Source organism: Roseovarius sp. THAF8 (assembly GCF_009363735.1).
Lineage (GTDB): Bacteria > Pseudomonadota > Alphaproteobacteria > Rhodobacterales > Rhodobacteraceae > Roseovarius.
Genome location: NZ_CP045410.1, coordinates 900417 through 956430 on the forward strand (window position 1 = coordinate 900417; position 56014 = coordinate 956430).

The 56014-nt window shown below is 66.1% G+C and carries 54 protein-coding genes, 2 tRNA genes and 2 riboswitches (2 of these 58 only partly in view); of the genes, 23 read left to right on the forward strand and 33 right to left on the reverse strand.

Features of this window, described 5'->3' with window-relative positions:
• A protein-coding gene (locus FIU85_RS04410; protein ID WP_152495993.1) for a glycine--tRNA ligase subunit alpha crosses the window boundary here: on the reverse strand, positions 1 to 509 show its 5' portion. It extends 421 nt beyond the left edge of the window; 509 of the gene's 930 nt are visible here — the first part of the coding sequence; it begins with the start codon at positions 507 to 509; its stop codon lies beyond the left edge, outside the window.
• Positions 510 to 673: 164 nt separating this feature from the next.
• Between FIU85_RS04410 and FIU85_RS04415 the strand changes: the two genes are divergently transcribed.
• The gene (locus tag FIU85_RS04415) at positions 674 to 2443 is read left to right on the forward strand and encodes a serine protease (protein WP_152495994.1); all 1770 of its coding nucleotides are present in this window, start codon (positions 674 to 676) and stop codon (positions 2441 to 2443) included.
• A gap of 145 nt (positions 2444 to 2588) precedes the next feature.
• Positions 2589 to 2885, forward strand: a complete 297-nt coding sequence (locus tag FIU85_RS04420) for a hypothetical protein (protein ID WP_152495995.1) — start codon at positions 2589 to 2591, stop codon at positions 2883 to 2885.
• A gap of 94 nt (positions 2886 to 2979) precedes the next feature.
• Here the strand turns inward: FIU85_RS04420 and FIU85_RS04425 are convergent, their stop codons facing one another.
• The 7 genes from FIU85_RS04425 to metZ form a co-directional block, all read right to left on the reverse strand.
• Positions 2980 to 4563 (reverse strand): 5-guanidino-2-oxopentanoate decarboxylase, encoded by a 1584-nt coding sequence (locus tag FIU85_RS04425; protein ID WP_152491893.1) that lies wholly within the window; start codon positions 4561 to 4563, stop codon positions 2980 to 2982.
• Positions 4563 to 6008 carry a TrkH family potassium uptake protein gene (locus FIU85_RS04430; RefSeq protein ID WP_152491892.1) on the reverse strand — a complete coding sequence of 482 codons (1446 nt, stop codon included), beginning with the start codon at positions 6006 to 6008 and terminating at the stop codon, positions 4563 to 4565. Before FIU85_RS04430 ends, FIU85_RS04425 begins: the two co-directional genes overlap by 1 nt.
• Positions 6009 to 6099: 91 nt before the next feature.
• A complete protein-coding gene (locus FIU85_RS04435) occupies positions 6100 to 6312 on the reverse strand; it encodes a hypothetical protein (RefSeq protein WP_152491891.1) in 213 nt (70 codons plus the stop codon).
• Between the two features lie 462 nt (positions 6313 to 6774).
• Complete coding sequence (locus tag FIU85_RS22490) at positions 6775 to 6903, reverse strand: hypothetical protein (RefSeq protein WP_302849008.1); 129 nt, start codon at positions 6901 to 6903, stop codon at positions 6775 to 6777.
• Positions 6904 to 7140: 237 nt separating this feature from the next.
• Complete coding sequence (locus FIU85_RS04440) at positions 7141 to 7809, reverse strand: hypothetical protein (RefSeq protein WP_152495996.1); 669 nt, start codon at positions 7807 to 7809, stop codon at positions 7141 to 7143.
• Positions 7810 to 7977: 168 nt separating this feature from the next.
• Entirely contained in the window at positions 7978 to 9078 is a 1101-nt protein-coding gene (gene folE2, locus FIU85_RS04445) for a GTP cyclohydrolase FolE2 (RefSeq protein ID WP_152495997.1), read from the reverse strand.
• A 97-nt stretch (positions 9079 to 9175) separates the two neighbouring features.
• On the reverse strand, positions 9176 to 10366 hold the full coding sequence (metZ, locus tag FIU85_RS04450) for an O-succinylhomoserine sulfhydrylase (protein WP_152495998.1): 1191 nt from the start codon (positions 10364 to 10366) through the stop codon (positions 9176 to 9178).
• Positions 10367 to 10424: 58 nt separating this feature from the next.
• A riboswitch (SAM riboswitch) is annotated at positions 10425 to 10502 on the reverse strand.
• A 149-nt stretch (positions 10503 to 10651) separates the two neighbouring features.
• Here metZ and FIU85_RS04455 point away from each other — a divergent pair.
• Complete coding sequence (locus FIU85_RS04455) at positions 10652 to 11644, forward strand: alpha/beta hydrolase (protein WP_152495999.1); 993 nt, start codon at positions 10652 to 10654, stop codon at positions 11642 to 11644.
• A 146-nt stretch (positions 11645 to 11790) separates the two neighbouring features.
• Here FIU85_RS04455 and FIU85_RS04460 read toward each other — a convergent pair whose 3' ends face one another.
• The 3 genes from FIU85_RS04460 to FIU85_RS04470 are packed head-to-tail and all read right to left on the reverse strand — an operon-like array spanning position 11791 to position 13880.
• Positions 11791 to 12396 (reverse strand): inner membrane-spanning protein YciB, encoded by a 606-nt coding sequence (locus tag FIU85_RS04460; protein ID WP_152491886.1) that lies wholly within the window; start codon positions 12394 to 12396, stop codon positions 11791 to 11793.
• Between the two features lie 17 nt (positions 12397 to 12413).
• A complete protein-coding gene (locus tag FIU85_RS04465; protein ID WP_152496000.1) occupies positions 12414 to 13316 on the reverse strand; it encodes a DMT family transporter in 903 nt (300 codons plus the stop codon).
• A gap of 39 nt (positions 13317 to 13355) precedes the next feature.
• On the reverse strand, positions 13356 to 13880 hold the full coding sequence (locus tag FIU85_RS04470) for a peroxiredoxin-like family protein (RefSeq protein ID WP_152496001.1): 525 nt from the start codon (positions 13878 to 13880) through the stop codon (positions 13356 to 13358).
• 175 nt (positions 13881 to 14055) lie between these two features.
• Between FIU85_RS04470 and FIU85_RS04475 the strand changes: the two genes are divergently transcribed.
• Positions 14056 to 14562 (forward strand): MgtC/SapB family protein, encoded by a 507-nt coding sequence (locus FIU85_RS04475; RefSeq protein WP_254703003.1) that lies wholly within the window; start codon positions 14056 to 14058, stop codon positions 14560 to 14562.
• Positions 14563 to 14592: 30 nt separating this feature from the next.
• On the opposite strand, the gene FIU85_RS04480 is transcribed toward FIU85_RS04475, so the two are convergent.
• Complete coding sequence (locus FIU85_RS04480; RefSeq protein WP_152496002.1) at positions 14593 to 15471, reverse strand: hypothetical protein; 879 nt, start codon at positions 15469 to 15471, stop codon at positions 14593 to 14595.
• Complete coding sequence (gene ftsY / locus FIU85_RS04485) at positions 15471 to 16886, reverse strand: signal recognition particle-docking protein FtsY (RefSeq protein ID WP_152496003.1); 1416 nt, start codon at positions 16884 to 16886, stop codon at positions 15471 to 15473. Before ftsY ends, FIU85_RS04480 begins: the two co-directional genes overlap by 1 nt.
• Before the next feature lie 97 nt (positions 16887 to 16983).
• Between ftsY and FIU85_RS04490 the strand changes: the two genes are divergently transcribed.
• From FIU85_RS04490 to FIU85_RS04500, 3 genes are all read left to right on the forward strand, one after another.
• Complete coding sequence (locus tag FIU85_RS04490; RefSeq protein WP_152496004.1) at positions 16984 to 17871, forward strand: lytic transglycosylase domain-containing protein; 888 nt, start codon at positions 16984 to 16986, stop codon at positions 17869 to 17871.
• Between the two features lie 210 nt (positions 17872 to 18081).
• Positions 18082 to 19146 (forward strand): alkane 1-monooxygenase, encoded by a 1065-nt coding sequence (locus FIU85_RS04495; protein ID WP_368372976.1) that lies wholly within the window; start codon positions 18082 to 18084, stop codon positions 19144 to 19146.
• A gap of 39 nt (positions 19147 to 19185) precedes the next feature.
• Positions 19186 to 19581, forward strand: a complete 396-nt coding sequence (locus tag FIU85_RS04500) for a hypothetical protein (RefSeq protein ID WP_152496005.1) — start codon at positions 19186 to 19188, stop codon at positions 19579 to 19581.
• Between the two features lie 7 nt (positions 19582 to 19588).
• On the opposite strand, the gene xseA is transcribed toward FIU85_RS04500, so the two are convergent.
• Positions 19589 to 21115, reverse strand: a complete 1527-nt coding sequence (xseA, locus tag FIU85_RS04505; protein WP_152496006.1) for an exodeoxyribonuclease VII large subunit — start codon at positions 21113 to 21115, stop codon at positions 19589 to 19591.
• A 38-nt stretch (positions 21116 to 21153) separates the two neighbouring features.
• Complete coding sequence (locus FIU85_RS04510; RefSeq protein WP_152496007.1) at positions 21154 to 21714, reverse strand: type 1 glutamine amidotransferase domain-containing protein; 561 nt, start codon at positions 21712 to 21714, stop codon at positions 21154 to 21156.
• 214 nt (positions 21715 to 21928) lie between these two features.
• Here FIU85_RS04510 and purD point away from each other — a divergent pair, with 214 nt between their 5' ends.
• On the forward strand, positions 21929 to 23194 hold the full coding sequence (gene purD, locus FIU85_RS04515; protein WP_152496008.1) for a phosphoribosylamine--glycine ligase: 1266 nt from the start codon (positions 21929 to 21931) through the stop codon (positions 23192 to 23194).
• Between the two features lie 147 nt (positions 23195 to 23341).
• On the opposite strand, the gene FIU85_RS04520 is transcribed toward purD, so the two are convergent.
• The gene (locus FIU85_RS04520) at positions 23342 to 23665 is read right to left on the reverse strand and encodes a 2Fe-2S iron-sulfur cluster-binding protein (protein WP_057793755.1); all 324 of its coding nucleotides are present in this window, start codon (positions 23663 to 23665) and stop codon (positions 23342 to 23344) included.
• A 129-nt stretch (positions 23666 to 23794) separates the two neighbouring features.
• Between FIU85_RS04520 and FIU85_RS04525 the strand changes: the two genes are divergently transcribed.
• Genes FIU85_RS04525 through FIU85_RS04535 form a run of 3 tightly spaced genes read left to right on the forward strand, consistent with a single transcriptional unit; the run spans position 23795 to position 25471 of the window.
• On the forward strand, positions 23795 to 24190 hold the full coding sequence (locus FIU85_RS04525) for an OB-fold nucleic acid binding domain-containing protein (RefSeq protein ID WP_152496009.1): 396 nt from the start codon (positions 23795 to 23797) through the stop codon (positions 24188 to 24190).
• Positions 24191 to 24225: 35 nt separating this feature from the next.
• Positions 24226 to 24750 carry a peptidoglycan-binding protein gene (locus FIU85_RS04530; protein ID WP_152496010.1) on the forward strand — a complete coding sequence of 175 codons (525 nt, stop codon included), beginning with the start codon at positions 24226 to 24228 and terminating at the stop codon, positions 24748 to 24750.
• Positions 24751 to 24808: 58 nt separating this feature from the next.
• Positions 24809 to 25471 carry a hypothetical protein gene (locus FIU85_RS04535; protein WP_152496011.1) on the forward strand — a complete coding sequence of 221 codons (663 nt, stop codon included), beginning with the start codon at positions 24809 to 24811 and terminating at the stop codon, positions 25469 to 25471.
• A 24-nt stretch (positions 25472 to 25495) separates the two neighbouring features.
• On the opposite strand, the gene FIU85_RS04540 is transcribed toward FIU85_RS04535, so the two are convergent.
• The 6 genes from FIU85_RS04540 to FIU85_RS04565 form a co-directional block, all read right to left on the reverse strand.
• Positions 25496 to 27790, reverse strand: coding sequence for a glycosyl hydrolase family 28-related protein (locus FIU85_RS04540; protein WP_152496012.1), 2295 nt, complete (start codon positions 27788 to 27790; stop codon positions 25496 to 25498).
• Positions 27791 to 28875: 1085 nt separating this feature from the next.
• Positions 28876 to 29949: an Mrp/NBP35 family ATP-binding protein gene (locus tag FIU85_RS04545; protein ID WP_152496013.1), complete on the reverse strand. Its 1074-nt coding sequence runs from the start codon at positions 29947 to 29949 to the stop codon at positions 28876 to 28878.
• A gap of 527 nt (positions 29950 to 30476) precedes the next feature.
• Complete coding sequence (locus tag FIU85_RS04550; protein WP_254701809.1) at positions 30477 to 30749, reverse strand: hypothetical protein; 273 nt, start codon at positions 30747 to 30749, stop codon at positions 30477 to 30479.
• 101 nt (positions 30750 to 30850) lie between these two features.
• A riboswitch (cobalamin riboswitch) is annotated at positions 30851 to 31040 on the reverse strand.
• Positions 31041 to 31117: 77 nt separating this feature from the next.
• On the reverse strand, positions 31118 to 31399 hold the full coding sequence (locus FIU85_RS04555) for a GNAT family N-acetyltransferase (RefSeq protein WP_152496014.1): 282 nt from the start codon (positions 31397 to 31399) through the stop codon (positions 31118 to 31120).
• A 146-nt stretch (positions 31400 to 31545) separates the two neighbouring features.
• Complete coding sequence (locus tag FIU85_RS04560; RefSeq protein ID WP_152491870.1) at positions 31546 to 32295, reverse strand: YebC/PmpR family DNA-binding transcriptional regulator; 750 nt, start codon at positions 32293 to 32295, stop codon at positions 31546 to 31548.
• 212 nt (positions 32296 to 32507) lie between these two features.
• Positions 32508 to 32993 carry a lytic transglycosylase domain-containing protein gene (locus tag FIU85_RS04565; RefSeq protein WP_152491869.1) on the reverse strand — a complete coding sequence of 162 codons (486 nt, stop codon included), beginning with the start codon at positions 32991 to 32993 and terminating at the stop codon, positions 32508 to 32510.
• Between the two features lie 241 nt (positions 32994 to 33234).
• Here FIU85_RS04565 and FIU85_RS04570 point away from each other — a divergent pair, with 241 nt between their 5' ends.
• Positions 33235 to 33522: a hypothetical protein gene (locus FIU85_RS04570; protein ID WP_152496015.1), complete on the forward strand. Its 288-nt coding sequence runs from the start codon at positions 33235 to 33237 to the stop codon at positions 33520 to 33522.
• A 222-nt stretch (positions 33523 to 33744) separates the two neighbouring features.
• Here FIU85_RS04570 and FIU85_RS04575 read toward each other — a convergent pair whose 3' ends face one another.
• The 7 genes from FIU85_RS04575 to mgtE form a co-directional block, all read right to left on the reverse strand.
• Positions 33745 to 34605: a DUF2189 domain-containing protein gene (locus tag FIU85_RS04575; RefSeq protein ID WP_152496016.1), complete on the reverse strand. Its 861-nt coding sequence runs from the start codon at positions 34603 to 34605 to the stop codon at positions 33745 to 33747.
• A gap of 206 nt (positions 34606 to 34811) precedes the next feature.
• Positions 34812 to 36590 carry an SLC13 family permease gene (locus FIU85_RS04580; RefSeq protein ID WP_152496017.1) on the reverse strand — a complete coding sequence of 593 codons (1779 nt, stop codon included), beginning with the start codon at positions 36588 to 36590 and terminating at the stop codon, positions 34812 to 34814.
• Positions 36590 to 37546: a DMT family transporter gene (locus FIU85_RS04585; RefSeq protein ID WP_152491865.1), complete on the reverse strand. Its 957-nt coding sequence runs from the start codon at positions 37544 to 37546 to the stop codon at positions 36590 to 36592. Before FIU85_RS04585 ends, FIU85_RS04580 begins: the two co-directional genes overlap by 1 nt.
• Positions 37543 to 38355 carry a TIGR00282 family metallophosphoesterase gene (locus tag FIU85_RS04590; protein WP_152496018.1) on the reverse strand — a complete coding sequence of 271 codons (813 nt, stop codon included), beginning with the start codon at positions 38353 to 38355 and terminating at the stop codon, positions 37543 to 37545. Before FIU85_RS04590 ends, FIU85_RS04585 begins: the two co-directional genes overlap by 4 nt.
• A 93-nt stretch (positions 38356 to 38448) precedes the next feature.
• Positions 38449 to 38922 (reverse strand): OsmC family protein, encoded by a 474-nt coding sequence (locus tag FIU85_RS04595; protein WP_152496019.1) that lies wholly within the window; start codon positions 38920 to 38922, stop codon positions 38449 to 38451.
• 199 nt (positions 38923 to 39121) lie between these two features.
• Positions 39122 to 39679: a 5-formyltetrahydrofolate cyclo-ligase gene (locus FIU85_RS04600; protein ID WP_152496020.1), complete on the reverse strand. Its 558-nt coding sequence runs from the start codon at positions 39677 to 39679 to the stop codon at positions 39122 to 39124.
• Complete coding sequence (mgtE, locus tag FIU85_RS04605) at positions 39676 to 41112, reverse strand: magnesium transporter (RefSeq protein WP_152496021.1); 1437 nt, start codon at positions 41110 to 41112, stop codon at positions 39676 to 39678. The genes FIU85_RS04600 and mgtE overlap by 4 nt, the downstream gene beginning before the upstream one ends.
• Before the next feature lie 131 nt (positions 41113 to 41243).
• Between mgtE and guaD the strand changes: the two genes are divergently transcribed.
• Positions 41244 to 42530: a guanine deaminase gene (guaD, locus tag FIU85_RS04610; RefSeq protein WP_152496022.1), complete on the forward strand. Its 1287-nt coding sequence runs from the start codon at positions 41244 to 41246 to the stop codon at positions 42528 to 42530.
• Between the two features lie 100 nt (positions 42531 to 42630).
• Here the strand turns inward: guaD and FIU85_RS04615 are convergent.
• Positions 42631 to 42717, reverse strand: a tRNA-Leu gene (locus tag FIU85_RS04615).
• Positions 42718 to 42841: 124 nt separating this feature from the next.
• Here FIU85_RS04615 and lipB point away from each other — a divergent pair.
• Positions 42842 to 43489: a lipoyl(octanoyl) transferase LipB gene (gene lipB / locus FIU85_RS04620; RefSeq protein ID WP_152496023.1), complete on the forward strand. Its 648-nt coding sequence runs from the start codon at positions 42842 to 42844 to the stop codon at positions 43487 to 43489.
• A 169-nt stretch (positions 43490 to 43658) separates the two neighbouring features.
• Here the strand turns inward: lipB and FIU85_RS04625 are convergent, their stop codons facing one another.
• A complete protein-coding gene (locus tag FIU85_RS04625; protein WP_152491858.1) occupies positions 43659 to 44087 on the reverse strand; it encodes an organic hydroperoxide resistance protein in 429 nt (142 codons plus the stop codon).
• A gap of 106 nt (positions 44088 to 44193) precedes the next feature.
• On the opposite strand from FIU85_RS04625, the gene FIU85_RS04630 reads away from it, so the two are divergent.
• Positions 44194 to 44622, forward strand: coding sequence for a MarR family winged helix-turn-helix transcriptional regulator (locus FIU85_RS04630; protein WP_254701808.1), 429 nt, complete (start codon positions 44194 to 44196; stop codon positions 44620 to 44622).
• A gap of 194 nt (positions 44623 to 44816) precedes the next feature.
• On the opposite strand, the gene FIU85_RS04635 is transcribed toward FIU85_RS04630, so the two are convergent.
• Together FIU85_RS04635 and FIU85_RS04640 are read right to left on the reverse strand one after the other, a co-directional pair.
• Complete coding sequence (locus tag FIU85_RS04635) at positions 44817 to 47162, reverse strand: ATP-dependent helicase (protein WP_152496024.1); 2346 nt, start codon at positions 47160 to 47162, stop codon at positions 44817 to 44819.
• 143 nt (positions 47163 to 47305) lie between these two features.
• Positions 47306 to 47764: a hypothetical protein gene (locus FIU85_RS04640; protein ID WP_152496025.1), complete on the reverse strand. Its 459-nt coding sequence runs from the start codon at positions 47762 to 47764 to the stop codon at positions 47306 to 47308.
• 313 nt (positions 47765 to 48077) lie between these two features.
• Here FIU85_RS04640 and FIU85_RS04645 point away from each other — a divergent pair, with 313 nt between their 5' ends.
• The 8 genes from FIU85_RS04645 to hisH form a co-directional block, all read left to right on the forward strand.
• The gene (locus tag FIU85_RS04645) at positions 48078 to 48632 is read left to right on the forward strand and encodes a hypothetical protein (RefSeq protein WP_152496026.1); all 555 of its coding nucleotides are present in this window, start codon (positions 48078 to 48080) and stop codon (positions 48630 to 48632) included.
• A gap of 350 nt (positions 48633 to 48982) precedes the next feature.
• Entirely contained in the window at positions 48983 to 50125 is a 1143-nt protein-coding gene (locus FIU85_RS04650; protein WP_152498180.1) for an alpha-hydroxy acid oxidase, read from the forward strand.
• A 275-nt stretch (positions 50126 to 50400) separates the two neighbouring features.
• On the forward strand, positions 50401 to 53844 hold the full coding sequence (gene pyc, locus FIU85_RS04655; protein ID WP_152496027.1) for a pyruvate carboxylase: 3444 nt from the start codon (positions 50401 to 50403) through the stop codon (positions 53842 to 53844).
• Positions 53845 to 53960: 116 nt separating this feature from the next.
• Positions 53961 to 54788: a phosphodiesterase gene (locus FIU85_RS04660; RefSeq protein ID WP_152496028.1), complete on the forward strand. Its 828-nt coding sequence runs from the start codon at positions 53961 to 53963 to the stop codon at positions 54786 to 54788.
• 179 nt (positions 54789 to 54967) lie between these two features.
• Complete coding sequence (locus FIU85_RS22495; protein WP_261391105.1) at positions 54968 to 55102, forward strand: hypothetical protein; 135 nt, start codon at positions 54968 to 54970, stop codon at positions 55100 to 55102.
• An 89-nt stretch (positions 55103 to 55191) separates the two neighbouring features.
• Positions 55192 to 55266, forward strand: a tRNA-Gly gene (locus FIU85_RS04665).
• Positions 55267 to 55413: 147 nt separating this feature from the next.
• Entirely contained in the window at positions 55414 to 56001 is a 588-nt protein-coding gene (hisB, locus tag FIU85_RS04670) for an imidazoleglycerol-phosphate dehydratase HisB (protein ID WP_152496029.1), read from the forward strand.
• A gap of 4 nt (positions 56002 to 56005) precedes the next feature.
• Positions 56006 to 56014, forward strand: the start of a protein-coding gene (gene hisH, locus FIU85_RS04675; protein WP_152496030.1) for an imidazole glycerol phosphate synthase subunit HisH. It continues 630 nt past the right edge of the window; 9 of the gene's 639 nt are visible here — the first part of the coding sequence; its start codon is at positions 56006 to 56008; the stop codon falls past the right edge of the window.

Genomic DNA, 56014 nt, shown 5'->3' on the forward strand with positions numbered 1-56014 from the left:
TCCAGCCCGTAGGTCAGCTCCCCCGACACCGGCGCGCAGTCATGCCCGCCCACCTGCTGGAAATAGGTGAACTGGCTCACCTCCATCCCGTCGCACCACACTTCCCATCCCAGGCCCCAGGCGCCCAGCGTCGGGCTCTCCCAGTCGTCCTCGACAAAGCGGATGTCGTGCAGGCCCATGTCGATGCCGATCGCTTCCAGCGACCCCAGGTAGATCTGTTGCAGGTTCGCGGGGCTCGGCTTGATGATGACCTGGTACTGGTAATAGTGCTGCCAGCGGTTCGGACTGTCGCCGTAACGCCCGTCCGTGGGCCGGCGCGACGGCTGCACATAGGCCGCCGACCACGGCCGCGCCCCCAGCGAACGCAAGGTCGTCGCCGGGTGGAACGTGCCCGCCCCCACTTCCATGTCGTAGGGCTGCATCACCGCGCAGCCCTGCGCGGCCCAGTAGGCCTGCAAACGCAGGATGATGTCCTGGAATGACCGCGGTTTGCCGGTGCTGTCGCTCATGGAATGTCCTCCGGGTCGCCCCTCGTGATGCTCGGCCCTTCCCTACGGCGCTCTCACCCAAGGGTCAATTGCCCTGAAAGGCCATATTTAGGATGCACGCGCCCGCAGATTTGCTAAAAAGCGGGGAAGAGCAGAAACAACACCGAACTCGGCAAGGGACGTACATGTCGCGCATCTTTCTTACCTTCGTATTCCTGGCCGTCGCCCTTGTGGCGCCGGTCGCCGCCAAGGCCCAGGTTTTCATCCAGATCGAGGCGCAACCCAGCCTTGCCCAGGCCGAGGCCAGCCTGCGCCGATACGCCGGACAGATGCAGGACGTGAACGGCTTTGCCTTGGGCGGCGGCTGGTACGGCATCGCCCTCGGCCCCTACAGCGAGGCGGATGCCAACACGATCCTGCGCAACCTGCGCTCGGCCCGGCTCATCCCCCGCGACAGCTACATTGCCGAAGAAAGCGAGTACCAGCGTCAGTTCTGGCCGGTGGGCGCGAACGTGCTGAACCGCCCCACCCGGCAGGTCGCCGAAGACACCGAGGATGCCACGACCGGCACCGGCGACCAGGACACGGCCCAGGCCGATCCCCAGCCACAGCCCCAGCCGCAGCCCGAAGCGTCGGATGAAACCGTCCGCGAGGCCCGCGCCGGCGAGGCGCTGCTGACCCGCGAGGAACGCGCCGCGTTGCAGGAAGCCCTGAAATGGGCCGGCTTCTACGGCGGCGCGATCGACGCGGCTTTCGGGCGCGGCACGCGCGGCTCCATGGCCCGCTGGCAGGAGGCCAACAATTTCGAGGCGACCGGCGTTCTGACGACCCGTCAACGCGCCGAGCTGTTCCGCCAGTACAACGCCGTGCTCGAAGGGCTGGACCTGCGCGTCGTGCGCGACACCGGCGCCGGTATCGCCATGAAACTGCCTACCGGCGTGGTGGAATTCACCAAGTACGAGCCGCCTTTCGCCCATTACGACGCCACCGGCGACATCGACGCCAAGGTCCTGCTGATCAGCCAGGAAGGCGACCGCGCCACGCTGGCGGGCCTCTACGACATCATGCAGACGCTTGAAATCGTGCCCGAGACCGGCCCGCGCAATCTCGACGGCGACGCCTTCACCCTGATCGGCGAGAGCGCCTATACCATCTCGCACACGCAGGCATGGCTGCGCGATGGCCAGATCAAGGGGTTCACGCTGGTCTGGCCCGCCGGGGACGAGGAACGCCGCACCCGGATGCTGGGCGAGATGCAGGAAAGCTTCTCGCGCCTCGACACCGTGCTCGACCCCGCCGCGGGCAGCAACGAGGTCCAGAGCATCAACCTGGTCGCCGGACTTGAAATCCGCACCCCCAAGCTCTCGCGCTCGGGCTTCTACGTCGATCGGTCCGGCACCGTCGTGACCACCTCCGAGGTCGTCGCGTCCTGCGGCCGCATCACCCTGGACGAAACCATCGAGGCCGAGATCCAGACCGCCAACGACGACACCGGCATCGCCGTGCTGCGCCCGCGCACGCCGCTGGCACCGCTGGCCGTGGCCGCGTTTCAGCAAAACGCCCCGCGCCTGCAATCGGACGTGGCCGTGGCCGGCTATTCCTACGGCGGCGTGCTGGGTGCGCCCTCGGTCACGTTCGGCCAGCTGGCCGATGTGCAGGGTCTCAACGGCGAGCGCGAGATGAAGCGCCTGGCGCTCAACGCGCTGGACGGCGACGCCGGCGGCCCCGTCGTCGATGCGGGCGGCGCCGTGGTCGGCATGTTGCTGCCCCACGACTCCGGCACGCGGCAACTGCCCGAAGGCGTCAGCTTTGCCGCCAATGCCGAGACGATACGCCAGGTGCTGGAACAGGCCGGCGTCACCCCCTCGGCCACCAACGGCGACGGCCAGATGCCGCCCGAGAGCCTGTCGGAACGCGTTTCCGGCATGACCGTTCTGGTCAGCTGCTGGGAATAACGAAAAACCGCTTAAAACCGATCACGAAGCCCGCCTTGACGCCACATTCCGGCCAAAGGCGGGCCACCGGCGGCCCCGATACCACGCGTCAGGTGGTGTGGGGCCACGGCCGCACGATGCGGCCCGTCAACCGGAGTGGATCGACATGTTCAAATCAACCGTTCTCGGCGCGCTCGCGCTCGGCTTTTCCTTCGCCACGACCGCAACGACTGCCAGGGCCGACCTGGCGGCGGATGTCGCGGCTTCCCTGCACCTCGCCCGCGATAGCGGGGCCGCTCCCGCGCTGAACCACCAAGGGCAATGGTGGACCCATCCCAAGGGCTGCGAATATTCCCGCGCCGGTCGCGGCGGCGAGGTTGTCTGGTACCTGATCATCAACACCGCCCGCCCCGGCTGCCCGGCCTATATCGTCAGCTACAGCCCCTATAACGACGTCTATTGAGCGTGTCGGGCCCCGCGACCTGGGTCTTCGAGAACCGATGAAAGTCCGGGATGCGCCGCGCGTTCACCGGCCCCGACATACGCGTCGCCCGCCGTCAGCCCCCGATCCCGGCCTTGACGTGAATCAGCGTCGGGCGGTCCGCGTCGAACGCCCCGCGCACCGCCCGCCCCATGTCCTCCAGGCTGCCGGGCTGCACGGCATGGGCGCCATAGGCCTGCGCCAGCGCACAGAAATCCGGGTTGCGCGCGACCACCGCGTTGGGCGCGATCTGGGACCGGATCATCGCGTCTTCGATCTCTTTCAGCTTCCCGTTGTCCCACAGGATGATCGGCAGCGGCAGGCCATGCTCGACCGCCGTGCCCAGCTCTTGCATGGTGTATTGAAATCCGCTGTCGCCGCAGATGGCCAGTGTCGGTTTTCCATCCCGCGCGATGGCCCCGCCGATGGCGGCAGGCATACCGTAGCCCAACGTGCCGTATCCGAAGGGATGATGCCAATGGCCGGGCCGGTCCATCGGCCAGACCTCCTTGGCGGCATAGGCAAACTGCGTCATGTCCGAATAGATCATCGTCTCAGCCGGGCAAGCCTGGTGGAGCGCATCGACAACGGGCACGATCCCAGGTCGCTCGGCCACCACCTCCGCCCGCCAGCGGGTCTTGGTGGCCGCCACCTCCGCCGCATCCCATTTCGGTTCGGCGCGCTCGGGCAGGCTCTCGGCCAGCGCCGCCAAGAACGCGCCCGCGTCGGACAGGATGCACAACTCCGCGCGGGGGTGCTCCAGTTCGACGGGGTCGACATCCACCCGGATCATGCGGCCCTTGTGGCCCAATTCGTCCCGCCACAGATCGATCTCGGACAGCTCCGAACCCACGACCAGAACCAGGTCGGCCCGCGCCAGCACCTCGGCGCTATCGGGCCGCGCCAGGTAAGCCCCGAAATCGAGCGGAAGATCGGCCCCCACCACACCACGCCCGGCATAGGTGGTGATCGTCGCCGCCCCGCTGCGCTCGACCACCGCCCGGGCCGCTTCGCCTGCCCCTACGCTGCCGCCGCCAAACAGGATCATGGGCGTGCTGGCCTCTTGCAGTGCCTCGGCCACAGCTGCCACGTCCTCGGCCCGTGCCACGGGCCGCTTGGCGCGCGCCTCGACAGGGGTCGGTGCTGGATCGGCAAGGCTGCCGCCCAGGGCGATCGGTACCTGCAAGTGCTTTGTGCGCGGCCTGGCGGAGGTAAACTCGTTGAACGCGCGCTCGATCAGGCCATAGGTCGCCCCCGCCGATTTCACCTCAAAGCTCCAGTCGCAGATGCAGCGCGCCGCACCCTCCTGGTCGATCATCTGGTGCAACTGTCCGCGCCGCGCCGCCGTCTCGTCCAGGCAGCTCGAGATCACCAGCATCGGCACGCTGTCCGAATAGGCCTGCCCCATCGGCGTCATCACGTTGGTCAGCCCCGGCCCGGTGATGACATAGGCCACCCCCGGCTTGCCCGAGGCCCGGGCATAGCCGTCGGCCATGAACCCCGCCCCCTGCTCGTGCCGCGCCAGCACGTGGCGGATGCCCGCCTCCTCGATGCCGCGATACATCTCCACGTTATGCACGCCGGGAATACCGAAGATCACGTCGACCCCGCGGGCCTTCAACATGTGGGATATCTGCGCACCGAGCGGTCGTTGGGTCATCAGGCTCTCCAGAATGACAGTGTGAAAATGGCGTAGACGGCCAGCATCTCCAGCCGCCCGATCAGCATCGCGGCGATCAGGATCCACTTGGCCGTGTCGTTGAGCGGCTGGAAGTTCCCCGAAGGCCCGATCACCTCCCCCAGCCCCGGGCCGATATTGGCCACTGCCGTCGCGGCCCCCGACACCGAGGTGGTGAAATCCAGGCCCGTCATGCCAAGCGCCACGGCCACCAGCCCCAGTGTGACCACGAAGAACACGAAGAAGGACATGACCGACGTCAGAACGTCATCGGAAATCGGCCGGCCGTCATAGCGCGGCGTGAACACGCCATGCGGCGAATAGATCCGCTGCAACTGCGCCCTGACCGAGGCGAACAGCAACTGGTAGCGGAAGATCTTGATCGAACAGCTGGTCGACCCGGCGCAGCCCCCGATCAGGCCAAGGAAAAAGAACACCGCGATCAGGAAGGTTCCCCATTCCATGTAGTCCACGCTGGCATAGCCCGTGCCGCTGATGATCGAGGTGATGTTGAACGCCGCCTCGCGCAGCGCCTGTTCGGGATGGTGCGGAAAGATCGACATCAGGATGACGGCGGTGCCCACGATCAGGACACCGATGGTCATCAGGAAGGCCCGGACCTGACTGTCCTTCAACAGAACGTTGCTCCCGCCCAGCAATTGCACGTAACGCACGAAGGGCAGTGCCGCGAGGATCATGAACGCCGTCGCCACCCATTCCGCCGGCCCCTGGAAGGTGCCGAAGGACGCATCATAGGACGAAAAGCCGCCCGTCGACACCGTCGTCAGCGCGTGCATGGTGGCGTCGAACGCGTTCATCCCCGTCATCATGTAGCAGGCCGTACAGGCCAGCGTCAGCCCGAGGTAGATCACCGAGATGCGCGACGCGATCTCGGTCGCGCGCGGCAGGATCTTTCCCATCGTGTCGAACGCTTCCGAGCGGAAGATCTGCATCCCGCCGACCCGCAATTCGGGCAGGAACACCATCGCCACGATGACGATCCCGATCCCCCCCAGCCATTGCAGGATACCGCGCCACAGGTTCAGCCCCTTCGGCAGCGTGTCCAGCCCCGACAGGACCGTCGAGCCGGTCGTCGTGAGGCCCGACATCGCCTCGAAGAAGGCATCCACCAGGCTCGAATTGGTGGCCCCGAACATGAACGGCATCGCGCCGAAGATCGGCAGGATCACCCAGACCCCGGTCGTCAGAAGGAATGTCTGCTGAATGGTCAGGCCTTCGCGCACGCCGTTCCTGCACGACAGCGCCACAAGGCCACCGACCAGAACCGTCAGGATCGCGCTTTCCGCGAAAACCTGCCAGTGGCCGCGCCCTTCCGCGATATCCACCATCATCGGCAGGACCATCGCCAAGCCCAGCGCCATGACCGTCAGGCCAATCACATATCCAACCGGGCGAAAATCCACCATGGAGCAAAGCCTTGGCCCCGGTTCTGAGCTATGTCAAGCCGCTCCGCGGGGGCCCGGCCTGGCCGGAACCCCCAAGGAACGGGAAAGGCAATCAGGCGTAGAACAGGTCCTGGAAGACGTGGCGCACGATGTCTTCGCGCTTGATGCCCATCTCTGCCAGTTCTTCGTCGCTCTTCGCCGTGAGTTCCTCGATCAGGCTGCGACGCGACATGATGCGCGCGTGCTGGTCGAAACGGTCCACGATGCCGTGAAACAAGCGGGTAAAAAAGCCGCCTTGATCAAGATTGGTTGTGCTAGTCGCCATTTGGAAACCTCAAGAATGTTGCTTCGGTTTCCTCCCTGACACCAAGGTAGGCCAAACGATCGGTCAGCACCACTGCCATACCCGAAACCCAGACTTGCAACTGGTGCAACCCCGCGGGGTGCGCCCGACCGGCGGGACCGCATCGGCCGCCTCCGAGCGTAGGGGCGGAACGCAAGTCCTTACTGTCATGTGGGAATTTCGCCAAAGCAGCGTCTCGCCGGACGGCAGACGACACGTTCGGGCCACCTCGACGCCCTCGCCCCGATGCCCCTGTTGCCCCGCTACCGCAAGAGCCTGGTCGCGACTCAAACCGCCCTCGGGACCAGGTGCCGTTGCAGGCGTCCCAAAGGGCGGCGTCGTCATCGGGCCGGTCACAGGCCCTTTCGTTCGCGATGGGTCAGTGCGCCCTGCAAGGCGCTGACAGGCACCGGCCAGACATCCCGGTCCGGCAGCCTCCGGCGCTCAGGCCGCCCATTCGATCTGGGTCTTGCGCGTCATGGCCTGGGTCAGTTTCCGCAGTGCCTCGGGAATTTTGCGAAACAGGCGATTGAGACCGTGGTCATAGTTCAGGTTGGTTGTGCTGGTAGCCATCTTGGAAACCTCGTGTGTTGATCTTTCAGTTTCCTCCCTGGTCGACAGGTATACCTGCAGACCACGGACGACCACTTTCAAGGTGGAAGCCCCGGTTTGCATTCTGTGCAAGGCTCGAAGGTCCGGGCGGGTTTCCGGCGGCCACGACCTCACCGGAACAGGAAAGCGCGGCCACCGCTTCAGCAGGGGCCGCGCCTATTCTGTCTTCGCATCATCCGATCCGGCTGACGCCGCGAGTTACGAATCCGCGGCCTTGTCGGGATCGGCGAACCGATCGGGCATCGCCGGCGGGGCCGAGGGCTGGCGCGGGCGCTTGGCGCCACTGTCATTTTCCGTGCCGGCCTCGGGCTTGGGAAAGGCTGTCACGTTGCTCGTCTCGAGTTTGGCCGCGCCCTGGCTCGCTGGCTGCGGGGCCGGCGCCGGCTCAGGTTTTGCCGGCGTGTCTGCCGCCTTTGCCGGGGCCGGCTTGCTCGCCGGTTTCGAGGGCGTCTTGTCCACCGCCGGTGTCGCAGCCGCCTTGGCAGCGGGTTTGGTCGCCGGCGTCGCGGCTGGTTTCTCTGCCGGCTTGGCTGCGGGTTTCGGGGTCGTTTTCGCCGCGGCCTTCGAGGCCGGTTTGGCCCCCGCGTTGGGCGCGGGCTTGGCCGTCGCCCTTGCCGCCGGCTTCGATGCGGTCTTTTTGGGGGCCGGCTTTGCCGCGGGTTTCGCCGCGGGCCGCGACTTGGCGGCCGGTTGCGCCCGCACCGGGGCCAGGGCCGGCAGGTCAAAGGCCAGACCCATGAACTGAAGCTGGGATTCATAGGTGGCGCGTCCAAGCACCTGCATCACTCTCAGCTGCTTTTCCACGATCATGCCGCTCAGCTGCAGGCCCATCAAGGACGCCCTCAGCGGTGCCGAATACATATCCATTGCTCTATCCCGTTTTGAATCGCCCCTGCGGGCAAGATTGCACGGGAGTTATACCAGCTTTGCACGTGCAGAAAAGGTTATGCCGCGTCGCAGCTAGCGTCGCGACCGATTCCGGCGGGCTTTTGCCAAAGGTTTCAGCACAAAACGCGCCTACACCCCCCACGCGGCCTATCCGACGTGAAACAGCGTCGTGAACAGCTTCGGATCCAGGCTTTCCGACGCAAAGGTCGGGCCTTTCGTCGTGATGCTGACCGCGTCGTGGCTGTGCAGGCTTTCCTGGTGGCTCGCGATCACGCGGAAATCGCCGATCCGCGCGTCGTTCAGCAATTGCTCGGAAAAGAGCCGCGCCGCATCCTCGACGAAGATCGGGTTGGCCGCGTTCAACTCGGCAAAGGCCTGTTCGTCCTCGCGCTTGACCATGACTTGGGTCTCTGTCGCCACCGCCGTGCGGGCCAGTTCGATCAGATCCTCGAACCACAGGCACTCCTCGCCCACAACCTCGACCGAAATCCGCGCCACCGAGCGCTGCGAATGCGGGGTCGCCAGCTGCCCCCGCGCCTGCCGCGCATGTTCGCTCAGTTCCAGCGAACAGGGGCAGGTCGAAGAATAGACATAGTCGAAATGCATGAACTTGCGCCGCACCCCGTCATGCTCGACCAGCTCCATCGCGATGTCGTAATACTGGTATCCCTCCAACCCGGACCGCAGCGAGGTGATCTTCATCGGGAAGGAAAACCGCATCTGGATACGCGCATCTATGCTGTCGAGGTCCGAGATATAGTCTTCCAGCGCCGCCTCGATCACCTCGAAGCTGAAGGTCCGCTCGGCGTGCTTGTAAAAGCTGCGCATGATGCGGGACATGTTGATGCCCTTTTTCTCGGCCTCCAGGCTGACCGAGCCGGTGACCGAGGTCTCAAGCGTCAGGTCGCCGTTTTCGCGGGTGTGAAAGTTGATCGGCAGCCGGAAATTCGAGATCCCGACATGCTGCAACTGCTGCCGTGCCCCCTTGATCAACGACGACGGGCCGTTCTGCAGATCGGGCATGCTAGCCTTGTAGGCCGCGTCGGGCTTGAAATCCTCCGGGTAGTCGCGGCGCAGAGCCGGGTAATTCGACAGCTCGCCCTGCGGCAGAAGCCGGGCAATCGCCGGATCGAGATCCGCCACCTCCTCTGGCGTGGCCGTTTCCGCCCACGCGCGCAGAATGTCCAACGCCTCCTTGGCGTCGCTGCGGTCCGCAACCTTCTTCATGTCACTCGGGTGCACATTCATGGTCGGGTCCTCGCTCGCTGCCGACAGCACCGTATCTATGCCAGATCACGGTAAATTACCACTTTGACATGAGATACGTCAGAAACGCTGTCTTGGATCACTGTTGCGTCACCGCCTCCAGCGCCTGGCTCACGTCCGCCACCAGGTCCTCTGCATCCTCGATCCCCACGCTCAGCCGTATGAGACCCGGCGTGATGCCCAGCGCGTCTTTCTGTTCGTCCGACAGTCGCTGGTGCGTCGTCGTCGCCGGATGGGTCGCGATGGATTTCGCGTCGCCGAGGTTGTTCGAGATCACCACGATCTCCAGCGCGTTCAGGAACCGGAACGCCGCCGCCTGCCCGCCCTTGATGTCCAGCGCGATGACCGTGCCGCCCTTGCCCATCTGGCGCTTGACCAGATCGTGCTGCGCGTGGCTGGCGTGCCCGGGGAAGATCACCCGCTCCAGCGCCGGATGCCCCTGCAGCGCATCTGCGAGGGCCAGCGCATTGTCGGCCTGCGCCCGCACCCGCAGGTCGATCGTCTCCAGCCCTTTCAGCATCACCCACGCGGTGAAGGGCGACATCGAACCGCCCGTATGCTTCATGTACGGCTCGACCGTCTTGCGGATATACTCCTCGGTGCCCAGGATCACACCGCCCAGCGCGCGGCCCTGCCCGTCGATATGCTTGGTCGCGGAATAGACCACCACATCGGCCCCCTGCGCCACGGCACGGGAAAAGACCGGCGTGGCAAAGACGTTGTCGACCACCACCTTGGCCCCCACGGCATGGGCGATTCCGGCCACCGCTTCCACGTCCACGACCTCCAGCGTCGGGTTGGCGATGGTCTCGAAAAAGACGACCCGGGTGTCGTCCCGCACCGCCGCGCGCCACGCCTCGATGTCGGTGCCGTCGACAAAGGTCACCTCAACGCCATAGCGCGTCAGGATCTCCTCCAGCACGTAAAGGCAGGACCCGAAGAGCGCCCGCGCCGACACCACGTGATCGCCCGCCTTCAGCATCGAGATCAGCGCGCCGCTGACCGCCGCCATGCCGCTCGCCGTGGCGAACGCGGCTTCCGCGCCTTCGAGCGCGGCGATTCGGTCCTCGAACATGGCCACCGTCGGGTTGCCGTAGCGGGCATAGATGAACTCGTCATCGCCCGCCTGCACGAACCGCGCCGCGGCGGCCTCGGCACTGTCATAGACGAATCCCTGCGTCAGGAATATCGCCTCGCTCACCTCGCCGTACTGGCTGCGTCGCGTTCCGCCATGCACCAGCTTGGTGCGTCTGTTCCATTCGTTTTTCATCATCGACCTCCGGGCGATCCGCCCAAAAAATAAAGCTCCCAAGCTGGTCAAGCGAAAGGGAGCTTTCATCCTGACCTTTTAGCGGAGATGTTTAACGTGGCCCGCAATCCGGTAACAAATCGCCACGTCTTTGCTCTACGCCCCCAAGCGCGGCCCGTCAACCGATAGCTGCGCCGCGCCGCTGTGGCCCGGTGGCACCGTCACGGTGATGTAACCCAAGCTTCAATCAACCGTCATATGGCTGGAGTAACTGCTGCCCACAAGATGTAGTAGAAAGGGTCGAAGATGCCGCTCTTGCAGATCGACGCCACGCCTCTTGGTCCGTGCCTGCACGGCAGCGAAGAGGCGCCGCTGCCCAGCCTTCGCCGCGCCTTGGTCCGCCCCGGCCCGATCATCGTCATGACGCACGGTTTCAAATACGCCCCCGGCCATCCCGCCGCCTGCCCGCACAAGCACATCCTCGCGCTCGATCCCGACATCCGCACGTGGAAGGCGAAAAGCTGGCCGCGCGGGCTGGGGTTCGGGGCGGACAGGCCCGACGAAGGGCTGGCGATCGGCTTTGGCTGGTCCGCCCGCGGCACCATCTGGAATGCCTACCGACAGGCTGAACGGGCCGGGCTGTGCCTTGCGGAGCTCGTGACGATGATACGCCGGGTGGCGCCGGACCGCCCCGTGCACCTGGTGGCGCATTCGATGGGCGCGCGCGTGGCGCTCGGGGCGCTGCCGCACCTGCGCGCCGGCGCGATCGGTCGCGTCCTGCTGCTCAACGGGGCCGAATACGGCACCGCCGCCCGGGCCGCCATCGAAAGCGAGGCCGGCCACGCCGCCGAGATCATCAGCGTCACCACGCGCGAGAACGACCTCTTCGATTTCCTGATGGAACGCCTGATCTCGGCCCCCGAACACGGCGACCGCAGCCTTGCGCAGGCCCTGCCGCAACGCCCCAACACCCTGACCGTGCAGCTTGACCACCCCGACACCCTGCCCTCGCTGGAACGCGCGGGTTTCCGCGTGGCGCCCGGGCGGGCGCGGTTCTACTGTCACTGGTCGACCTACCTGCGCGACGGGCTGTTCGATTTCTACCGCGCCCTGCTGCGCGAGCCTCGGCATGTCACGCTGTCGCGGCTTCGCGCGCAACTGCCCGACATGCCCGATCCGCGCTGGTCGCGGGTGCTGCCCTGGCCCCGACCCGCGCTGCCTGCCTGGCCGTTCCTGTCCCGGGCGTCTCAGGCGGGGCTGTCGTCGGGCGGCATCACCAGCAATACGGTGAGCCAATAAGCGGCGTGGACCGCGAAGGCCGCGATCATCATCGCCGACATCCATCGCGGCGCATGTCATGCCGCCCTGCGTGCCGGATCAATGGGGCGACAGCTTGGCCCGCAGGGTTTCAAGGACCCGACTAGACGAAACGGCCGCCGAACGGATCAGGACTTGCCGCCGTCATCCGTGCCATGCTCGGCGATCAGCTTGCCCTGCATCATGAAGAACACGAACATCGCCGCCATCAGGCCGAAGGTCTTGAAATAGACCCAGGTTTCCTCGCTCTGCGTGCGCCAGACCAGCTCGTTCAGCGCCGCCATGGCAAAAAAGAAGATCGTGATTCGCCGGGTCAGGATCATCCAGCCCGCGTCGGTCAGCGGCATCAGCCCGTCCATCACGTATTGCAGATAGGACCGCCCCCGCAGCAGGCCGATGCCCAGAACCGTGCCAAAGAACAGGTATATGATCGTAGGTTTCATCTGGAAAAATTTCGGATCGTTCAGCCACACCGTCAGCCCGCCGAAGACCACGACCAGAACCGCCGTCAAGATCTGCATCTTCGACAGGTGCCCCGTCAGCTTCCACATCAGCGCGGTCGAGGCCAGCAGTACCGGGATGAATACCGCCGTGATGACGATGAAGCCTTCGTATTCGGTCCCGCCGATGGTGAACACGCGGTCCTTCAGCATCAGGTAGGCCACGAAGAACCCCAGCACCGGGCCGAATTCCAGCACCGCCTTCAGTTTGCCATTCGCGTTCTTGTCGTCCATCGCCTCGCCTTTCCGTTTCAGCCGCCACTCTCAACTATGACCGCGCCGGCTGCAATCAATGCCATCAGCGCGATCCGCCGCGGCCCCACCGTTTCCTTCAGGATCAGCCACCCGATCAGGGCGGCGAACACCGTCGAGGTCTCGCGCAGCACCGCCGCCTCGCCCACCTTGTCCAGCCGCGTGGCCATCATGATCGACCCGAAGGAAAAGAACGCGATGACCCCGCCGGCAAACCCGCGCAGCATCAGCGGCCCGGGCTCGGGCGGGGTCTCCATCCCGCGCCAGCGGCGATAGGCAATGACCGGAAAGGTCAGCCCGTCGATCATGAAGAACCACGCCAAGAACGTGAACGGGTCCGCGGTGGCCCGGATGCCGTAGGCGTCGTAGGTGGTGTAAAGCGCCACGAAAAGCCCGGTCAGCACCGCCAGCCCCAGCGCGGCGGGCATGGTCTCCCGGTCCAGCTTGATCGTGCGCAGGTTATAGATCGCCAGGCCATAGATCCCGGCCAGCAGCACGCCCACGCCGGTCCATTGCACCGCGTTGAAGGTCTCGCCGAACAGCAGGTAGGCCCCGATCACGGTAAACAGCGGCCCCGTGCCCCGCACCACCGGATAGACCACCGTGTAGGCGCCGCGCATGTAGGCCATCGCCTGCAATATCTTGTAGAGCGTGTGGATCAGCCAAGCGGTGGCGAATATCGGCCACAAATGCGGCTCGGGCCACGGCACCACCAACAGGGCGAACGGCGCCGCCATCAGCGCGTAGGACCCGTCGATCGCCCCCCGCGTCAGCCACGGATCGTGCCGCCCTTTCTGCAACGCCCCGAAGAGAGCGTGCAGGACCGCGGCCAGCAAGGCCAGCCCGAGGGCAAGCTGGTGACCGGCCTCGGTCCCCTCAAGCGAGACGATCCATTCGCTCATGCGCCGGTGTCACACCCCCCGCGCGGTCCCGTCCGCCCTTCAGCCTTCATGCGTGCCCCGGATGGGATAGTCGTTATCCAGGACGTACCTGATCCGCGACGGCAACTTCTCCAGCTCCGGGCGCAGGAACGGCGCGTTCGAGATATCCACCATGTGCAAATCGCCCTCCGGATTGACCAGGAACAGGCCGGGTTCCGCGAAGGGCCGGTCGGTTTCCTCGGGCGAGCGCGGGTCCGAGACATAGAGCCCCAGCGCCTGCATCTGCGCCACGTCCATCCCGTACCCCAGCGGTACCGAAAGGGAAAGGTCCGCCCGCATTTTCCGCGCCTTGGCTTCCGTATCGGCCGAGACGGCCACCACCTCGATCCCCATATCCGCGAATTCCTGCAGCTTCGGCTCCAGGTCCTGCAGGTACTGGCGGCAGATCGGGCAGTGGATCCCACGATAGACGAAAATCAGGTGCCACGGCAGTGCCTCGGGCTTGCCAAGGCGGATCGTCCCGCCGTCCAGGCGGTCGATCTCGATCACGGGAAACGCGGCGGCGGATGACAGGGCGTCGGGCATGAGAAAGCTCCTATTCCAGGGGTGCGAGCCGCGGTCTGCGGCATCGACGTCAGGCTTACCTCGTCTCGGAAACCGGCAATTCAAGCCCTGCCTCCCGCGCCATGCGGGCAAACCCGCCAAACGGCCCCTTTGGCGACGCGACGGAACCCTGACAGCACTGCAAAGTTGATCCTCCATGCAACCCATGCTCGCGGCATTCATGGACCAGATCGTGAACGAGGTGCAGGGCACGTTCTCAGTGGTCCCGGCCTCGGTCGCCTTCGCGCGCCTGAGCGTCGCCGTCGTGCTCGGCGCTTTCATCGGGTTCGAACGCGAGATGCGCGACAAGCCCGCCGGCCTGCGCACGCATATCCTGGTGTCCGTCGCAGCCTGCCTGTTCGTGATCATCGGCCGCGAACTGGCCGCGCTCGATTTCAGCGGCGGCAACAGCGAGCAGCGTAACGATCCCATCCGCATGATCGAGGCGGTGACAGCCGGCGTCGCCTTCCTTGCCGCGGGGCTCATCTTTACCGCGGGCGACAAGGTGCGCAACGTCACCACCGGCGCCTCGCTCTGGCTCGCCGGCGCCGTGGGCCTTGGCTGCGGCGCGGGCCAGATCCCGCTGGCCGCCATGGCTGCTGCCATCGTCGTGATCGTGCTCTTCGTGCTGGGCCAGATCGAGAAGTTGATGGGCACGCACTGACCGTGCCTCCCCCCGCGTCGGGTCTGCGTTTCAGTCCCGGGGGGCCCAGGTCGCCTCGATCCGCACCCCGCTCAACAGCAGCGCGGCCGCGTCCTTCACATCCTCATCGCTGACACTTTCCCCAAGCCGCATTCCGCCCCCGGCCAACTGGATCATGCCCATCCCCGCCTCCGACGTGGCGCGCAGCTCCAGCGTGCCGTCCTGCGCCGGGGCGGCCTCCAGAAAGGCGACCAGCGCCGCGCGGCTCTCCTCCGACACGGTGTCGTCTGGCAACACGCGCACCACCTCGCGCATCAACGCCAGCTGCTCTTGACCCGCAAGGCCCGCGCTCAACGCCCGCGACAGTTCCGGCGTCGTGTCCAGCGACAGGGCCGCCTCGCGGATCCGCATCCCCCCGATGGTGATCTGCATCCGCTTCAGCCCCGACAGGTCGATCCCCCCGCCAACAAGGCTGAATTTGGCCGCGCCAAGCGCGCCGAAATCAAAGTCCATCGCCCGGATCGCGAAATCCAGCGTTTCCGGGTCACGCTCGGCCATCACGGTCAGGCCGGCCATCGCGCCAGCCCGCTCCGGCGGCAAGTCCATTCCGAACGCCTCGATCATGTCGATGCCGGAAAAACGCGCCTCCAGGCTTTCCGGAAAACCGCTTTCCTCGATCGCTTGCGTAACGCCGGTCGCGCGCCACTCCAATTCCGAGAAATCCTTGTCGCGCAGATCCGCCACGCTGCGGTCGATCCGGCACCAGCCGTCATCGGTGACCATGGGCTCGATGGTCTGGAACCTTGACGCCTGCCCCATCGCCGCGTTGACCGCCTGCCAGCCCGTCCGACAGGTCTCCCGGTCCATCACCGGCTGGGCCTGCACGGCCACCGGCAGAACAAGGCCCAGGCTCATCACGAGCCGCCGCATCATGCCTCCAGACCCGTCAGCGCGTTGGCGAAATCCTCCGGGTCGAACGGCGCCAGGTCGTCGATCTGCTCGCCCACCCCGATGGCGTGGATCGGCAGACCGAACTTGTCGGCCAGCGCCACCAGCACGCCGCCCTTCGCGGTGCCGTCCAGCTTGGTCATCACCAGCCCCGAGACATCGGCCAGTTCCTGGAACGTCTTGACCTGGCTCAGCGCGTTCTGCCCGGTGGTGGCGTCGAGCACCAGCAGGGTGTTGTGGGGCGCATCCGGGTCCTTCTTGCGGATGACGCGCACGATCTTGGCCAGTTCCTCCATCAGGTCGGCGCGGTTCTGCAATCGCCCCGCCGTGTCGATCATCAGCAGGTCCGCACCGTCCTTTTCCGCCTTGTCCATCGCATCGAAGGCAAGGCTCGCCGGGTCGCTGCCCTCGGGCGCGGTCAGCACCGGCACCCTCGCGCGGTCGCCCCAGACCTGCAACTGCTCCACCGCGGCGGCGCGAAACGTGTCGCCCGCGGCGATCACCACCGACTTGCCCGCCGCCTTGAACTGGCTCGCCAGCTTGCCGATGGTGGTGGTCTTGCCGGATCCGTTGACCCCCACCACCAGCACCACCTGCGGACGCTTGGGGTACAGCGGCATGGGCTTGGCCACCGGCTCCATGATCCGCGCGATCTCGCGCGCCAGAAGCTCCTTGATCTCCTGGCTCGACAACCTCCGCCCCATCCGCCCCTCGGCCATGTTCGCGGTGACGCGCAGGGCCGTGTCGACCCCCATATCGGCGGTGATCAGCAGCTCTTCGAGCTGTTCCAGCATATCGTCGTCGAGCACCCGGCGCACCACCGTTTTGGCCTCGCCCCGGCCCAGAAGACGCCCCAGGATACCCGCGCGCGCGGCAGGCGCGGCCTCGCTCTTCGGCGTGTCGGGCGGGATCTCGATCGGCGTCGGCATGGGCTGCGGATCGGGCGCACGCACGGGGTCTTCCAGGGGCGGAGTCTGCGGCACCTCCTGCGGCGCGGCTGGCGGCACCTCGCTCGGCGGCGCGGGAACTTCCGGCGGCGACGGGTCGGGACGCGGCTCCGGCGGAGGCGTCGGACGCGGCTCGGGCCGTGGCTCGGGGTCCGGGTCCGGGTCGGGCTCCGGGTCAGGCTCGGGCTCCGGGTCAGGCTCGGGCTCTGGTTCCGGGTCAGGCCTCGGCTGAGGTTCTGGTTCCGGCTCAGGCGCCGGTTCCGGCTCAGGAGTCGGCTGAGGGTCAGGCTCCGGCTCAGTTTCCGGCGCAGGCTCCGGCTTTGGGTCCGGTTCCGCCGCCTCGGTCAGCTCCTCGGCCTCGCCCCCGTCCTCGACAATCGCGTCCAGCCCTTCCTCCAGCTTCGAGGAAGACTTGAACAACCGATCCTTCAGCTTGCGGAAAAACGCCATTGAGACACCCCTGCTTTCTGACCTCTCCAGTTAAACCGCCCCGCCCCCGATGAAAACCCACCATTGACAAGGGCGTCCCGCACGCAACCATGCCGACATGCTTCTTCGCCTCGTCCTTCTCGTCTCGATGCTGGTCCCCGGCCCCGCGCTGGCGACGCCGCCCGACACGATCTGTTCCACCGACAAGTGGGGGCCGCCCCTGTGCATCCGCAAGGCGCATTTCGTCTACGACACCTGCAACGCCATTGAGACCTTCGCCACCCGGCACGGGCTCGACCCGCATTTCTTCGCCCGCCTGATCTGGCAGGAAAGCCGTTTCGATCCCAACGCGCTCAGCCCCGCCAACGCCCGCGGCATCGCCCAGTTCATCCCCTCAACGGCCAGGCTGCGCGGCCTCTCGGACCCCTACAACCCCGCCGAGGCGCTGGAGCATTCCGCGCAGTACCTGGCCGAAATGGCCCGGCGCTACGGCAATCCCGGCCTCGCCGCCATCGGCTATAACGGCGGCGAGCGCCGCGCCGAAGGGCTGATCGCCGGCACCGGCGGGCTGGCGCAGGAGACCGTCGACTACGTTCGCATCATCACCGGCGTCCCCTACCCCAACTGGACCGAAGAGCCCGTGCCGACACCCGATCTGCGCCTGTCACAAGATCTGCCCTTCGACAAGGCGTGCTTTGACCTCGCCCGCAACCGCCGCATGACCGCGCTCAAATCCTACCTGCCCAAGGTCAAACCCTGGGGCATCCAGATGGCCTTTGGTGTCACCAAGAAAGCGTCCCTGGCCAAGTTCAGGGCCCAGACCCGCGCCTGCGCCGGCCTGATCGGCAAGGAAGACCCCGACCTGCTGTTCCAGAAAAGCCGCGCCAGCCCCAAGGGCGGCTATTTCATGGCCCGCCTCGGCCGCGACAGCCGCGATGCGGCCTGGCGCGACTGCGCGAAATTCAAGAAGGCGGGCTGCATCTGCGCCGTCTACCGCAACGACTGACCGGATCACGCCCGGCCCACGGCGCACGTCCAAGCTCCCACCCTCAATCAAAAGCAGAGTACATACCCCCAAAATCATCCCTAGGGGTATAAACCTTGCTCCCTCGTCACGCCGCCGCAGGTTTATCCGGCCAACCCGACATCGAAGATTGAGCGAATCGTAATCGCCCCCATGTTAAGGGTTCCGGCAAAGAAAGATCCCAGAGGCCCCATGAAAGACCTGCGTCTTTTCACCATCGCGACATGCCTGCCCGTCCTGCTGATCGGGCTGGGTGCGGCGTGGGGCGGTGCCTGGGCGTGGCTGGCGCTGGGGTATCTCACGGTACTGACCTTCCTTCTGGACCGCCTGATCGCGGTCGAGGCCGCCAATACCGACCCCAAGGCCGAGTTTCCCGCCGCCGACACGCTGCTGGCCGCGCTCGGCCTCGCGCATTTCGGCCTTTATGCCGCCGCGCTCTGGGCCATTGCGGGGCCGTCCGGCCTGTCGGGGGTCGAACGGTTTCTCACGGGCTTCGCCACCGGGCTCTTCTTCGGCCAGATCTCGCACCCCGTCGCGCACGAACTCATCCACCGCAAGGCCCGGTCCCTGCGCCTCTTGGGCCGGCTGATCTACACCTCGCTGCTGGTCGGCCACCACGCCAGCGCCCACCTGCGGGTGCACCATGTCCACGTGGGCAGCGACGGCGACCCCAACAGCGCCCGGCCCGGCGAAGGGTTCTACCGCTACGCCCTGCGGGCCAGCGCGGGATCGTTCCGCGCGGGCCTTAAGGCCGAGACCCGCCTGCGGGCCGGCCGCAAGCCGCTCTGGAGCCATCCTTACGCGCTCTACATCGGCGGCGCCGCGGCGCTGATGCTGGCCGCGACGCTGATCGGCGGCGTCCCGGCGCTGGCGGCGCTTCTGGCACTCTCGCTTTATGCGCAGATGCAGATCCTCCTGTCGGATTACGTTCAGCATTACGGCCTGCGCCGCGCCACCCTGCCCGATGGCCGGCTGGAACCCGTCGGCCCGCAGCATTCTTGGAACACGCCGCACTGGTTCTCCTCGGCGCTGATGCTGAATGCCCCGCGCCACTCGGATCACCATGTCACCCCCGCGCGCGGCTATCCCGCGCTGCAACTCGACCCCGCGACCATGCCGATGCTGCCCCTGCCCTTGCCGCTGATGGCCACCATCGCGCTCTTCCCCACGCTGTGGCGCCGCATCATGGACCGCCGTTGCGCCAAATGGCGGGATCGCGCCCGCGTGACCGCGGCCAGGCCCGTGCCGGGCGAATAACCCGTGGTCTCCCCCGTCCGCATCTGTCAGGATCACGCCATGCGCCTCTTGCTTGCCTGCGTCCTTGCCGCCACACCCCTTTTCGCCGTCGCCCAGGACCTCATGTCGGCCGACGAGTTCGACGCCTATACCCGCGGCAAGACCTTCTATTACGGCGCCCAGGGCGCGCCCTATGGCGGCGAGGAATATCTCGACAACCGCCGCGTGCGCTGGTCCTTCCTCGACGGGGAATGCCAGGACGGCGAGTGGTACGAGGATGACGGGCTGATCTGTTTCGTCTACGAGGGCAAGCCCGACCCCCAGTGCTGGAGCTTCCGGCGCTCCGGCTCGGGCCTCGTCGCGCAGTTCGAGAACGACCCGGCCCGGACCCAGCTTTACGAGACGGAACAGACCGGCGAGCCGCTCCACTGCCTCGGCCCCGAGATCGGCGTGTGAAACCGCGCTAGAACAGGCTGCCCTGCTCGGGCGGTGTCTTCTTGGGCTTCGGCGCGGGCTTTGCCGCAGGCTCCCGTTCGGCGGCCCGGGACGGGGTCGCGGCCGCATCGCCCCCACCGACCGCCAGCCGCCCGTCGGCAAACTCGATCTCCAGCGCGCCGGCCGCCTGTGCCGCGTCCTTCGTCGTCACCAGCGCCCCGTCGCCGCGCACCACGGCATAGCCCCGCTCCAGTGTCGCCTTGTAACCCAGCGTCTCGCGCAAGCGGTCCTGCGCGGCCAGCCGGTCGCGCCAGGTGGTGACCTGCCGTGCGCCCACGTCCGACAATCGCTTCGTGATGCGGTCGAACTCCGTGCGTTTCTGGTTGATGTCGCGCTGCAAGGCCCGCGTGTTCACCCGCGCGGCCAGCGACGCAAACCCCTCGCGGCGGTTCCGCACGCGCTCCCGCAGCATACCGGGCCGCAGCGCCCCGGCCTTTTCGGACAGCTTGACCTGCCGCACCTGGATCGACGCGCGCAACGCCCCGGGCAACTTGTCCGACATCCCGTCCAGCCTCTGACGCGGCCCGTCCAGCAGGGCCTCGCCCCGGGGCAGCGCCCGGCTCAGGTCGCGCAACCGTTGCTGCCGGGCCGTCACCTGCCCCTTCAGCGCCTGCAACAGCCGGCCTTCCTGCCCGTCCAGCCAGGCCAGCAGGTCCAGCCGCACCGGCACCGCCAGTTCCGCCGCCGCCGTGGGCGTCGGCGCGCGCTTGTCCGAGGCAAAGTCGATCAGCGTCGTATCCGTCTCGTGCCCGACGGCGGAAATCAGCGGAATTTCCGAGGCGGCTGCGGCGCGCACCACCGATTCCTCGTTGAACCCCCACAGGTCCTCGATACTGCCCCCGCCGCGCGCCACGATCAGAAGGTCCGGGCGCGGCAGCGCCCCGCCCGGTGTCAGCGCATTGAAGCCTTGAATGGCCCGCGTCACCTCGGGCGCGCATTTCTCACCCTGCACGGCGACAGGCCAGATCAACACCTTGCGGGGAAAACGGTCGCGCAGCCGGTGCAGGATATCCCGGATCACCGCACCCGAGGGCGAGGTCACCACCCCGATGACTTCCGGCAGGTAGGGCAGCCGCTTCTTGCGCTCGGGAGCGAACAGGCCCTCACCCGCCAGCGCCTTGCGCCGCGCCTCCAGCATGGCCATCAACGCGCCCATGCCCGCCGGCTTCAGGTCTTCGATGACGATCTGATAACGGGACTGCCCGGGAAACGTGGTCAGCCGGCCCGTGGCCACGACCTCCATCCCCTCTTCGGGCTGCACCGCCAGCTTGCTGGCGACACCCTTCCAGATCACCCCGGCCAGTACCGAGCGATCGTCCTTGAGGTCCATGTAGACATGGCCAGAGCGAGGCCGGCTCACGCGTCCCACCTCGCCCTTCACTCGCACGTGGGAAAACTCTCCCTCGATCATGCGCTTGATCACCCCCGACAGGTCGGAGACCGAGAATTCGGGGGCGTTTGCGCCGGGGTCGGGATCGTCAATCAGGTCGGACATGACCGCATCTTTGACGCATCCCGCCCCGGTTGAAAAGGTCAGGCGGCACGGGCGTCGTGACGGCCTTCACAGATTTCCTCGATCATCTTGCCGCAAAAGTTCGGCAGGTCGTTGGGATTGCGGCTGGTCACCACGCCCTGGTCGACCACGACCGGGCTGTCTTCCCATATAGCGCCGGCATTCTCCATGTCGGTGCGAATCGAATGGAACGAGGTCAGCTTGCGCCCCTTGGCGATACCCGCCTCGACCAGCAGCCACGGCGCGTGGCAGATGGCGGCGATGGGCTTCTTGGCCTCGAAGATCGCCTTGATGAAGCGCACGGCGCTCTTGTCGTTGCGCAGCATGTCGGGATTGATCTGGCCGCCGGGCAACACCAGCGCGTCGTAGTCGGCGGGGCTGGCGTCGTCGAGCGTCTTGTCGACATTCACCGAGTCGCCCCAGTCGTTTTCATTCCAGCCACGGATCTGGCCGGAATGGGTCGAGACGATATGTACCTCGGCCCCCTCGCTCAGCAGCGCATCGCGGGGTTTTTCCAGCTCGGATTGTTCATAGCCATCGGTGGCGAGTATGGCGATTCGTCGGTTGTGCAGTTTGGGCATCTCATTACTCCTGGATAACATCTACGTTCTGACCCGAAAACGCCGCCTGCACCCGATCCGTTCCCTCGACAGACGGTCGCACCTGTCCGCTCGGGCGTGCACGCGGCGCGCCCCTGGCAGCCGCGGCCCGGGATCACGGCGTGCCTCGGGCGGGGTCCTTGCCACCCCGAAGGCGACCGATTAGAGAACCAACAAAACCGGAGTCTTGGTACAGATGAATATCCTCATTCTCGGCGGCGGCGGGCGCGAACATGCCCTGGCCTGGGCGGTGATGCAGAACCCCAAATGCGACAAGCTGATCGTCGCGCCGGGCAATGCCGGGATCGCGCTGATCGCCGAATGCGCCAGCCTGGACATCGAGAACGGGGCCGCCGTGGTCAATTTCTGCGAGGCCAACGCCATCGAGTTCGTCATCATCGGCCCCGAGGCGCCGCTCGCCGCGGGCGTGGGCGACCGGCTGCGCGACGCGGGTTTTCTGGTGTTCGGCCCGTCGCAAGCGGCGGCCCAGCTCGAAGCCTCCAAGAGCTTCACCAAGGAGATCTGCGACGCCGCCAACGCGCCCACCGCCGCCTATGGCCACTTCACCGACGCCGGGGCGGCGAAGGACTACGTGACGGAGCAGGGCGCACCCATCGTTGTCAAGGCCGACGGGCTGGCCGCCGGCAAGGGCGTGATCATCGCCCAGACGGTCGAAGAGGCCCACGCCGCCATCGACGACATGTTCGGCGGCAGTTTCGGCAGCGCCGGCGCCGAGGTGGTGATCGAGGAATTCATGGTCGGCGAAGAGGCGTCGTTCTTCGTGCTGTGTGACGGCCAGACCGCCCTGCCCATGGGCACCGCGCAGGATCACAAGCGCGTGGGCGACGGCGACACCGGCCCCAACACCGGCGGCATGGGCGCCTATTCCCCAGCGCCTGTCCTGACCGACGCCGTGGCCGAAAAGGCGCTGGAGGAGATCATCCGCCCCACCCTGCGCGTCATGGCCGAGCGCGACATGCCCTACCAGGGCGTGCTCTACGCCGGGCTGATGATCAAGGACGGCCAGCCCCGGCTGGTGGAATACAACGTGCGGTTCGGCGACCCCGAATGCCAGGTCTTGATGCTGCGCCTCGGGGCACAGGCGCTGGACCTGATGCAGGCCGCCGCCGAGGGGCGCCTGCACCAGGTCGAGGCCAACTGGGCCGACGACCACGCCCTGACCGTGGTGATGGCGGCAAGGGGCTATCCCGGCGCCTATGAGAAAGGCAGCGTCATCAGCGGGCTGGACGACTGCCCGGAAGACAGCTTTCACATGGTGTTCCACGCCGGCACCGGCGAGACGGACGGAAAGATCACCGCCACGGGCGGCCGGGTGCTGAACGTGACCGCGCGGGGCGACACCCTGCGCGAGGCCGCCGACCGGGCCTATGGCATGATCGACAGGATCGACTGGCCCGAAGGGTTCTGCCGCCGCGATATCGGATGGCGGGCGCTGGACTGAGGTTCGGACCGCGCTGCGCCCGGTCAGACCGATGCGGGGGCCAGCCCCCGCACGCGTTGTAAAGCGGGGGCCAGCCCCCGCACGCGTTGTAAAGCGGGGGCCAGCCCCCGCACCCCCGGAATATTTACAGCCAGAGGAAGGGGCGGGTCAGATCTGTTTCTCGGGCATCTGCACGACAAGGCCGTCCAGCGCGTCGCTGACCTTGAGCTGGCACGTCAGGCGCGAGCGCTCGGGGTCGGGCTCGAACGCGAAGTCCAGCATGTCCTCTTCCATGTCGTCCTTCGCCGGCAGCTTCTCGACCCAGGCCGGGTCGACATAGACATGGCAGGTCGAACAGGCGCAGGCGCCGCCGCAATCGGCCTCGATGCCGGGAATGTTGTTGTCGCGCGCGCCTTCCATCACGGTCAGGCCGTTGGCGACCTCCACCTCGTGCTTGGTGCCGTTATGTTCGATATAGGTGATCTTGGCCATGAAATCGGGCTCCCGTCGCTTGCGTTTTTCAAGGGTTCCTAGCCGCGCCATGTAGGCGATGCCAGTCCCATTTGCGACATCGCCGGGAAAAGAGTTGCCTAAAATCCAGCATGTTCTATCTTTGTTCCCATGAGAGTTCTCACCGCCGCCGCCCCACATGACTGGCCCCGCCCGCCGGCCGCGCTGGTGGCCGCGCGCCTGGCCGATCCGCCCGAAGGCGCGCGCGTGACGGTGGCGGGCCTCGTGATCCTGCGCCAGCGGCCCGGCACCGCCAAGGGCGTGATCTTTCTGACGCTGGAGGACGAGACCGGCGTGGTCAACGTCGTGGTCTGGCGCGCGCTTTACGAACAATACCGCCGGGCCGTCATCGCCGGACGGCTGTTACGCATCACGGGCCGGATCCAGCGGCAATCGGGCGTGGTGCATGTCATCGCCGAGGAGGTCGAGGATATCTCGCCCCTGCTCGACCGCCTGCTGGAGAGCGCGGATGACTGCACGCTTCCCCAAGCGGGTGAAACCGGGTAAGATGCTGCAAAACACGCCTAAAAAGGCACGAGCAGATGATCCGACCGACCCTGATTGCCCCTTGCGCATTCCTTGCGCTGGCCGCCTGTGGCGAGGTGCCCCGCACCGCCGCCGCCCCCGACGCGGTGCAACGGCTGGACACCCCGCCCCCCGGCGCGGCCCCCGGCACCTGCTGGGCCCAGGATACGTCGCCCGCCGTGGTGGAGACCGTGACCGAACAGATCCTGGTCAGCCCCGCGGAGGTCGCCGGGGACGGCACCGTCACGCGCCCCGCCAGCTATCGCACCGAGACCGCACAGAAGATCGTGCAGGAACGCCGCGTGACCCGGTTCCAGGTCCCCTGCCGGGCCGAGTTGACGCCTGAATTCAACGCCTCGGTGCAGCGCGCGCTCAAGGCCCGCGGGCTTTATCGTGGGCCGATCAACGGCGAGATGGACCGTCGCACGCGCGCCGCCATCCGCAGCTTTCAAAAGCCGCAGGGCTTCGATTCCGATATCCTGTCCGTGGCCGGGGCACGCCAGCTCGGCCTGATCGCGGTGCCCCGCGACAGGCCCGGCTGACCGGGCCGCATTAACCTGGCATTTACCAAATCTGACCAAGCTGACCGCGTGAGGTGCTATGCCGCTCAAGCGCGTCGTCATTCCGGTCCTGTTGCTCGCCGCCCCCGTCCCGGCGCTGGCCGGACCGTGGCTGCGCGCCGAGGACCGGACGTTTCTCAGCACCTCGATCGAGATCGACGCCGAGGGCGGCCTCTCCGACGGCGGCGGCTTCTACGGCTCGATTTATGCCGAACACGGGCTGACCGACCGGCTGACGCTCGGCCTCGACGCGGGCGGCCACGAGGACGACATGTCCAATGCCATCGCCTTTCTGCGCTGGCCCGTCGGCGCCACCGACCGCCCCCTGCGCCTCGCCGCCGAATTCGGCCTCGGGATGGCGCGGGAAACCTTCGCCCTGCGCCCCGGCCTCAGCCTGGGGCGCGGGGTCGCGCTTGGGGACACGCCCGGCTGGATCAGCGTCGACAGCCGGGCGGTGATCATCGACAGTTTCGACGGCGTGCTGGAAACCGACATCACGTTCGGCCTCAGCCCCGGCCCCGACGCCAAGGTGATCTTGCAACTGCAGACGGGCATCCCGACCGACAGCGCCCCTTACGCCAAGCTGGCGCCGTCCTATGTCCACCGGATCGCCCCGGGATATCATGCCGAGATCGGCGTGGTCGCCGGCGTGGCAGAAGCCGATGATTTCAAGCTGAAAATCGGCTTCTGGCACCAGTTCTGACAGGGGTCGCGAACGACCCTCGCGTCAGATCAGGTCGTCGATCCTGACCCGCATCGTGACCGTCCCGCTGACCGCCTTTTCCCAGCGCAGGTTGACCTGATCCTTGTTCGGGCCTTCCTTGCCGTCATAATACGGGATGCCGAAATAGGCGTCGCCATTGGCCTCGCGGATCGGCCCTTCCGGCACGATCGCCTCGACCGTCTGCGCCCAGGCCTCGAAGGGCAGCTTGGGATGCGGCGCCACGACCCAGGTCTTCTGCGCGCTGGCCTCGGTATGTTGCAGGACCAGCGGGTTTTCCACCTGGATGTTCACGTTGAAATAGGCGTTGTCCTCGAAGCGGATGTTGCGGAACCGCTCGAAATTCAGCGTGGCAAAGCTGGTGTCGATCCCCTCGAAACGGTCGATCGGCCCGTCGATCAGCCGCACCGTGTTGCCCGTCACCGTCAGCCCGTTGATGAAATGCCCCGGCCCGTAGGGCTTCACGATCAGAAAGTTGAACGACGGCGCGGTGCTCTGGCTGAGGAACACGTTGCTGGTGATCGACAGCGCGCTGAACGAGAACTCGCTCGAAAAATCTGGCGCCTCGTCATACTCGTTGGCCCACTCGATCGACCCGTCGCAGATATAGTTCCCGGTGATCGTGCCGCGATTGTTGGTCCGCGTCAGCACGAAAATCGCGCTGCGCGGGCCGGGATCGGCGCTGTCGCCCTGGAAACAGTGGTTGCCCATGATGATGCTGGACGACCCCGCCAGGATCGCGAAATGCTTGAAGAAATTGCAGCGGCAGTTGCGGATCTTGATGTCATTGCCGTTGCAGTTGACGCCGATCGTGGTCCGGTCCGGTACCAGCAGCGGGCTTTCCCGGGACAGGAACTGGCAGCGGTCGATCATCATGCCCTGGTCGCCCTCGCCGTGGCTGGTGATGCCCCGGTCGCGCGGCTGGGTGAAAAAGCAATCCCGGAAATGGATCGCCGATCCGGCGGGCGGCAGCAGCACGGCACTGCAATCGCCGCCGCACTGGAACTCGATATTGGACACCGCGAACTTCGAAACCTGGGCGAAGCCGCTGAAATCCCACATGTATTTGAAACGCTTGAACGTATAGTTCTGCGTGCCTTCCGCGTCGTAGAGCGGCTGGCTCAACGTCACCGTCTGGGCGCCCACATTCCTGGCCCGCACGTAAACCTCGCGGCCCACCCCGTTGCCGGTCACGAGCGACCCCACCTGGATGTTGGCCACATTGGCGACATTGGTCAGCCGCTTGTTGTCATTGGCGTTGTAGGTGGCTTGCGAGGTGACGGTATCGGTGTCCCAGTTCGGCCCCGGAAAGACCGAAAACTGCGCATTCTTGATCACGTGCCGCGTCTTGTAGGTGGTCCGGTTCGGCACGGCGGCCTGCATGTCCACGGGTTCGCGCAGCGCCACCTTGCGGCCCTTCATGTCCAGCTCCACGTGGCCGGGGTTGTTCAGCAGCGCCTGGTAGGCCTTCTTGAAGGCCATCTCCGTATCGCCGCCGAACGCATCCACGTACTTGGAAAAGTCGAAATCGTTGACCAGTTCGAAGATCTTGTCCACCGGCATCGTGACCTCGCCTTCGAAACTGACCTTGCTTTGCATGGTCAGGCTGTCCGCCAGGTAATAGGTCCCCGCAGGCTCCAGGACCGTGCGGCCGTTCGCGGCGGCGTCGGCGGCCTCGAAGGCGGGCAGGTCATCGGTGCTGCCGTCGCCCTTCGCGCCATAGTCGCGCACGTCCACCAGGCCGATGATGTCGCGCAGGAACACTTCGGTCACATCCTCGATCCGCAGGTCGTCGATCCGCACCACGCCACCGTTCGGCCCCGTCAGGTCGATGCCGAAATGCCCGTACAGGGGCTCGGTGCCCCACACCATGTCCACGCCGCCACGGTCGCCGCTGCCGACGATGGCCCTGACCTCGAAAACCTCGCCGTAACTGGTCAGCGTCACGCTGGGGCCGGTCTCGGTCAGCCCGGTCACGTGAGTGCCGCCCGCACCGCCGGCCCACCCGGCGATGCGCACGTTGGGCAGGCTGCCGGACACCGCCTTCACCCGCGCGGTGATCTGCAGGTAACAGCCCGGCAGGATCGGCGTCTCGCCCATGTAGCGCAGCTTCTGCGTGCCCTGGACCTTCTGGACCTCCAGCGCGCCGCCGAAATCCTGGTCGGCGGGGACGAAGGCGGCATTGGCGGCGCCATCATAGGTGTCCGACCCCGGCGTGCCGTTCTCGCTCGACCAGACATCCAGCCCGTTCGCAAAAGGCGGCGGCATGAAGACGATGCCATCGGTGATTGCCTTGTTCATGAATTTCCCTTTCCGCGCCCGGGGGCCTTCCCCCAAGGCGTCACGTGATTGCCAGCAAAGGCGCGACACGGACCGCACCCGGGCTTCGGGAAGTATCAACGGGGGGTTAACGGGGGATCAGGCCACCGTGACGGTGGGGGCACGCTCCTGCACGCACCGGCAGCTCAGCGGACCTTTCCGCCGTTCACGACGGAAGCGAGCGTCAGCCCCTGGGGTGGCGATCCGACGGAAATTCTGAAGCACTTTATGCCTGCCAAATACATCCTCGGAAGGGTTGTTGCGCCCGGCCTCAGACAAATCGCCAGCCCGAGGGAGGGGCTGACGATGGCCGGGCAGCTTCGCGGCTGTCAACCGGCCGGGGGCCCAATTTCGAAAGTTGGTAAGGGCTAGTAGCCGCCTTTCGCCGCAGCTACGATGCTCCGAGACCCTCCAAGGTCCGCTGTGCGAGACCTCGCTGCCGTTCAAGACGGAGGCAAGCGTCAGCCCCTGGGATGGCGATCCGACGGAAATTCTGAAGCACTTTATGCCAGCCAAAGACATCCTCGGAATGATCGGTGCGCCCAGCCTCAGCCAAATCGCCAGCCCAAGGGAGGGGCTGACGATGGCCGGGCCGCTTCGCGGCTGTTAACCGGCTGGGGGCTCGATATTAGTGTCTCTCACGGACTCGGACCGTACATTCGCCGCGATAAAGATGAATGGCCGAATTGCGGACAAACCAAACGTCAGCCTCACAAGCCGCTTGATTGCCAGACCGCGGGCTGGCGACCGACCGATGTTCGGCGCAGTTTATCCGCGCCACGTCCGCAAAAACTCGGATCGAAGCACCACCGTCACCCAATCGCCAGCCCGGGGGGGTGGTCTGGCGATCGCGCGGCGGCCTCCGGCCTTGATTCCGCGCGACACGTGTCTTTCTTCACGTCGGTTATGCCGGACGTAAAAGACGTCCGATCTATAGCCCCGGCGCGGAGTCAAGCCGCAGGCCCCGCGCCATCGCCGCCCCCACGGCCCGGCGATGGCGCTCGGGGATGTAGATCACACTTGTCCGCAATAAACCCACATCAGACTGTCGCTGCAAATCCCGCCGGCTACGCCATCCCGCCCTGCACCAACCTTTCCGCCAGCCGCGCATAGGCGTCCGACACCGCGCCGTCCTCCAGCGCCACGGGCCGCCCGGCATCGCCGCCAAGCCTTGTGTCGAGGTCGATGGGCAACGCCCCCAACAGCGGCAGGCCCAGCCTCTCGGCCTCGGCTGCCACGCCGCCATGGCCGAATATCGCCGCCTCGTACCCGCATTGCGGGCAGTGAAACATCGACATGTTCTCGATCAGCCCCAGCACCGGCGTCTTCAGCGTGTTGAACATGTCGATCGCTTTGCGCGCATCCAACAGCGCCACGTCCTGCGGTGTCGACACCACCAGCGCCCCCGTGGGCTGCGCCCTCTGGCACAGGGTCAGCTGCACGTCCCCAGTGCCCGGCGGCAGGTCGACCAGCAGCGCGTCCAGCTCGCCCCAGTCGACCTGGGCCATCATCTGCTGCAACGCCCCCATCAGCATCGGCCCCCGCCACACCACGGCGCGATCCTCCTCGATCATCAGGCCGATGGACATCATCTTGACGCCATGCGCCTCCAACGGCGTCAGGATCTTGCCGTCCGGGCTCTGGGCGCGTTCGGTCACGCCCATCATGCGCGGCTGGCTCGGCCCGTGGATATCGGCATCGAGCAATCCGACGCGCCGACCCGCCCGCGCTAGCGCCACCGCCAGGTTCGACGCCACGGTCGACTTGCCCACGCCACCCTTGCCCGACGCCACCGCGAGAATCGATTTCACCCCGCTCGGCCGGATCGACGCGCTGCCGCCCTCGGGATGCCGCCCGACCTTCAGCGTCGGCGCGGGCGCCTCGGGCGCCTCGGGCGCCTCTGCGGTCAGCGCGACCTGCGCCGATGTCACCCCCTCGACCGACAGCGCCGCACGCTCGGCGGCGGCCCGCAGCGGTTCCATCCGGCGGGCCATCTCGGGGCTGGGCGCCTCCAGCACGAATCGCACCTCGCCGCCTTCGAGTCGCATCGCGCGCACCATGTCGCGCGAAATCACCGTCCCGCCGTCCGGCAATTCCAGCCGGTCCAGCTCTCGGCGCACATTTTCGAGTATTTTCGTCATGCCCGGTCTCCATGCATCTGCGGCGTTGAAAGTGGCACTTCCAGAAGCAGGTGCAACCCCCGTTTCAACCCCGCCCAAAAAACTGGCAAAGCGGTGATTTCACACGTAAAAAATGATCCGATCTTCTATGCGCCAACTGCATAGCTGCGTTGCAGCAAAACGTATTGTGCATGCGCAGCATATCGCTATCTTTAACTCAACAGCGAACGGAAACGGTCACAGCGCCAAACGCTCGCGAAAACAATCAGGTGCCTCTCCTCCCGTTTGGTACCTGTTCGGGATACCGCCTCTCCTCCCTTGTGCGGTCCCGGCAAGACCTGGGTTCCCTTGGAACCCAAACCTGACGAACGGTCCCTTCCTCCTCCCTGGGGCCCGACGTAAAGAACGGCGGCGCCTCTCCTCCTCCCTGGCGTCGCCGTTTTTTCTTTTTTACCCCGACAGCGTTCACAAGGCCCTCGCCGCACCGCCCCCGCGCCGGCAAACAGCCAGCGACCCCGCCGGCACGCGGCAGGATCAAGGGCCTGGGATCAATGCACCACCCTTGCGGCCCGCCCGCGCCGGCCCCGCGTCATCGGCGCGGCGTGGCGCGCCTCCTCCAGCACGCGGGCAAACGCCCTGGCCGCCGCGCTGTCGGCATTCCGGACCGCGGGTTCGGCCAGCGCCTCGCGCACGACCCCCGCCGTGACGGCGCCGGGATAGCCAAAGACCCACTCCAGGAAACCCAGCCGCGCCACGGCCTCGGCCTCGGCGCCGGTGGCCCCGCTGCGCTCCAACCCGTTCATGATCGGTGTCAGGCTCATGCTTTCTGCTCTTCCTCCGGCCGCACCCCGGGCCGGACTGGGGCGAGGGAAGGCCGCGCGAGAACCGCTTTTCCGGTCCACCGCCCGCACCGCCCCCCGCGGTTCGACGTCGTCCCAAAGGCTGGTTTCCGGGCTTGGCGGGGGTGCGGATACGCGCGCCTTCCCGGGGCATGTCGCCCCAGTGGCCATCTGCGGTATCCCCCATCCTTACCGTTGCGGGGGCAGCGCCGGACTTGCACCGGCTTCCCAATTCTCCGCGACCTGCGCGGCACCTTCGGGACTCTCACTTTGCCGCCAAGCGGCCCCTGACGCAACCCGCGATTGCGACGTTGAAGCGCCGCGCGACGACACGCGCCACACCTTCAAGCTCAGGCCAGAACGTCCGCCCACTCCGGGTGCCGGCGAAACTGCGACGCGGCAAACGGGCAAAGCGGCGTGATCTTGCGCCCCGCCGCGCGGGCATCCTCCACCGCGCGGGTCACCAGCGCCAGCCCCACGCCCTTGCCGCGATACGCGTCCGGCACGCCGGTATGGTCGATGATCATGCCCGTGCGCCCCAGCTTGGAATAGGTCAGCTCCGCCTCCGGCCCGTCGTCGATCCGGGTGACATAGCGCCCCTTGCTCTCTCCGTCTTCGTGTTCGATCTGCATGTCTATACTCCCCTGGCTGCGCGCAGCATGCCGCAGCGCCGCAAAAAGGTCCACAACTCGGCACAGCGCAGGCTCCGCGCACGAAACCGCCTCGAACGCAAAACGGCGCCCCGCCGGGGCGCCGCCTCAAACCCACGCGGGCCGGATCACTCCGCCGCCAGCTGGTCCATCACCTCGTCGCTGGCCTCGAAATTCGTCGTGACATTCTGCACGTCGTCATCGTCTTCCAGCGCGTCGATCAGCTTCATCAGCTTTTGCATGCCTTCCAGGTCCAGTTCGGTGGTGGTCGTCGGACGCCAGGCCAGCTTGGTCTCCTCGCTTTCGCCCAGCTCCGCCTCCAGCGCGGTCGAGACATCGTTCAGGTCGGTATCGGCACACCAGATCACGTGCCCGTCCTCGCCCGATTCCACGTCCTCGGCCCCGGCCTCGATCGCGGCCATCATCACCGTGTCGCCATCGCCCGCATCCGAAGGGTAGGTCACCTGCCCCTTGCGCTCGAACATGAACCCGACAGAGCCGGTCTCGCCCAGGTTCCCGCCATGCTTGGTAAAGGTCGAGCGCACCGTGCTGGCGGTGCGATTGCGGTTGTCGGTCATCGCCTCGACGATCACCGCCACGCCGTTGGGCCCATAGCCCTCGTACCGGATTTCCTCGTAATCCTCGCCCTCGCCCGCGACCGATTTCTTGATCGCCCGGTCGATATTGTCGTTGGGCATCGACTGCGACTTGGCCTGCTTGACCGCCAGTCGCAGGCGCGGGTTCTTGTCGGGGTCCGGGTCGCCCATCTTGGCGGCGATGGTGATCTCTTTCGACAGCTTGGAAAAGAGCTTCGCCCGCTGGGCATCCTGACGGCCCTTGCGGTGCTGGATATTGGCCCATTTGGAATGGCCGGCCATGACGTGCCTCCGATGACATGCGTAAAGTTCACGCCTCTATAAATCAGGCGCAGGCCCCTGTGCAATCCCGCCAATCGCCCGCTCCGCGCCGCCGCGCTGGACCAGACCGGCGGCTATCTCTTGAAGGATGACAGGCGCGCCGCCCGGCCCCGGACCGCCCCCATGCCCGGCGTGTCATGTCGCGCGATCCGGGCCGCCCAGGCCGCGCCGCCTCAGCGGCAGTGCCGCGCGATCTCGCGCTCGCGCAAGCCGGTCTGAACCAGCAGACACTTGTCCCGCGCGGCATAGTAATAGCCCCGCGCGTACCACATCACCGCGTCGGGCTCGCTGCCGTCCGACACCAGCCATGCGCCGCGCAGGTACTTCACCGCGTATTTCAGGTTGGTTTCCGCATCCAGAAGGTCGCTCGGCGCGCCCTGAAACCCCATGCCCCGTGCGGTGGCGGGCAGGATCTGCATCATGCCGAAATAGGGCCCGTTGCGCGCCCCGGGCCGATAATCGCTCTCGCGCTGCACCACCCGGTGCACCAGCGACCGTGGCACCTCGTAGTCGTCGGCATACTGGTTGATCAGCGCCCGAAGCTGCGGCGTCTCGTTGGGATAAAGCGGCGGGCTGTGCGCGGCACGCGGCTCCGGCGCCTCCTTCGCACTGCATCCCGCAACCACGCAAACCAGCATGAAGGCCATCAAACGCCGCATCAGAGAATCCCTCGTTGTTTCGGGGTTTCTTCCCCAAGCCGGCATTTCAGGCAAGCTTCTTGGCATCCGACGCGCGAAAATCCGCCCGAAACCGCGCGCGCCCCGCAAGATTTCACACCGTGCATCTTGACGCAGGGGCAGCCTCAACCGATCTTCGCTGCATCCGGGTGCGAGGCTCCACCCGGCGGCTACAAGGCGCGGGGTCGCGCCAAGAGTGCTTTCCTCCCCTGGACATACAGACATGCGCATCATCATCGCAACGGCCCTTGCCGCGTTCGCGGCCCTTCCTGCATTCGCCGACCAGACCCAAGGCAACGTGGTCTCATTCGACCGCGACACCAACGTTCTCGTGCTCTCTGACAAGACAGTGTGGTACATTCCCGGCGACATCGTCCTGCCCGCCGACCTTGCCGCTGGCGATCGGCTCCAGTTCGACTATGACACCGCGGGCGAGGATGGCCTCACCAAGATCCACGCGATCACCCGCGTCGCCATGGCCGCGACTCAAGGCGCGCGTGGCGGCAGCTGACAGGTAGACCCCACTGCATGGGCGGGCGGGGTTTCCCCGCCACGCCATGCAGCCGAATGATCAAAGCGGCGTCGGCTGATCCCGTCTGCGGCAAAGGCATCGCCTTCAGCCGCCCACCGGCCCAGCCCCGCCGCGCAACAGTACCCACGACCGAATGAGACCGGCCCTGCGGCTCTGCATCTTTGGGCACAACCGGATTTGCGATCGGGGGTCGAAGACACGCTACACCCACCCCACCGCCGCACGATAAAGATGCCATGTCGCGTGGCCCAACACCGGCAGCACTATGATCAGCCCAAGGAATAACGGCACCGTCCCGATCAGCATCAGGACGGCCACGATGGCCCCCCACCGGGCCACGATGGCCGGATTCTTCTGCATCACGCGCAGCGACGTCGCCACCGCGACAGCCAGCCCGACCCGGCGGTCGATCAGCATCGGAAAGGTCGTCAGGCTGACCGCCAGTACCGTCACAGCAAAGACCGCGCCGACGGCAATGCCGACAACGATCATCGTCCAGCCCGGCCCGGTCGTCAGAACGTCCGTCATGAAACCTGTCAGGCTCTGCGGCGGCTGCGGCCCCAGCGTCCAGTCATAGATCTTCATCGCGGCCAGCATCCAGATCAGGAAGACCGCCAGCAGATACACCGCCATCACCAGCACCGGCCCGACATTCTCGGCCCGGACCACCGACAAAGCGGCGCTCCAGCCCACCTCCTCGCGCCGCTCCGCCTGCCGGCTCATCTCGTAAAGCCCGATCGCCACGACCGGCCCCAGCAACAGAAAACCTGCCGCCAATGGGAACAGCATCGGCAGCATCGCCCTGTGGAAGGCAAAGAAGGACAGGCAAAGACCGATCGCCGGATAGATCATCACCAGAAACATCACGTCGCTGCGAAAGCGGCTGAAATCGGCATAGCCCTTGTGCAAGGCATCACTCAGATCCCTGTGTGACAACGACCTAACCTTCGGTGTGGCACCGGCCTCGCCACTCAGCGCGACGGTGGCATCGCCCACCGACCGGCTCGCGCCAGACACGCCCTGAAAGAACCATGACAGCGGGTTTCCGATTGTTTTGACCATGAGACACTCCATTCCTCCGTTCGGCCGGGCATCCCCGGTCGGATTGGGTCTGGGCGGGTCTCGTCACTTGGCGGAACACCCGCCTGTGATTACAGCGTACCACAACCAAGGCGTGCGGGTGATCACGATTTGGGGACGTCACCCGTCAGGGACGGCGCACCGGATCTTTCACTGTTCCAAAAATACTCGAAGTCCCCGCGACCGCCCTATAGCGGCCAGATGAACGGGATCAGCGCACTGGCCAGCAGTCCCACGCTCAGGTTCAGCGGCACGCCGACCTTCAGGAAATCGGTGAACTTGTAGCCCCCCGGCCCGTAGACCAGCGTGTTGGTCTGGTACCCGATCGGCGTGGCGAAACTGGCCGAGGCCGCGACCATCACCGCCACAACCAGCGCCCGCGCGTCGATCCCCATCGCATCCGCCAGCCCGATGGCAATGGGCGTCACCACCACCGCCACCGCGTTGTTGCTCACCAGTTCCGTCAGCACCGAGGTCAGAAGATAGATCGCCCAGACGATCAGGAAGGGCGGCAATGCCGACAGCCCTGGCGCTACCGCGTTCACGATCAGTTGCACCGCGCCCGACGCATCCAGCGCCGCACCGATGGCCAGCATCGAAAAGATCAGCGCCAGCAGCCGCCCTTCGACAAAGGAAAATGCCTCGTCCGCGTCGATGCAGCGCGACAGCAGCACCACCGCCAGCGCGATCACCGTCAGCGCCAGGATCGGCGCCACGCCCAAAGCGGCCAAAACCACGATCCCCGCCAGGGCCGCCAGCGCCACGGGCGCGTGCCCGCGCCGGAACGCCTTGGCCGAGGGCTGGCTCACGTCCACCAGGTCCATCTCGCCCGCCAGCCGCTTGATGTCCTCCGGCGCCCCTTCCAACAGCAGCGTGTCGCCCACCCGCACGATCAGGTCGTCCAGCTGCCGCCCGATATTCTGGTTCCGCCGGTGCACCGCCAGCGGATAGACCCCGAACCGCCGCCTCAGGCGCAGCGAGCCGAGCGAACGCCCCACCATCTTGCAGCCCGGCGTGATCAGCACCTCCACCGTCGTCGTCTCCACCGCCGACACCTGGTCGACCCGCTTCAGCTCCTTGTTGCGCTGCAGGCTCAGCAGTTCCGTCATCTGCGTGCGCAGCACCACCCGGTCGCCCACCTGCAACTCGACCCCCTGCAGGTTGCGCCGCAGCGAGATATCGCCCCGCACCACGTCCACCAGCCGCACGCCCTCGCGTTTGAACAGCTGCACGCCCGTCACCTCGCGGCCAATCAGGTTGCTGTCGGGCGGGATCACAGCCTCGGTGAAGAACTTCATCTTCGAGCGGTCCGACAGCATGTCCGCCATGCTCTCGCGGTCCGGCAACAGGCGCGGCGCGATGAAATAGAGGTATACCGCCCCCCAGGCCACCAGACACAGCGCCAGCGGCGTCACCTCGAATATCCCGAACGGCTCCATCCCCTGCGACCGTGCCACCCCGTCGACCAGCAGGTTGGTCGAGGTCCCGATCAGCGTCAGCGTGCCGCCCAGGATCGCGGCGTAACTCAGCGGGATCAGCATCTTCGAGGCCGTCACCCCCAGCGTCCGCGCCAGTTGCACGAAAATCGGGATCATCACCACGACCACCGGCGTGTTGTTCATGAAGGCCGAGCCGAAAACAACAAAGACCATCAGCATCCCGATGGCCAGCTTGGGGTTCACCTTGGCCTGCCGGTCCGCGACCGTGGTGAACGCATCCAGCGCCCCGGTGCGCACCAGCGCCCCCATCACCACGAACATCCCCGCGATGGTCCAGGGCGCGGGATTGGCCAGAACCTCCAGCCCCGCGTCATAGGGCAGCACCCCCAGCGCCAACAGCACGGCGGCCCCGCTCAGCGCCACCACCTCGGTGGGGTAAACCTCGCGGATGAACAGCACGAACATCACCGCGACCACGCCCAGGGCGACCAGCGGTTGGGCGCCCTGCGAAAGTTCCATGAATTGCATCAGCTCTGCCCGTCCCGGTCCGATGTCATGCCAGCTTCGGCATTCTCATCTATCACGCGCCCCGGCACAAGAACCCGTGCCGCCCGGGGCTGCACCAGGAACATGCCCAGCATCATCGTACCCAGCGCCAGCCAAACCCAGATTGCATAGCTTTCCTGCAACAGGGCCATCGACCATAACACGCCTGCCGCCGTCACCATGTAGGACGTCTGCGCGGTAAAGACCGACCCGGCCCGCCCGACCATCCAGACATAGGTCGCATAGACCAGCGCGTGCAGCGCCGCCCCCGCCGCCAGCGCCAGCTCGGGCACGCCGATCCCGTCCATCGGATTGATCCACTGCCCGCTCATCACCGCCGCCGGCAAACAGATCACCAGCCCGACAAGCGACGCGCCCAGGATCACCTGCATCGGGTCCAGGCCCTGCGTGCCCCACAAGGCCACCAGGTTGCCCTCGGTTGCGTAAAGCGCCGGCGCGCACAGTGCCAGCAGAACGAACCCCGCCGAGGCCGCGCCCGGCAGGCTCGCCTCCGGCCCCACCAGCATCACGATGCCCGCAAGGCCGATCACCACCCCGACAAGGCGCTGCCACTCGAACCGCTCATTGCCCAGCGCCACCGCGATCGGCAGCGAGAACATCGCCACGCTCGAGACAACGATCGACATCACGCCGCCCGGCAGTTTCGCCGCGGCAAGATAGAAGAAAACGTCCGGCAGGACCGCGCCGCACAGCGCGACCATCACGAAGAGCCGCAGATAGGCCCGGCCGAAAATAATCCTGCGGCCCCGGATCAGAGTCACCGCGCCCAGGCAGAGCACCACCACCACCAGCTGCCAGAAAATCAGGCCGACCGGCTGGTGCCCGGTGCTGACGGCAATCTTGGCCAGCGGAATTGTCAGGCCCCACCCCAACCCCATCGCAATCAGAATGGCATAAAGCCAAAGATCCGATTTCATGGGCCACCCGGCGCCAGCCGCCCGCCCTCGCGGACCATCTCGACACGCGTGGCTTTGCCGGTGGCGTCATCCGTCTCGACATACAGGCCGCACAGCGTGACCTCGCCCAGCGCCGGCGTGAACCGCTCCTTGCCCATGCCGGTCACGAAGCGCCGCATCGGCTCGGTCTTCTCCATCCCGATCACGCTCAGGTAGTCGCCGCACATGCCCGCATCCGACTGGAACGCCGTGCCCCCCGGCAGGATCTGCGCGTCGGCGGTGGGCACATGGGTGTGGCTGCCCACGACGATGCTCGCCCGCCCGTCGCAGTAATGCCCCATCCCCATCTTCTCGCTGGTGGCCTCGCAATGGATGTCGATCAGGCTGGCCTGCACCCCGCCGCCCGGCACATGGGCGCGCATCACCGTGTCGACGGCGCTGAACGGGTCGTCGAAGGCGCGTTTCATGAACACCTGCCCCAGCACCTGCGCCACCATCACCTTGCGCCCGCGCGCGTCGGAAAAGACCGCCGCACCGCGTCCCGGCGCGCCCTTGGCGAAGTTCAGAGGCCGCACGATCCGCGGCTCGCCCTCGATGAATTGCAGCATGTCCTTCTGGTCGAAGGCGTGATCCCCCAGCGTCAGGCAATCCGCGCCCGCCTCCAGCAGCGCCTTGGCATGTGCCCCGCTCAGACCCATACCACCGGTCGCGTTCTCTCCGTTGACCACGACGAAATCCAGCTTCCACGCTTGGCGCAGGCCCGGCAAACGTTCCGCGACGGCCTGCCGCCCGGCCCGGCCCATCACGTCTCCAAGATACAAAATCCTCATGCCGAAACTGGTAGAGACACCGCCTCCAAAGGGCAAGAGCCACCGACGCTCCCCCGCCGTCCCGGGCCTGACCCGGGACCTCCCCGCCCCCGTTCAGCCCGCCGCCACCTCGTAGCGCGCCTTGTAGACAATCGGAAACGCCACCGACCGCGCGATGAAACAGACGTCGTGAATGCGCCCGTGGATCGCGTCCGCCGCCTCCAGGTCCGTGCCCTCGGGCACCGTGATCACCGGGCGCAGCACGGCCCGCGTGAACCGCCCCTTGCCGGACGGCTCCACCTCCGCCTCGCCTAGCGGATCGTCGACATAGCCCTGCACCGCGATACCCGCATCACTGGCGAAATGCAGGTACCACAGCATGTGGCACGCGCTTACCGTCGCCAGCAACAGGTCCTCGGGATTGTGCAGCTTCGGGTCCCCGCCCAGCACCGGATCGTTCGAACACGCCACCACCGGCTTGCCCGGCGTCTCGATGTTCCACGTCCGGTCATAGCCCTTGTATGTCCGCGTGCCATCGCCCCGGTTGCCGGTCCAGACCACCCTGGCGGTGTAGGCGTGGGTGTCCATGTTCATCTCCTTGAAAAACGGCATCGGTACGCCGCGCGAACGCCAGACCGCGGGATGGCGACCCGACCGATGGTCAGGGCACTTTATCTCTGCAACTTCCGCAAGACCTCAAATCAAATCGCCAGCGTACCCCAATCGCCAGCCCGTCCGGGCGGTCTGGCAATCGCGCGGCTCAACACGGCAGGCCGGCGGTCCCCCGTCAAAACCCGATCACCCCTTTCTCCGTCACCACCATGTCCAGCGGCTGGTCCGTGGGCTCCAGCGGCAGCCCCTCGGCCTCTTGCGCAGCAAAGGCGAACCCGATGGCCAGCGTCGCCCGCTTACCCCTCAACAGCTCCAGCGTCCGGTCATAGAACCCCCCGCCATAGCCCAGCCGACCGCCATTCCGGTCGAACGCCACCAAGGGCACGATCAGGATCTCCGGCTCGAAGAAGTCATCCACCTCCGGCACCTTCGCGCCGAACGGCCCGTCGCGCAGGGCTCCGTCCGGCTCCCAGCGCGAGAATTTCAAAGGCTTCCCTTCGGCTTCGATCACCGGCACGCCCACCGGGCCATGCGCCGCCGCCTCGGCCATCGCCGGCAACGGGTCGATCTCGGTGCGGATGGGCATGTACCCCGCCAAGGGCACGCCGCGATACCCGGCCAGCACGCCGGACAACAGGCCCGCCCCCGCGCCCTCTGCCGCGTCAAACGCCACCTTGCGCCGCGCGAAGGCGGCCTTGCGCGCCGCCGCCTTCACCTCCGCCAGATCGCTCACAGCAGCACCACCGCCGCAAGACCAAGGAAGGCGAAAAAGCCCACCACGTCCGTCACCGTGGTGACGAACGCCCCCGAGGCCAGCGCCGGGTCAACACCCACGCGGTCCAGCACCACCGGAATCACCGTCCCGGCCAGGCCCGCCATCACCAGGTTGATCACCATCGCCGCTCCGATGACATAGCCCAGCTCCGGCCCGCCGAACCACAGCACGCCCACGATCCCCATCACCACGGCAAAGATCACTCCGTTGACCAGCCCCACCAGCACCTCGCGCCGGATGAACCGCCACACGTTCGACCCTGTAAGGTCCTTCGTCGCAATCGCCCGCACCGCCACGGTCAGGCTTTGCGTCCCCGCGTTGCCGCCCATCGACGCCACGATCGGCATCAAGACCGCCAGCGCCACGATCTGCGCAATCGCCGCCTCGAATTGCGCAATCACCAACGAGGCCATGATCGCCGTCACCAGATTCACCGCAAGCCACGGGAACCGCCGCTTGGTGGTGCTGATCACGCGATCGCTCAAGGACCCTTCCTCGCTCACACCGGCCAGGCGCAGGATGTCCTCCTCGTGCTCCTCGTCCAGCACCGCCATGGCGTCGTCGATGGTGATCACGCCGACCAGCCGCTCGTCCTCGTCCACCACGGGCGCGGAAATCAGGTGATACTGGTTGAACGCATAGGCCACGTCGCCCTCGTACTGCTCGGCGGGAATGACATGAAACGTCTCCTCCACCAGCGAGCTCAGCATCACCTCGCGCCTCGAGGCCATCAGCTTGCCCAGCGTCACGTTGCCCACGGGTTTCAGCCGCGGGTCCACCAGCACGATGTGATAGAACTGGTCCGGCAGGTCGTCCTGATCGCGCAGGTAATCGATCGCCTCACCCACGTTCCAGTGCTCGGGCGCCATCACCACCTCGCGCTGCATCAGGCGCCCGGCGGAATATTCGGGGTAACTCAGCGACTGCTGCACCAGCGTCCGGTCGCTGTCTTCCAGCACACCCAGGATCTCGGCCGCCCGGCTTTCCTCCATGTCCTCGACCAGGTCGACCACGTCGTCCGACTCAAGGTCGCGCACCGCGTTGGTCAGAACCTCCGGCGCCAGGATCGAGATCACCTCCTCGCGGATCGTCTCGTCCAGTTCCGTCAGAACGTCGCCGTCGAACTCGTGCCCGTAAAGCTCGATCAGCCGGCGGCGGTCGAAGGAATTGATCTGTTCCAGAAGGTCGGCGATGTCGGCGGGGTGAAACGGCTCCAGCTCCTGCCACAGCATCGCCTGGTCGCCGATATCCACGGCATACATGATCCGGCCAACGACCTTCTGATCCAGCACATAGGCGCTGTCCTCGCGCTCGGGCTCCCGCTCGGGCTCGGGCACCTGCGCGGGTTCGCGCTCTTCGGTCACGTCGTCCTGCTGGTTTTTCTCGGCCATCGCGCGCTCCCCGGTTCTGCGGCACCATGTAGGACAAAGCCGCGGGAAATCACAACGTAATATGCGGGATTTACGCCTGTCTTCCGCGCACCTATCCTGCCCCCGGACCGGCCCCGAGGACACCACACCGCATGACCCCCCCGCGCATCCTGACCGGACAGGTCCTCTGCTTCACCCGCTCGCCGTTCCAGGGCGACCCCGCCGGCTCCGCCCGCCTCGACGAGGCCGTCCTGATCGAGAACGGCCACGTCACCCGCACCGGCCCCCTCGCGGACCTGCGCACCGCCGCCCCGGACGCCCGGATCGAGCGTTACGACAACCATCTCATCTCGCCCGGCTTCATCGACGCCCACGCGCATTACCCCCAGACTGGCATCATCGCCAGCTGGGGCAAACGCCTGCGCGACTGGCTGGAAACCTACACCTTCCCGGAGGAAATGCGCCTCGCCGATCCCGCCTACGCGCACCGGATCGCCAACCGCTACCTCGACCTCATACTGGCCAACGGCACCACCACCGTCGCGACGTTCTGCACCTCCCACGCCCACAGCGCCGACGCCTTTTTCGAGGCCGCGCAATGCCGCAACCTCCGCGCCGTCGCCGGCAAGACCTGCATGGACCGCAACGCCCCCGCCGCCCTCCTGGACACCGCGCAATCCGCCTATGACGACAGCGCCGCCCTCATCGCCCGCTGGCACGGCACCGGCCGGCTGACCTATGCCATCACCCCGCGCTTCTCGCCCACCTCGACGCCCGATCAACTCTCTGCCCTCGGCGCGCTCTGGGCCGAACACCCCACTTGTCTCATGCAAACGCATCTCTCCGAACAGGCCGAGGAAATCGACTGGGTCAAATCCCTTTTCCCGACGGCCCGCGACTATCTTGACACCTACGAGTCCCACGGCCTTCTCGGCTCCCGCGGCCTCTATGGCCACGCCATCCACCTCACCGCCCGCGAACGCGCCCGCCTGGCCGAGACCGGCGCGGCGCTCATACACTGCCCCACCTCCAACACCTTCATCGGCTCCGGCCTCTTCGACATGGCCGCGCGCCTCGAGGACGGCCACCGCATCGGCCTTGCCACCGATACCGGGGGCGGCTCGTCCCTGTCCATGCTGCGCACCATGGCCGCCGCCTACGAGATCGGCCAGCTTTCCGGCACCGCCCTGCACCCCGCGCAGCTGTGGTGGCTGGCGACAGCGGGCAGCGCCGACGCCCTGCACCTCTCGGACCGCATCGGCACTATCGCCCCGGGAATGGAGGCCGACCTTGTCGCCATAAACCTCGCCTCGACTCCGGCGATTGCCCAGCGCGCCGCCCGCGCCGAGGACCTCTGGCAGGCCGTCTTCCCCACGATCATGATGGCCGACGACCGCGCCATCGCCCAAATCTGGGTGACGGGAACGCCGCAATCGTAGGGTGGGGTTCAACCCCACCACGCGAACGCCGATTTTCGAATGAACATCCATGCCGCCCTCCACCCTCGATCATCGCGCAACGCGAATGGGTGTTCGGGACTGGTGCGGTCGGGGGGACTCGAACCCCCACGAGTGTTAGCTCACAGCGACCTCAACGCTGCGCGTCTACCAATTCCGCCACGACCGCCCGTGACCGAAAGACGCTCTGAACGAACGCCTTGGTGCAGCGCCGTATAGGCAATCGCGCCCGGCTTGTGAAGGCCAAAAACCACGGCTTTGACAAAATCCGCGCCACCTGCCAAAGCACGCCGATGGTAGACTGGATCACCTCCCCCGGCCTCGTCGACTACGAGACCGCCTGCGCCGAGATGGAGGCCCGCGCCGAGGCCATCGCGCGCGGCGACGCCGACGAGGCGATCTGGCTCCTGGAGCATCCGCCGCTCTACACCGCCGGCACCTCCGCCAAACCCGCCGACCTCACCGATCCCGACCGCTTTCCGGTCTATCCCACGAAACGCGGCGGACAATACACCTATCACGGCCCCGGGCAGCGCGTCGTCTACGTCATGCTCAACGTGGGCCAGCGCGGCCGCGACGTCCGCGCCTTCGTGCAACAACTGGAATCTTGGGTCATCGCCACCCTCGACCAGTTCAATGTCACCGGCGAGATCCGCGAGGGCCGCGTCGGCGTCTGGGTCACGCGCGACGACAAGCCGCTCACCGCCACGGGGCAAAAGCCCGAAGACAAGATCGCCGCCATCGGCATCCGCCTGCGCAAATGGGTCAGTTTCCACGGCATCTCGATCAACGTCGAACCCGACCTCGATCATTTCTCCGGCATCGTCCCCTGCGGCATCACCGACCACGGCGTCACCTCGCTCGTCGATCTCGGCCTTCCCGTCACCCTGAGCGACGTGGACGTGGCCCTGCAAAAGACCTTTCCCCGGGTGTTCGGCTAAAGCGTTTCCGGGTCAGTCCGAAACATGCATAGCTTCTGGCGTTCGAAGAGGCCGCGAAAAGCGATCCGGTTTTTCCCGGAAACGCCCTGATCCACGCACGAAAAGACCCGGACGAAGCACGATTCACGGTCTTGCCTCGCCCGGGCCCACGCCGGCAATAGGCCAGCCGTCAGGCCAGCTCGGTTTTCACCTCGATATTGCCTTGCGTCGCATTGGAATACGGACAGATGAAATGCCCGCGCTCCATGATCTTCTTCGCGGTGTCCTCGTCCACGCCCGGCATCGACACTTTCAGGTCCACCTTCAGACCGAATCCGCCGTCTTCACGCGGTCCGATCCCTACCTTGGCATCGACCGATGCATCCTGAGGCACCTCGCCCAGCTTTTCGCTCTGCGCGGCAAAGCGCATCGCGCCCAAGTAGCACGCGGCATAGCCCGTCGCGAACAGCTCCTCGGGGTTGTGTCCCTTGCCGGCCCCGCCCAGCGCCTCTGGCGTGTCCATGGTAAAGGTCAGCATACCGTTCTTCAGGCGCGCCACCCCTTCGCGGCCACCGCCAGTGGCATGGGCTTCGGTCCAGTACTTGATATCGGTCGACATGAAGGCTCCCTTTCATCGCTCAAGATTAAATCGTACACGATACATATATCGGTCGCCCATCCTGTCAACGCTTGCGATCAAATCGCGCACGACATATCTTTCCGCAATGAGCACCCTCCCCCCACCCGACATGCTGTGTTTCGCGCTCTATTCTACGGCGCACCGGATGCAGCAGACCTACAAGCCGCTCCTCGCACCGCTGGGCCTGACCTATCCGCAATACCTGTTGCTCAGCGCGCTCTGGTTCGGGGACGCCCGCACGGTCGGCGCCCTGGGCCGCGAGTTGCAGCTTGAATCCAACACGCTCACCCCCTTGATCAAGCGCCTGGAAACCCGCGGCCTTCTGCGCCGCGAACGCGACACCGCGGACGAACGCCAGGTCCGCGTGCATCTCACCGACACGGGCCGCGCCCTTCAGGCCGACGCCGCGCATATCCCCGACTGCATCACCCGCGAAACCGGCATGGACATGACAGACCTCGCCCGCCTGCGCGACGAGATCCTCGCTCTGCGCGACCGGCTCGACCGCGCCTGACGCCCCGCGCCCTCCCGGCGCGGCCACCTTCCTCTGGCCGAAAACATCCCCGCCGGAGGCCCCGGCCCGACAACCAGGCCCGCCGGGTGAACGCGTCACATCACCACCCGCGCCCCGAGACGCCGCCTGTCGCGGCGTCGAGACGACCTGCGCGCGCGCAGCGCGCCCCTTCGGATCACCGAACCCCGACCCCGTCAAAACGGAATATCATCCGCCCCGGTCACGAACCGCGCCACCACCTTCTTGACCCCGGCCTTCTCGAAATCGATCTCCAGCTTGTCGCCCTCGATCCCGATGATCGCGCCATAGCCGAACTTCTGGTGAAACACCCGCTCGCCCATCTCGTGCGCGCTCACCGCCTGGGCGTCAATCACCATGTCGCGCGCCTCCTGCGGCTGGCTCACCGGGCGCTGCTGGCTCCGCGCCTGCATCCGCTTCCAGCCCGGCGAGTTATAGACATTGGCCTCGGCGACACGGGATTCAATCGTGCCAAGACCACCGCCCGCCGCGCCATAGCCCCCGCCATACAGCCCCGGCGGCGTCAGCACCTCGACGTGATCCTCCGGCAGTTCGTCAATGAACCGGCTCGGCATCTGGCTCTGCCATTGCCCGTAGACCCGCCGGTTCCCGGCAAAGGAGATCGTGCACACCTCCTCGGCCCGCGTGATCCCCACATAGGCCAGCCGACGCTCCTCCTCGAGCCCCTTCAGCCCGCTCTCATCCATGCTCCGCTGGCTGGGGAAGAGGCCATCCTCCCACCCCGGCAGGAACACGGCCGGAAACTCCAAGCCCTTGGCGGCGTGCAACGTCATGATGCTGACCTTCTCGCCCGCCTCCTCGCTCTCATTGTCCATGATCAGGCTGACATGCTCCAGGAACCCCTGCAGGTTCTCGAACCCTTCCAAGGCCTTCACCAGTTCCTTGAGGTTTTCCAGCCGCCCCGGCGCCTCGGGCGTCTTGTCCAGCTGCCACATCTCGGTATAGCCGCTCTCGTCCAGCACCATCTCGGCCAGCTCCACGTGGCTGACATCCTTGTCCCCCACCAGCCGCCCCCAGCGCCGCAAACCGTCCAGCAGCTTGCCCAGTTCCGAGGCTCCTTTCCCGGTCAGCCCCTTCTCTTCCAACAGGATCGCCGCGCCTTCCAACAGCGACACGCCGTTCTGCCGCGCTGTCACCTGGATCTTCTGCTGCGCCTTGTCGCCCAGGCCCCGCTTCGGCGTGTTCACCACCCGCTCGAAGGCCAGGTCATCGGCCGGGCTGACCACCAGCCGGAAATAGGCCATGGCATCGCGGATCTCCATCCGCTCGTAAAAGCGCGGCCCCCCGATCACCCGGTACGGCATCCCGATCGTCAGAAACCGGTCTTCGAAGGCCCGCATCTGATGCGACGCCCGCACGAGGATCGCCATGTGGTCGAGGCTCATCGGCGCCATCCCCCGCGTGCCCCGCTGCATCGCCTCGATCTCTTCCCCGACCCAACGCGCCTCCTCGTCGCCGTCCCAGTGACCGATCAGGCGCACCTTCTCGCCCTCCTCGGCTTGCGTCCACAATTCCTTGCCCAGCCGGTCCTTGTTGCCCGAAATCACGCCCCCGGCCGCCGCCAGGATATGCGGCGTCGAGCGATAATTCTGCTCCAGCCGGACAACAGTGGCGCCCGGAAAATCCTTCTCGAACCGGAGGATGTTGCCCACCTCGGCCCCGCGCCAGCCATAGATCGACTGGTCGTCATCGCCCACGCAACAGATGTTCCGGTGCCCCCCGGCTAACAGCCGCAGCCACAAATACTGCGCCACGTTGGTGTCCTGGTACTCGTCGACCAGGATATAGCGGAACCAGCGCCGGTACTGCTCCAGCACGTCGTCATGGGTCTGAAAGATCGTCACCATGTGCAGCAGCAGATCGCCGAAATCCACCGCGTTCAACTCGCGCAGCCGGGTCTGGTACTGCTTGTAAAGCGCCACGCCCTTGCCGTCATAGGCACTGGCCTCGGCGGCCGGCACCTGATCGGGCGTCCACGCCCGGTTCTTCCACTGGTCGATGATCCCGGCCAGCATCCGCGCGGGCCAGCGCTTGTCGTCGATATTCGCCGCCGCCACCAACTGCTTCAGCAGCCGCAACTGATCGTCGGTGTCGAGAATGGTGAAGTTCGACTTCAGCTCCACCAGCTCCGCATGCCGCCGCAACAGCTTCACGCAGATCGAATGGAACGTGCCCAGCCACGGCATCCCCTCGACCGCCTCGCCCATCACCCGGCCCACGCGCATCTTCATCTCGCGCGCCGCCTTGTTGGTGAAGGTCACGGCCAGAATCTCGTTCGGCCTTGCGGTGCCCGTGTTCAGCAAGTGAACCATGCGCGTGGTCAGCGCCTTGGTCTTGCCGGTCCCGGCCCCTGCCAGCATCAGCACGGGCCCTTCCAATGCCTCCACCGCCTCGCGCTGCGCGGGGTTCAGGTCGTCCAGATAGGGCGTCGGGCGGGCCGCCATCGCGCGCGTCGCCAGTGACGCGCTCTCGAAGGCATCGGATTCGTCGAAACTGCTCATGGCCCAAGAATAGCGAAGCCGCGTCCCGAGGAAAAGCCAATGTTCACACTGTGTTCCAACCCGTTAACACTTATTCACCCCCCTTGACGCCGCGTAGGGTGGGTGAAAACCCACCTTTCATGCGTGAATGTAACGCCCCACGCCTACGACCCCGCGTCCCGCTTCCGCCGCAACGCCTGCAAATCGCAACGGCTGGCAACGGCCCCCGGCCCCGGCAGGTCATCCGCCCCCGCCGCGCCCCGCCGCAGGCCCGACGTGGCCGCCCAGCGCTGGATCGCCCCTTCAGAACACCGCAGGTAAAGCACCCCCGCCGCCTTGGTCACATGGCGCATCTCGAACTCGAACCGGCCTTCATACCCGTCCCGGTCGATCAGGATCACCGCGGGTTTCTTGCCCGTCAAATGCTGCGCGAAGAGCGCCTGATGCAGCGAATCCCGCGCGCTCGCGCTGCCGTCGAGGCCCAGCTCGATCACATGGTCCCGGGTCTCGCAATCCACGCGCACATACCGCTTCATGCCCGCCACGTCGAAATAGTGCCGCTGCTCCTCGGCGCTTCCCGCCAGGAACGCGCACAGCAAAGCGGCCAGTTCAACCTCGCCCATCCAACACACCCTCCCGCGCCCGAAACCCGATAACAAAGGTCAACACGGCGCCCGCCAAACCATACCCCCGATTTCACTCCCACCGACCGGGCGCGCCCGCAATAACGTTTCTCAATCAATGTTAACGTCCGCGACCGCCCCACTTCCGCCCCACAAAAGATATTCCCCACGAAAATTCGTACGAATTTTCACCCATGCCACGAACCGACCGCCCGGATCGGATCGGCGCGATCCCGCCTTCCCTGCGGCACCGATTGGAACGAACCGGCGGTATCCCCGTTAGACAGGCAATGGAAAAAGGAGGAGGATCCCCATGAAACGCAAGATGACAAGTGTGCTCGCACTATGCACCATTGCCGGTCTTTCCGGCCCCGCCCTGGCGGATTGCCAGGATGAACTGGCACAACTCACCGGCGAGGCCGGAATGGAAGTCGAAGGCGGCATCTCCAAGGACGGCAGCCTCGCCCCGCTGGAAGACCCGGATGCAAACGCCGACGCGTCCGGCAGCGTGGACGGCGCCGCCAGCACCTCGGACACGGACACGTCCGACAGCAGCTCCAACACCGACCTGTCGGCACAGGCCGAGGACATGAACTCGGACGCGGCCGAAGGCGATGGCGAGGTCGTCAAGGACGGCGACACCGCCCCGCTCGAGACCGATACATCCTCCGTGGCCACCTCCGGACAGGACGCCGCCGCGCAGCAGGACGGTTCGGGCGACGCCAGCGCCACGGCCAACTCGGATGCCAACTCGGACTCCGAGATGTCGCAAGAGGCCAAGGATGCCATCGAAACCGCGAAAGCAGCGCTCGAAGCCGGCGACGAGAAAGCCTGCATGGACGCCGTCGAGGAAGCGCGCAATTCGTGACGCCGCGACGCATCGCTGAACGAGACCAGAACGCCGCCATCCCGTACAGGGGTGGCGGCGTCGGTTTGTCCGCAGCCGTCCCGGACCCGATCCGGGACCTGCCCGCCCGATGCCCGGAAAACGCCGCGGGGCGGCCCGGGCGTTAACCTTCCCTCAACATTCGCGGCCTCCGGCCCGTCGCGCACCGCGCGTCGCGTCAACCCCGGCAAACGCGGAAAACCCCACCGTCGCGATACCACCCGGATACCGACGCGATACCGACGTGACATTTCGAATCGATCCGCACCGTTAACCCCGCCCCCCGGATGATTTCCCTTTCCGGGCGCATCCCGGCTTGCTATCGCTTTGCCATGTCGCTCGATGCCCGTTTTCCCGCCATTTCCGACCTGCGCGCCCGCGCCCGTCGCCGGTTGCCGCATTTCGTCTGGGAATACCTCGACAGCGGCACCGGGTCCGAGGCCACGACGCGGCGCAACAAGGCGCAGATCGATGCGGTCCGCCTGATGCCCTCGATCCTGCATGGCGAGATCGCCCCGGATCTGAAAACTTCCCTTTTGGGACAAGAGTTTGACTTGCCATTCGGCATCGCTCCCGTGGGCATGTCCGGCATGATCTGGCCCGGCGCGGAACAGCTTTTGGCCCGCGCCGCGGCACGGGCGAACATCCCCTACACGCTCTCCACCGTGGCCACGCAAAAGCCCGAGGATCTGACCGGTTCACTCGGCCCGCATGCCTGGTTCCAGTTCTATCCGCCGCGCGATCCCGAAATCCGCAAGGACATGATCCAACGCATCAGGACGGCCGGGTTTTCCACTCTGGTCCTGACCGTGGACGTGCCCATCGCCTCGCGTCGCGAACGCCAGGTGCGGTCAGGCCTGACCACCCCGCCCCGGATCACGCCGCGCGTCCTGGCGCAGATCGCGATCCGCCCCGCCTGGGCCATGGGCATGTCCGGTCGCGGCATGCCCCGGATGCGCTTCATCGACGATTATGCGCCGGATACCAAGGGGTTACCCTCGAACAAGCATGCCGGCTACCTGCTGCGCACCTCCCCGGACTGGTCGTATCTTGCCTGGCTGCGCGAGCATTGGGATGGCCCCCTGGTCATCAAGGGCGTTCAGGATCATCGCGACGTGGCACGCCTGCAATCCGAAGGCGTCGACGCGATCTGGATCTCCAACCACGCCGGCCGCCAGTTCGACGCGGCCCCGGCCACGATCGAGGCGCTGCCTCTCATCCGCGCCGAAACCGACCTGCCGATCCTCCTGGATGGCGGTATCGAGAGCGGCCTGGACATCCTGCGTGCCTTGGCCCTGGGGGCGGATTTCGTCATGCTGGGACGGGCCTGGCACTACGCGCTCGCCGCCCTCGGGCGGGACGGCCCGGGGCATCTGGTGCATATCCTCAAGACCGATCTCGAGGCCAACATGGGCCAGTTGGGCCTTGGCCGCCCACGGGATGCCCGCGGCCGCCTGCTGCCGGACACGGACTGAGCGACCATAGCGCCCGACCTTCACGAAACGTTAACCTGCGCACCCGTACAGTCTCGCGGCGACCCGGCCTCGACACGCCCCCCGGGATGCGGCGCCGGTCTCCCGATCGGGTAGCTTCACTACCCGCCCGGCCAAGAAAATCGCCCGGCGGTGGATGTACCCACTTTGTCGGATTGCGCTACCCTCTTGCAAAACCTAAAAACAGGCGCAACGCTGCACTGCGGCGCAAAAACTGCTGAGCAACCGCAGCGAACGACATGACGGGAGGACAGGCCATGGCCGAGTTCAAGAAAATTCTTATCGCCAACCGGGGCGAGATTGCCATCCGCATCATGCGCGCCGCAAACGAGCTGGGCAAACGCACCGTGGCCGTCTTCGCCGAAGAGGACAAGCTGGGCCTGCACCGTTTCAAGGCGGACGAGGCGTACCGGATCGGCGAGGGACTGGGCCCCGTGCAGGCCTATCTCTCGATCGACGAGATCATCCGCGTCGCCAAGAAATCCGGCGCCGACGCGATCCATCCGGGCTATGGCCTTCTGTCCGAGAACCCCGCGCTGGTTGATGCGTGCGAGGCCAACGGCATCACCTTCATCGGCCCAAAAGCCGAGACAATGCGTGCCCTTGGCGACAAGGCCAGCGCCCGCCGCGTCGCCATCGAGGCCGGCGTGCCCGTCATCCCCGCCACCGAGGTGCTGGGCGAGGACATGGACCAGATTCGCAAGGAAGCGTCCGAGATCGGCTACCCGATGATGCTCAAGGCCTCCTGGGGCGGCGGCGGGCGCGGAATGCGGCCCATCGAGTCGGAAAAAGAGCTGGCCGAGAAGGTCCGCGAGGGCCGGCGCGAGGCCGAGGCGGCCTTCGGCAACGGCGAGGGCTATCTGGAAAAGATGATCACCCGCGCCCGTCACGTCGAGGTCCAGATCCTGGGCGACAAGCATGGCAACATGTACCACCTCTTCGAGCGGGACTGCTCGGTCCAGCGCCGCAACCAGAAGGTCGTCGAACGCGCGCCCGCGCCCTACTTGACCGACGCGCAGCGCGAGGAGATCTGCCAGCTGGGCTACAAGATCTGCAAGCACGTCAATTACGAATGCGCCGGCACGGTCGAGTTCCTGATGGATATGGACACCGACCAGTTCTACTTCATCGAGGTGAACCCCCGCGTCCAGGTCGAGCACACCGTGACCGAGGAGGTCACCGGCATCGACATCGTCCAGGCCCAGATCAAGATCGCCGAAGGCAAGACGCTGGAGGAAGCCACCCGCAAGACGTCACAGGATCAGATCACCCTCAACGGCCACGCGATCCAGACCCGGATCACCACCGAGGACCCGCAAAACAACTTCATCCCCGATTACGGCCGCATCACCGCCTTCCGCGAGGCCACCGGCATGGGCATCCGCCTCGACGGCGGTACGGCCTATTCGGGCGGCGTCATCACCCGCTACTACGACAGCCTGCTGGTCAAGATCACCGCCCACGCGCAAACGCCCGAAGGCGCCATCGCCCGGATGGACCGCGCCCTGCGCGAGTTCCGCATCCGCGGCGTCAGCACGAACATCGCCTTTGTCGAAAACCTGCTGAAACACCCCATTTTCCTCAGCAACGAATACACCACCAAGTTCATCGACACGACGCCCGAGCTCTTCGACTTCGCCGCCCGCCGCGACCGCGGCACCAAGGTGCTCACCTACATCGCCGACATCACGGTAAACGGCCACCCCGAGGTCCAGGGCCGCGTGAAACCGCGCGAGGACCTCGCCCTGCCCCGCGCGCCCAAGCCGAAGAACGAAACGATCACCGATGGCGCCAAGCAGATCCTCGACCGCGACGGCCCGCAGGCGGTGGCCGACTGGATGTCCGCCCAGAAACAGGTGCTGATGACCGACACCACCATGCGCGACAGCCACCAATCCCTTCTGGCCACGCGCATGCGGTCTATCGACATGATCCAGATCGCCGAGAACTATGCCCATGATCTGCCACAGCTTTTCTCGGTCGAATGCTGGGGCGGCGCCACCTTCGACGTGGCCTACCGCTTTCTCGACGAATGCCCGTGGCAGCGCCTGCGCGACCTGCGCGAACGGATGCCCAACCTGCTGACCCAGATGCTGCTGCGCGGCTCAAACGGCGTGGGCTACACCAACTATCCCGACAACGTCGTGCAGGCCTTCGTCAAACAGGCGGCTGAGAGCGGCGTCGACATCTTCCGCGTCTTCGATCCGCTGAACTGGACCGAGAACATGCGCGTGTCGATGGACGCTGTGCGCGACGCCGACAAGGTGCTGGAAGCGGCGATCTGCTACACCGGCGACATCCTCGACCCGAACCGTGCGAAGTACGACCTGAACTACTACCTCAAGATGGCCAAGGAGCTGAAAGAGGCCGGCACCCATATCCTCTGCATCAAGGACATGGGCGGCCTTCTGAAACCCGCCTCCGCCACGGTGCTTTTCAAGGCCCTGAAGGAAGAGATCGGCCTGCCCATCCACTTCCACACGCACGACACAGCAGGCGTGGCCTCTGCCACGATCCTCGCCGCCGCCGATGCGGGCGTCGATGCCGTGGACTGCGCTATGGACGCGCTGTCGGGCAACACCAGCCAGGCCACCATGGGCTCGGTGGTCGAGGCCCTGCGCCACACCGACCGCGACACCGGGCTCGATATCGACGCAATCCGAAAGATCTCGATCTACTGGGAAAACGTGCGCGAGCACTACGCCGCCTTCGAGAGCGCCATGCAATCGCCCACGTCGGAGGTCTACCTGCACGAGATGCCCGGCGGCCAGTTCACCAACCTGCGCGCCCAGGCCCGCTCGCTGGGGCTCGAGGCCAAGTGGCCTGAGATTGCCCGCACCTATGCCGACGTAAATCAGATGTTCGGCGACGTGATCAAGGTGACCCCCATCGCCAAGACCGTGGGCGACCTGGCGCTGATGATGGTCAGCCAGGGCCTCACCTGCGAAGACGTGCTCGACCCCAAGACCGAGGTCAGCTTCCCCGAAAGCGTTGTCACCCTGATGAAAGGTTACGTGGGCCAAGCCCCCGGCGGCTTCCCCGACGATATCGTGCGCAAGGTTCTGAAGGACGAGAAACCCATCACCGTCCGCCCCGGCACCCTGCTCGAGCCCGAAGATCTCGAGGCGCGACACAAGGAGCTTCAGGACAAGTTCGAGGACGAGGAGATCGACAACGAGGACCTGATGGGCGCGATGATGTATCCGAAGGTTTTCGATGCCTACATGGAGCGCCACCAAGTCTACGGCCCCGTCCGCACCCTGCCCACCAAGACGTTCTTCTACGGCATGGAACCGGCCGAGGAGATCTCGGCCGAGATCGACCCCGGCAAGACGCTGGAAATCCGGCTGGTCGCCGTGGGCGAAACCCACGAGGACGGCGAGGCGCGGGTGTTCTTCGAACTGAACGGCCAGCCTCGAACCATTCGTGTCCCCGACCGCCGCGTCAAGGAAACCGTCCAGGCCCGGCCCAAGGCCGAGGCCGGCAATGCCGACCATATCGGTGCACCCATGCCGGGGGCCGTGGCCACCGTGGCGGTCAGCGCAGGCCAGCAAATCAAGACGGGCGACCTGCTCCTGACCATCGAGGCGATGAAGATGGAAACCGGCCTGCACGCCGAACGTGACGCCACCGTCAAGGCCGTGCACGTCCAGCCCGGCGCCCAGATCGACGCCAAGGACCTACTGGTCGAACTTGAGTGACCCATCCCGGGCGGGGCGCGCAGGCCGACGCGCCCCGCCCCACCCCGGCCAACAGCCCCCTTTCCAAAACCCGCGAATCCGACAAAGCTGCGCCGGTCTGAACGCCGGGGGATGTCATGCAGAAAATCATCGTCTTCACCGACATCCATTTCGTGCCCGAGGGCGAGACGATCATCGGCCTCGATCCCGCCGCACGCTTCGCCCAGGGCCTCGCCCATGCGCAGAAACACCACCCGGATGCCGCCCGTATCGTCATCACCGGCGATCTCACCCATCACGGGACCGACCCCGAGTACCGCCGCCTGCAAGCCGCGCTGGCAGACGTGCAGGTCCCGGTGTCGCTCATGCTGGGAAATCACGACCGCCGCGCTCCCTTCCGGTCGGTGTTCACCGATGCACCGCAAACGCCCGAGGGATTCGTCCAGGATGCGATCGACCTCGACGACACCCGCCTTGTCCTGCTCGACACCCTCAACGAAGACGCCGACGACACCCATAGCGGGCTTTTGTGCGATGATCGGCTGGACTGGATGGAAGCCGCCATCGCAGGCGCACAAGGCCGCCGGGTGATCCTCTTCCTGCACCATCCGCCCATCCTGACAGGGTTCGGCGGCATGGATTGGATCGGCCTGAAATCGCGCCGCCAGCTGGCCGCGCGGCTGGAAGGGCACGACTCCGTCCACCAGATCGTCGCCGGCCATATCCACCGCACGATCCAGGGCGGGTTCGCCACCGGCGCGGGCAACCGCATCCCCACCGCGATTTTCAAAAGCCCATGTCACCAGATGCCCATGGCGCTCGGTTTTCAGGATCCCAGCCTTTCGGTGGACGAGCCGGGGGCCTACGGCCTTCTGCTGCTTGGCCCGGACGGGATCGTGGTGCACACCGAGGACTTCACTCTGCCGCCTGCAAACCGCGTCTGTTACGACACCCAACGCGGCTGACCTGCGGCTTCGCGGCTTGCCGCATGGCGCCACCGTCCGCGTTGTCGCCTCAGGGCCAGGCGCGCTTTTCCGCCACTTGGCACCCGCCCCCCGGTTTTGCTTGCCCGATGGCTGTCAGGATACTACCCTCAGTTGCACCCTGCTGCCTTTGCCGCAGTCTCTACCGAAGGAGACGTGACGTGACCGGATTGCATGATCAAGACCCGGATGTGCCGACGCCCCCGACGAAAAAGCGTCGTGCCCTGTTTTTCGCATTTTTGCTGCTTGCCTCCACCCTTGTCTATGTCGAGCTGATCCTGCGCTACGGCAACTGACGGACGCCGCGGCAAAAAAATCCGCCCAAGCTGCGATTTTCCCTTGCAGCCCCGCGCGAGACTTTATATCTCCGCCTCACCCAACGGACGCGGGCGTAGCTCAGGGGTAGAGCATTACCTTGCCAAGGTAAGGGTCGTGAGTTCGAATCTCATCGCCCGCTCCAATTTCTCTCCAAGTTGATCGACAGAACCGGCAGAATGCCGGTTCTCGTGCCAATCGGCACCACGTTCCTCCCGACCTGTTCCGCCCCCCTTGGCGCGCCTGCCAAGCCCGCCTATAACGGCGCGGCAAACACTCAGGGACGCACCCAATGCGCAGCGCCAGCATCACCCGCAAGACCGCCGAAACCGATATCTCGGTCACGATCGACCTCGATGGCACCGGCACCTACGACAACCGGACCGGCGTGGGGTTCTTCGACCACATGCTGGACCAGCTGGCCCGCCACGCCCTGATCGACATGGACATCCGCTGCGAGGGCGACCTGCATATCGACGACCACCACACTGTCGAGGACGTGGGCATCGCGCTCGGCCAGGCCCTGACGCAGGCCGTGGGCGACAAGAAAGGCATCCGCCGCTACGGCTCCTGCCTGCTGCCCATGGACGACGCGCTGGTGCGCGCCGCGCTGGATATTTCCGCCCGGCCCTACCTGGTGTGGAACGTCGCCATGCCCACCGCCCAGATCAAGACATTCGACACCGAACTGGTGCGCGAGTTCTTCCAGGCGTTCAGCACCCATGGCGGGCTCACGCTGCATGTCGACGCGCTGCACGGCATCAACAGCCACCACATTGCCGAGGCCGCGTTCAAGTCCGTCGCTCGCGCCCTGCGCGATGCGCTCGAAATCGACCCGCGCAAATCGGATGCGATCCCGTCCACCAAGGGCACGCTCTGAGCCCATGACAACC

Coding starts and splice junctions, on each gene's coding strand:
- FIU85_RS04415 (WP_152495994.1), top strand. CDS start 674: ATGTCGCGCATCTTTCTTACCTTCGTATTCCTGGCCGTCGCCCTTGTG.
- FIU85_RS04420 (WP_152495995.1), top strand. CDS start 2,589: ATGTTCAAATCAACCGTTCTCGGCGCGCTCGCGCTCGGCTTTTCCTTC.
- FIU85_RS04425 (WP_152491893.1), bottom strand. CDS start 4,563: ATGACCCAACGACCGCTCGGTGCGCAGATATCCCACATGTTGAAGGCC.
- FIU85_RS04430 (WP_152491892.1), bottom strand. CDS start 6,008: ATGGTGGATTTTCGCCCGGTTGGATATGTGATTGGCCTGACGGTCATG.
- FIU85_RS04435 (WP_152491891.1), bottom strand. CDS start 6,312: ATGGCGACTAGCACAACCAATCTTGATCAAGGCGGCTTTTTTACCCGC.
- FIU85_RS22490 (WP_302849008.1), bottom strand. CDS start 6,903: ATGGCTACCAGCACAACCAACCTGAACTATGACCACGGTCTCAATCGC.
- FIU85_RS04440 (WP_152495996.1), bottom strand. CDS start 7,809: ATGGATATGTATTCGGCACCGCTGAGGGCGTCCTTGATGGGCCTGCAG.
- folE2 (WP_152495997.1), bottom strand. CDS start 9,078: ATGAATGTGCACCCGAGTGACATGAAGAAGGTTGCGGACCGCAGCGAC.
- metZ (WP_152495998.1), bottom strand. CDS start 10,366: ATGAAAAACGAATGGAACAGACGCACCAAGCTGGTGCATGGCGGAACG.
- FIU85_RS04455 (WP_152495999.1), top strand. CDS start 10,652: ATGCCGCTCTTGCAGATCGACGCCACGCCTCTTGGTCCGTGCCTGCAC.
- FIU85_RS04460 (WP_152491886.1), bottom strand. CDS start 12,396: ATGGACGACAAGAACGCGAATGGCAAACTGAAGGCGGTGCTGGAATTC.
- FIU85_RS04465 (WP_152496000.1), bottom strand. CDS start 13,316: ATGAGCGAATGGATCGTCTCGCTTGAGGGGACCGAGGCCGGTCACCAG.
- FIU85_RS04470 (WP_152496001.1), bottom strand. CDS start 13,880: ATGCCCGACGCCCTGTCATCCGCCGCCGCGTTTCCCGTGATCGAGATC.
- FIU85_RS04475 (WP_254703003.1), top strand. CDS start 14,056: ATGCAACCCATGCTCGCGGCATTCATGGACCAGATCGTGAACGAGGTG.
- FIU85_RS04480 (WP_152496002.1), bottom strand. CDS start 15,471: ATGCGGCGGCTCGTGATGAGCCTGGGCCTTGTTCTGCCGGTGGCCGTG.
- ftsY (WP_152496003.1), bottom strand. CDS start 16,886: ATGGCGTTTTTCCGCAAGCTGAAGGATCGGTTGTTCAAGTCTTCCTCG.
- FIU85_RS04490 (WP_152496004.1), top strand. CDS start 16,984: ATGCTTCTTCGCCTCGTCCTTCTCGTCTCGATGCTGGTCCCCGGCCCC.
- FIU85_RS04495 (WP_368372976.1), top strand. CDS start 18,082: ATGAAAGACCTGCGTCTTTTCACCATCGCGACATGCCTGCCCGTCCTG.
- FIU85_RS04500 (WP_152496005.1), top strand. CDS start 19,186: ATGCGCCTCTTGCTTGCCTGCGTCCTTGCCGCCACACCCCTTTTCGCC.
- xseA (WP_152496006.1), bottom strand. CDS start 21,115: ATGTCCGACCTGATTGACGATCCCGACCCCGGCGCAAACGCCCCCGAA.
- FIU85_RS04510 (WP_152496007.1), bottom strand. CDS start 21,714: ATGCCCAAACTGCACAACCGACGAATCGCCATACTCGCCACCGATGGC.
- purD (WP_152496008.1), top strand. CDS start 21,929: ATGAATATCCTCATTCTCGGCGGCGGCGGGCGCGAACATGCCCTGGCC.
- FIU85_RS04520 (WP_057793755.1), bottom strand. CDS start 23,665: ATGGCCAAGATCACCTATATCGAACATAACGGCACCAAGCACGAGGTG.
- FIU85_RS04525 (WP_152496009.1), top strand. CDS start 23,795: ATGAGAGTTCTCACCGCCGCCGCCCCACATGACTGGCCCCGCCCGCCG.
- FIU85_RS04530 (WP_152496010.1), top strand. CDS start 24,226: ATGATCCGACCGACCCTGATTGCCCCTTGCGCATTCCTTGCGCTGGCC.
- FIU85_RS04535 (WP_152496011.1), top strand. CDS start 24,809: ATGCCGCTCAAGCGCGTCGTCATTCCGGTCCTGTTGCTCGCCGCCCCC.
- FIU85_RS04540 (WP_152496012.1), bottom strand. CDS start 27,790: ATGAACAAGGCAATCACCGATGGCATCGTCTTCATGCCGCCGCCTTTT.
- FIU85_RS04545 (WP_152496013.1), bottom strand. CDS start 29,949: ATGACGAAAATACTCGAAAATGTGCGCCGAGAGCTGGACCGGCTGGAA.
- FIU85_RS04550 (WP_254701809.1), bottom strand. CDS start 30,749: ATGAGCCTGACACCGATCATGAACGGGTTGGAGCGCAGCGGGGCCACC.
- FIU85_RS04555 (WP_152496014.1), bottom strand. CDS start 31,399: ATGCAGATCGAACACGAAGACGGAGAGAGCAAGGGGCGCTATGTCACC.
- FIU85_RS04560 (WP_152491870.1), bottom strand. CDS start 32,295: ATGGCCGGCCATTCCAAATGGGCCAATATCCAGCACCGCAAGGGCCGT.
- FIU85_RS04565 (WP_152491869.1), bottom strand. CDS start 32,993: ATGCGGCGTTTGATGGCCTTCATGCTGGTTTGCGTGGTTGCGGGATGC.
- FIU85_RS04570 (WP_152496015.1), top strand. CDS start 33,235: ATGCGCATCATCATCGCAACGGCCCTTGCCGCGTTCGCGGCCCTTCCT.
- FIU85_RS04575 (WP_152496016.1), bottom strand. CDS start 34,605: ATGGTCAAAACAATCGGAAACCCGCTGTCATGGTTCTTTCAGGGCGTG.
- FIU85_RS04580 (WP_152496017.1), bottom strand. CDS start 36,590: ATGCAATTCATGGAACTTTCGCAGGGCGCCCAACCGCTGGTCGCCCTG.
- FIU85_RS04585 (WP_152491865.1), bottom strand. CDS start 37,546: ATGAAATCGGATCTTTGGCTTTATGCCATTCTGATTGCGATGGGGTTG.
- FIU85_RS04590 (WP_152496018.1), bottom strand. CDS start 38,355: ATGAGGATTTTGTATCTTGGAGACGTGATGGGCCGGGCCGGGCGGCAG.
- FIU85_RS04595 (WP_152496019.1), bottom strand. CDS start 38,922: ATGGACACCCACGCCTACACCGCCAGGGTGGTCTGGACCGGCAACCGG.
- mgtE (WP_152496021.1), bottom strand. CDS start 41,112: ATGGCCGAGAAAAACCAGCAGGACGACGTGACCGAAGAGCGCGAACCC.
- guaD (WP_152496022.1), top strand. CDS start 41,244: ATGACCCCCCCGCGCATCCTGACCGGACAGGTCCTCTGCTTCACCCGC.
- lipB (WP_152496023.1), top strand. CDS start 42,842: ATGGTAGACTGGATCACCTCCCCCGGCCTCGTCGACTACGAGACCGCC.
- FIU85_RS04625 (WP_152491858.1), bottom strand. CDS start 44,087: ATGTCGACCGATATCAAGTACTGGACCGAAGCCCATGCCACTGGCGGT.
- FIU85_RS04630 (WP_254701808.1), top strand. CDS start 44,194: ATGAGCACCCTCCCCCCACCCGACATGCTGTGTTTCGCGCTCTATTCT.
- FIU85_RS04635 (WP_152496024.1), bottom strand. CDS start 47,162: ATGAGCAGTTTCGACGAATCCGATGCCTTCGAGAGCGCGTCACTGGCG.
- FIU85_RS04640 (WP_152496025.1), bottom strand. CDS start 47,764: ATGGGCGAGGTTGAACTGGCCGCTTTGCTGTGCGCGTTCCTGGCGGGA.
- FIU85_RS04645 (WP_152496026.1), top strand. CDS start 48,078: ATGAAACGCAAGATGACAAGTGTGCTCGCACTATGCACCATTGCCGGT.
- FIU85_RS04650 (WP_152498180.1), top strand. CDS start 48,983: ATGTCGCTCGATGCCCGTTTTCCCGCCATTTCCGACCTGCGCGCCCGC.
- pyc (WP_152496027.1), top strand. CDS start 50,401: ATGGCCGAGTTCAAGAAAATTCTTATCGCCAACCGGGGCGAGATTGCC.
- FIU85_RS04660 (WP_152496028.1), top strand. CDS start 53,961: ATGCAGAAAATCATCGTCTTCACCGACATCCATTTCGTGCCCGAGGGC.
- hisB (WP_152496029.1), top strand. CDS start 55,414: ATGCGCAGCGCCAGCATCACCCGCAAGACCGCCGAAACCGATATCTCG.